The sequence below is a fragment of the Staphylococcus sp. HMSC069E10 genome (genome assembly GCF_001809205.1).
In the GTDB taxonomy this organism is placed as follows: domain Bacteria; phylum Bacillota; class Bacilli; order Staphylococcales; family Staphylococcaceae; genus Staphylococcus; species Staphylococcus hominis.
The window spans coordinates 125243-176153 of sequence record NZ_KV796489.1; the positions used below are offsets into that span (position 1 = coordinate 125243).

Below are 50911 nucleotides of genomic sequence, written 5' to 3' on the forward strand. Positions count from 1 at the left end.
CATCAAATTTGATGTTGCGTCTTTTTATTATTGAAAAGTATACTATAAGTTTTCATTTGGAAAATGGAGATTAAATTTACGATTTTCATTTGGTCGTTGTCTAGGTGTGTCTAATCGACTTTTACAGTCACTACACATGAATGTTTTAATTGGATTATTACGTAGACGTTTAGCTTCAACTGTACGTTCATCAATTAAGACCTTAGTATCACAAATAATACATTGTACTTCTCGCAACTTAAATCACCTCAATACGAGTTACATATTTAAAGTGATATGAATAGGCGTTCTCCTCGGGATTATAAACAAAGCTATCTACTGAATTATCATCGTACAATCGCTTACCATCTTTAGCAAATTGGAAAAATAGATAAGGTAATAATTCTAATGGAATTTCAATTGAAGATGTATCATTTGAAAGTTTAATTGTAGTTGCACTTTCTAAAGGCTCTGCATTTTTAAAAAATGGTGTCATATTTATTGCAAATGAATCTTCTAATACAGCACGTTTACGATACTTAATTTCAGAGTTTAATGTAGGAGGATTGGTTTGTCCTTCTAAAATAGCCCTATTCCATTCGCGGTTATCTTCAAATTTAATAGGTTTAGTTCCTTCAAAAATACCGTTTTCAATATCTTCTATTTTTACTTTTCTATCATCAAAAATCCATGTTGTACTATCTAAAGTAATAGGAAATTTGACGTCTCCTTTAATTTGAATCATCTTGCCCACTCCCTAGTTTCAATCTAACCATTATTTTATCATATTTAAAATGAAGGGTTTATTGAATAAACTTGCTTTTTAAAAGGTAGTAGGATAAACTTCTGATATGAAGATATTTAATGATAGGGGGAGAATGTGATGCCGAAGCAAATGAACATAAATAGTGCAGCTTATGAGCAATTAAATCAAGATGCTGACCGAATCTTGCATTTAATTAAGGTTCAAATGGATAATTTAACTATGCCATCTTGCCCACTATATGAAGAGGTTCTCGACACACAAATGTTTGGTTTACAAAAAGAAGTAGACTTTGCTGTGAAACTTGGTTTAGTTGATAAAGAAGACGGTAAAAATTTAATGCTTCGTTTAGAAAAAGAATTATCTAAATTGCATGAAGCATTCACAAACGTATAACTCTAAGTCTAATGCTTTGAATATGAAAGTGTTATAATGAGCAAGAATTAATAGATGTAATAATTTATGATAGTGACTGAAATGTTATGTAAATAATATTTTCAGTCCTTTTATTTTATTTTTTACGTTTATGTTTGTTAATTAATAATTACAAAGTATATAATAGTTTAGACAGAATTTAATTTGATAAATCGTTTTAATGAGCATATATAGTTTAAATTTTTAGAATTGGATGATCTTTTTTATGAATAATTTAAAAAATATATTTCGATACATAGGTAGAACCTCTAAGTTTATCGATTATCCATTATTAATTTCATATGTTATTTTGTGTTTTATAGGTTTAGTGATGGTTTATAGTGCCAGTATGGTGGCAGCTACTAAAGGAACGTTAACAGGTGGCGTTGAGGTTTCAGGTACATATTTTTATAACAGACAATTAATTTATGTTATCATGAGTTTCATTATTGTTTTTTTTATTTCATTTATGATGAATATAAAAGTCTTTAAACAATCAAAAGTTCAACAGTGGATTATGATTATCATCTTTGTCCTTTTATTTTTAACATTATTGGTAGGTAAAAATATTAATGGTTCAAAAAGTTGGCTTGACTTAGGATTTATGAATTTACAAGCTTCAGAGTTGCTAAAAATTGCTTTAATTCTTTATATTTCTTATGTATTAAGTAAAAAATTACCGCAGTTAAGAGGTAATTTAAGAATTATCAAAGGGCCAATTATTTTAATTATCCTTTGTTTAGGTTTAGTACTTTTACAAGGAGATATTGGACAAACATTATTAACATTAATTATTATATTAGCAATGTTTTTATTCGTAGGTATAGGTGCTAAGAAAATAGTAAAAGGACCTATTTTATATATTATTCTTGGATTTATTCTTATTGCTGGGTTCTTTATTTTCACTGGAATGATGCCAGAATATTTAAAGGCACGTTTTAGTACAATTTACGATCCTTTTAGTTCTTCTTCTGGAACTGGGTATCATTTATCCAATTCATTAATGGCAATCGGAAATGGAGGATTATTTGGTCGAGGATTAGGTAATGGAATCATGAAACTTGGCTATCTTCCAGAAGCGCATACAGATTTTATTTTCGCAGTAATTTGTGAAGAATTAGGACTGATTGGTGCCTTATTAGTAATAGGATTATTATTTTTTATTGTATTCCGTGCATTTATATTAGCCACTAAAACATCTTCATATTTTTATAAATTAATATGTGTTGGTGTAGCGAGTTATATTGGTAGTCAAACGTTCGTAAATTTAGGAGGTATATCAGCTACGATTCCTCTTACAGGGGTTCCTCTTCCATTTATAAGTTTTGGTGGTTCATCAATGATCAGCTTAAGTATTGCTATGGGATTATTATTGTTAGTAGCAAGACAAATTAAAGTTGAAGAAAAAAGAGCAATAAAAAATAAAAAAACAAAAGTGGATATTCCTAGACAATATTAAAATCATTTAATGATAGATGTAAATATGTAACTAACATTATTAAGAGTGGAAGCAAGAATTAAAAAATTTGCTTCCACTCTTTTTACATTTATGTGACAAGTTAAAGGATTACTAGTCTACAGTAGCGTCTTCAAACTATAAATGATAATATAAAGTTATTAAGTATAATAATTATTAATGATTACATTTTAAAATAGTGATTAAGCTAACCTAGTTACTATATTTTCATTTTATAAATTGTATGTAAAAAAGTATTAGCTTTCTCATGTATTTTAAGATAAAATTTTATTATCTAATTAGTTAGAATATTCAAAATATAAAGGGGTGTTTCTTGTTTGAATCATATAAAAAAATTATTAGTAGCCAATCGTGGTGAAATTGCAATTAGAATTTTTAGAGCAGCAACGGAATTAAATATTCAAACAGTAGCAATTTATTCAAACGAAGACAAAAATTCATTACATAGATATAAAGCCGATGAATCATATTTAGTGGGAAAAGATTTAGGACCAGCCGAAAGTTATTTAAATATTGAACGTATTATTGAAGTAGCAAAACGTGCGAATGTAGATGCAATACATCCTGGTTATGGCTTTTTAAGTGAAAATGAAGAATTTGCAAGACGTTGTAATGAAGAGGGCATAACATTTATTGGTCCTCACCTAGACCATTTAGATATGTTTGGTGATAAAGTAAAAGCAAGAACAACTGCAATTAAAGCAAATTTACCAGTTATACCAGGAACAGATGGACCAATTGAAAATTTTGATGCAGCAAAGGCATTTGCTAAAGAAGCAGGATTCCCACTGATGATTAAAGCCACAAGTGGTGGTGGTGGAAAAGGTATGCGTATTGTTCGCGAAGAAAGTGAATTAGAAGATGCGTTTCATCGTGCGAAATCTGAAGCACAAAAATCATTTGGTAATAGTGAAGTATATATCGAAAGATACATCGATAATCCCAAACATATTGAAGTTCAAGTTATTGGCGATGAATATGGTAATATTGTTCATCTATATGAGCGTGATTGTTCTGTACAACGTCGTCATCAAAAGGTAGTTGAGGTAGCACCATCTGTAGGCTTACCTGATGAATTAAGAGAACGTATTTGTCAGTCTGCATTACAATTAATGAAAAATATCAAATATGTTAACGCTGGAACAGTGGAATTTTTAGTATCTGGCGATGAATTCTTTTTCATTGAAGTCAATCCACGTGTTCAGGTAGAGCATACGATTACAGAAATGATTACAGGAATTGATATCGTTAAAACTCAAATTTTAGTAGCAGATGGAGCAAGTCTATTTGACAAACGTATCGCTTTACCTCCTCAAGAAGAAATCCAAACACTTGGTTATGCTATTCAATGTCGTATTACTACCGAAGATCCTACAAATGATTTTATGCCAGATTCTGGTACGATTATTGCTTATCGTTCAAGTGGTGGTTTTGGTGTACGTTTAGATGCAGGAGATGGTTTCCAAGGCGCTGAAATTTCGCCTTACTATGACTCACTATTAGTGAAATTATCTACTCATGCCATTACTTTTAAACAAGCTGAAGAAAAAATGGAACGCTCTTTACGAGAAATGCGTATTCGTGGTGTAAAAACAAATATTCCGTTTTTAGTTAACGTTATGCGTAATGAAAAATTCCGAAGTGGAGATTATACAACAAAATTTATTGAAGAAACACCGGAATTATTCGATATTGCACCTACATTAGACCGTGGTACTAAAACATTAGAATACATTGGGAATGTAACCATTAATGGTTTTCCGAATGTCGAAAAACGTACGAAGCCAGACTATGAGTCAACTTCGATTCCGCAAGTTTCAAAAAAGAAAATTCAACATCTATATGGTACAAAACAATTACTAGATGAAAAAGGCCCTAGTGGAGTTGCAGATTGGGTTAAAGCACAAGATGATGTTTTAATTACTGATACGACATTCCGTGATGCGCATCAATCTTTACTTGCTACGCGTGTACGTACAAAAGATATGTTAAATATAGCTTCTAAAACTGCTGAAGTATTTAAAGATAGTTTTTCTTTAGAAATGTGGGGAGGCGCTACTTTTGATGTGGCATACAACTTCTTAAAAGAAAATCCTTGGGAGCGTTTAGAAAAACTTAGAAAAGCGATTCCAAATGTATTATTCCAAATGTTATTAAGAGCTTCAAATGCTGTGGGTTATAAGAATTATCCTGATAATGTAATTCAAAAATTTGTAGATGAAAGTGCTAAAGCAGGTGTAGATGTTTTCCGTATTTTCGACTCATTAAACTGGGTAGATCAAATGAAAGTGGCAAATGAAGCGGTACAAAAAGCAGGTAAAATTTCAGAGGGTACTATTTGTTACACAGGGGATATTTTAAACTCAGAACGTTCAAATGTGTTCACTTTAGATTACTATGTTAAATTAGCTAAGGAATTAGAACGTGAAGGTTTCCATATTTTAGCAATTAAAGATATGGCTGGCTTATTAAAACCTAGAGCAGCATATGAACTGGTTGGAGAATTAAAAGCTGCAGTTAATTTACCAATACATTTACATACACATGATACAAGTGGAAATGGTTTATTAACCTACAAACAAGCCATCGATGCTGGTGTAGATATTATCGATACAGCTATTGCATCGATGAGTGGCTTAACAAGTCAACCAAGTGTGAACTCCTTATATTATGCATTAGATGGGTTTAAACGAAATATGCGTACAGATATTCAAGGTTTAGAAGAATTAAGTCACTATTGGAGTACTGTTCGCCCATACTACGTTGACTTTGAAAGTGATATTAAGTCACCTAATACAGAAATTTATCAACATGAAATGCCAGGTGGTCAATACTCTAATTTAAGTCAACAAGCTAAAAGTTTAGGTCTTGGTGAACGTTTTAATGAAGTCAAAGATATGTATCGTCGTGTTAATTTCTTGTTTGGAGATATTGTTAAAGTGACACCATCTTCAAAAGTGGTAGGAGATATGGCGTTATATATGGTACAAAATGATTTAGATGAACAATCTATTATTGAACAAGGTTATAAATTAGATTTTCCTGAATCAGTAGTGTCATACTTTAAAGGTGAGATTGGTCAACCAGTAAATGGCTTTAATAAACAATTGCAGGATATTATTTTAAAAGGTCAACAACCGCTAACTGAACGTCCAGGAGAATATTTAAAACCAGTAGATTTTGATGAAATACGAGAACAATTACAAGATAAAAATTATGGTGAAGTGACTGAGCAAGATATTATAAGTTATGTACTTTATCCAAAAGTATTTGATCAATTTATTCAAACTAGACAACAATATGGTAACTTATCATTACTTGATACACCGACATTCTTCTTTGGTATGCGTAACGGTGAGACTGTAGAAATTGAAATTGAAAACGGAAAACGTTTAATTATTAAACTTGAAACAATTAGTGAAGCAGATGAAAAGGGTAATCGAACAATTTATTACGTGATGAATGGTCAAGCTCGTCGTATTACGATTAAAGATGAAAACATAAAAACAAATGCGAATGTAAAACCTAAAGCAGATAAAACAAATCCAAATCATATAGGAGCTCAAATGCCAGGAAGTGTGACTGAAGTTAAAGTTTCAGTAGGTGATGAGGTTAAAGTAAATCAACCACTATTAATCACTGAAGCCATGAAAATGGAAACAACAATTCAAGCTCCATTTAATGGAGTGATTAAAAAAGTTACTGTTGGAAATGGTGATGCTATTGCAACGGGAGATTTATTAATCGAAATTGAAAAATCTGAGTAGGTATTAAAAAGTTTAAAAGCATAAGATAGAAAGTTAAATGACATTCTATCTTATGCTTTTTTGCATAAAAAACACGTTAGAGATTCCATGTTTTACAATAACTCTAACATGTCTTTTAAAACTTTATTTGATTTTTGATTTTTCACTTCTAATTGAACGAAGCATGAGTAAAATAAAGTAAGCGATTAAGCCAAAAAGTATAGTAATACAAAGTGCGTGTAGCAATGCAATAATTAAATTAACATGTGTGATTACAGACAATGCACCCGTAATCACTTGTAAAATAATTAAAATAAATGCAGCAGTATAGCCATATCTAATTGTACGGTTTTCAGAATAATTTTTGATGGCATGAATAAATGTAATCATAATCCAACAAAAAGTGATAAATGCCATACCGCGATGTGCAAATTGTACCCAATCTTGCTCAGTATGGGGTACTAAATTATTAAACGGCAATGGCCAGCTTCCATATGCTAAACTTGCTTTAGCGTGGCGAACCAAAGCACCAGTGTAAATAGTGACATAAACAACGCCCGTCATAATCCAAGTAAGATTGCGCAATGGTTTTTTTATAAATAATTCATCAGCCTCATATTTTTTATCCACTTCAAAAATAATAAGCATTAATACGAACACAGAAGAAAAACTAATTAATGAAATTCCAAAATGTAAGGCTAAAACGTAAGAATTTTGTTGCCAAATAACAGCTGCTGCGCCAATTAAGGCTTGAATTAATAGGAAAGCGACACTAATAATTGCTAAAGGTTTAACCTCTTTTATGTATCCTATATTTTTCCAAGCTGTGATGGCCAACCATAACACAACAATTAATGATAAACCTGATACAGCTCGGTGACTCAATTCAATGATTGTAGCAATTGGCAAATTCTGAGGTAATAAAGCGCCGTGACATAAAGGCCATGAAGCACCACAGCCATCTTCAGAGCCCGTCTTAGTTACTAAGGCGCCCCCAAGTTGTACCAATGCCATAATAATTGTTGCTACGATTGATAACCATTTAAGGTTTCGTTTGTTAAACAAGTTTAAACACCCCATCATTAATTTAAAATATTTTGTAATATGATATCCATTTATGCTCTGATTTTAATATAAAAGATATAATTATAAATATTACAACTATTATACTACAATAATTAAAGACAAAAAATTAGTGAGACAGGAAGTCGTTAAAGTGTCACAATTTAAATAGATATAACCTAGCCTTTTATAAGTAATTATTATATCATAGTACTATATGAAAATTTTAAGGAGGGGAACCATGAGTAAAGAACACACTTTATCACAGCCGTCAAGTAGAGTGTCTTTTAAAGAACTACAACAAATTATTAAAATGGGCTTGGTACAGGGTAACCTAATTCCTGCTTTTGCAGGCGCTTGGTTAGCTATTGTAATGACAAATCATTCCTTCCTATCGTCAATACTTCAAATCCTATTAATGTTGATAGGTTCGACATTAATTATGGGTGGTGCTTGTGCATTAAATAATTATTATGATCAAGATATCGATAAAATTATGCCAAGTAAACAAAGTAGACCAACAGTAAACGATAGAATTTCAGATAAACATTTATTAATGTTAAGTTTTGGTATGATGTTAGTAGGAGAAGCATGTTTATTCTTATTAAATGTGCCATCAGGTGTTTTAGGACTTTTTGGTATAGTAGGATATGTATCATATTATTCAATCTGGTCTAAAAGACATACGACTTGGAACACAGTAGTAGGAAGTTTTCCAGGTGCTGTGCCACCTTTAATTGGATGGACAGCTATTGATGGACAAATAAGTCTTGTAGCTTTTGCTTTATTTTTAGTTGTCTTTTGTTGGCAGCCTATTCATTTCTATGCTTTAGCTATTAAACGTAGTGATGAATATTCATTAGCAAATATTCCTATGTTACCTTCAGTAAAAGGCTTTAAACGTACAAGAGTAAGTATGTTTATTTGGTTAGTATTTTTATTACCATTACCGTTCTTATTATCTAGTTTAGGCACTACGTTTGTTGTATTAGCAACTTTATTAAATCTTGGATGGATTTTTATAGGTTTAACAACATTTAAGAAAAATACTGATCAAACTAAGTGGGCAACAAAAATGTTTATCTATTCACTAAATTATTTAGTAGTATTCTTTGCATTAGTTGTTGTCATCTCTTTAATAAAAATGATTTAAAATATCTAAGTTAAATAAGGATGGAACATATGAGTTTACCAATTCTACCAACTATTAGTACAAGCTGTATCGTAATTAGTGCTATTTTAGTAGCAATAGGATGGTGGCAAATTGCTCATCGTCATGTTAATACTCACAAAAAAGTTATGTTATGGGCAGCATTTTTCGCATTAACGTTTTTTATAATTTACGCAACTCGAACGATATTTATAGGTAATACAGATTTTGGTGGTCCAGATTCTGTTAGAACATATTATAAGATATTCTTAATCTTCCACATTAATCTTGCTACGATTGGTGGCGTATTAGGATTAGTTCAAATTATTACTGCATTTAAAGATAAATTTAAATGGCATAGAAGAATCGGACCTGTCGCTTCAATTATATGGTTCTTTACTGGTATTACAGGTGTGGCAGTATACTTATTACTATATGTAATTTATCCAGGTGGAGAAACTACATCGGTGATTAAAGCCACACTAGGTTTATAACAATATTGAATATTTTAAAGAATAGCCTGGGACATAATGAGTGTCTCAGGTATTTTTAATATTTTGGCAGTCGATGATCAAATTGTTTAGTATAAATTATGTTTTAATATTAATTGTTTATTTTATTTGTAAATAGGTATAATGTAGTTTAATTAATAAATTTGGAGTTTAGAAAAAAAGAATGGCTTGATTGTTAAAATAGTTATTTTGTACAATATATATAATTCTAAAGAGGTGGGGGAGCAATGACTAAGTTAGTAATCAAAGTTTTAGGAGTCGTATTTTTAATTACATTTTTAATTTATTTATTTTACTCACCAAGATTAAAATTTGATGTTCTTGAAAATCCTAATAACAACAATAAAATAAGTCATTCAAATCAAGTATCACATTCCGTGAAAAAACAGACTGAAAATCCTGCTCCCAAAAATGGGATAGGTACTTGGATAGGTAAAGATATTAATTATCTTACAAATAAATATGGACAAGCAAATCGTACATATCCTGTTAAAGGCGGATATACTGATTATATAGTTAAGAGAAAACAACAATATTATATTGTTACTACAAAACATGATGAAATTAAATCTGTTTATGCTACTGGAGAAAAAGCTCAAACCGGATCATTAAAAATCAATGAAAATGCTTCACATATATTTGAAAAAACTAGTATTAATCCTGACCCCTCTTTTAAAGTGAATGGAAAACAATATAATTTTGAGTTATCAGATGAAGATATTAAAACTCAAACTCTAATTAAATATGGTAATATTTATGCTCAAGTTTATGTGGATCAACAATCAAATCGAATTATGGGTATTCGATATCTAGATAAAGAACTATTAGCATTTATAAAACCTTATCAATTAACAGATGAAGAAGATATTTCAGATGATAAATTTAATAATGACAGAAATAATAAAGATTCATTACCATATGAACAAAGCCCAAATCAATTGATAACCCTCTATGAAATTACTAATCAAATGAGAGATTTAAAACATATTCCACCATTGAAAGTAAATTCAGACATTTCACATATTGCTTCAGCAAATTTATATGAAGCAACTGGTACAGAAGATGTTGAATTTACAGAAGAAGCCCTTAAGAGCCAACTTGGTAACGAAAACATTGACTTTATAGCTACAAGTCAAAATGTGGGCTATGATTTTGATGACGTGCCTACATTAATTCATAGTTGGATGAATTCGGATATACACCGTTCAAGAATGTTAAATAAAAAGTATAATGAAATGGGTGGAGAAGTAATGAGAAATTATTATTCACTTATTTTTGTACAAAAATAGGTTGTGAGGTGACCGATAATGTATACAGAGGAAACATTATCAATTTTAGATGAAATTGAAGATTTATCAGACATGATTGTACAATCAAAAGTGTATTTTAATTATAGAGAAGCTCAAAAAACACTTAAACAAGATGATGAAGCACATTTACTGTATCAAGCTTTTTTAAAATCAAAAGAACGTTATGATGAAGTGATGCGCTTTGGTAGATATCACCCAGATTATCAAAATGTAATGTTAGATACACGTCGACGTAAGCGAGCTTATGAAATGTTGCCTAATGTAATGGATTACAAATCTAAGGAAGTACAATTACAAAATTTAATAGATGAAGTGTTGACTAAAATCGCATTATCTGTGTCAGAAAATGTAAAGATTGAAGTGGGTAATCCATTTTTTAAAACGGATTCTAAAGGCTGCGCCTCAGGAGGTACATGTAATTGTCGTTTATAATTAAAAATAAAATCTAGTAAATCAGAGGTTGAGTTGCAAAATGAGATGTCAGCATATTTTTACTTTAATTATTGAAGATTAATATATTAAAAGAATCTGAGACAACTATGATGTATGTCCCAGATTCTTTTATGTATATATTTTAATTTTATATAGAATGAGTGTATTTAATTTGAGGTATGTTGTTTTAGTTGTGATTTAAATTGTTTACCTAAATCAGGACGGTCAGTAACAATGGTGTGGACACCTTTTTGATACAAATCATACATTAAGTCAACACTATTGATGCCATAATAACCTGGCACAATATTTAATAAGTTAAGCCATTGAATAAAATGAGTTGATGATAATGGGATACCTTTGAATTTTATAGGCATTTGAAATGTGTCAGCTTGAGGATGATAATGATAACCTAGTCCTAAAATAAACTTAATCACACCTTCAGTCACTTCATGTTGACTTGCACCAGTAGCTATTTCTCCATTGCTTATTGCTCTAAAACGTTCATTTTGTTTTTTATGGAAACTTGTTACAAGTACACGTTTCTCAGCATGATGATGCTTTATAATATCATACATTTTTTTAGGCGCAATAGCTCCTTCATAACTACTTGGAGTATCTTTTAAATCTACATTGATATATTTGCTAGGATACATTTCTAAAAGTTCATCGAAAGTTAAAATTTTAGCTTGTTGATGACCTCTATAAATATGGCGACCATTGATATCAGTAAAATGAAATCCTGCATCTAATTTTTTTAATTCTTTTAATGTGTAATCACATACTTTTCCTGAACCATTAGTAGTACGGTCGACTGTAGCATCGTGAAAAACAATCAATTCTTCATCTTTAGTTAGTCTCACATCTGTTTCAAAGCCATCTAAACCATAATCAACAGCATTATCGAAAGCTAATTGTGTTTGTTCTGGTCGAACTGACATTCCACCTCTATGTGCAAAAATATAAGGTGCTGGTCCATTAAAAAAGTAAGGTATGTCTTTAAGCATTTTAGGCTTTTGATTTCTTTTTAAAAGTAATAAACTGCTTAGTATACCCATACTAGTGATACCCAAATTAAAAAAATTCTTCTTAATGTGTTTCAAGGTATAACCTCCTAAAGTTCATTTAAAATTAATAATTAAAGAAATATTTTTCGAAAGTTAAGTGTTGAGATATTGAATGTATTTTATAAAATTATTAGTCATGGTATAGTAATTATGCATAATAAATGGAGTGAGTGAAATAATATGGAATTGATTCCAAGAGTTAGCTTAATTATTTACTTAAAGCATATTAAACATGAAAGACAGATACGTAAATATGGACATATCGTTTATACTAATAAACCTCGAAAGTATGTAGTAATGTATGTTAATGAACATGAAGTAGACGATATTCTCCAGAAATTAATGAAATTAAAATATGTTTTACATATTGATGGATCCCCTTATAAAAACTTGAAAAAAACATATGATAAAGAAAAGCATGAAAAGCTTTAAGATGTATTTAAACATTGTTATTGCATCGGTGGGATCCAATTTTGTAAACGAAGTACGCTAATTAAATATTTAAAATATAAATCATTCGTATGAAATGCATTTGGCGGTTGAACATCAATGCCGACAATAGGAATATCATACGATTGAGCTTGTTCATTAATCATCTCAAATTTTTTATTACTATTTGGGTAAGGATATTTTAAAGCGTTTAACATCATATATATGGCTTGAAATTGTTTACCGGTCGTAGGATTCATAATAATTGCGACTGATGATAATTGTTTGTCTGACTGTGGTGTATGGAAATAGACAACCTTGTCTATTCTTGCATGATTATATTCAATAAGAGTAAGAAATTCGAATAAATCTGTAAGTCCTTCTCCTAAAATAATAAATGATTGTTTCATAAATATTTAATTCTCCTTTTTCAAAATAAATTATAGTAAATAAATGAATGAAATGGAAGTGTAAGTCAAAATGAGAGTCATTGCTGGAAAACATAAAAGTAAACCACTAGAGAGTTTAGAAGGACGTAATACACGTCCAACAATGGATAAAGTTAAAGAAGGTATTTTTAACAGTTTACATGAAGTATACGGCTTAGGTTTAGACTTATTTGCTGGTAGTGGTGCTTTAGGAATTGAAGCACTTTCTAGAGGTATGGATAAAGTTATATTTGTAGACCAAAACTTTAAAGCAGTTAAAGTGATCCAAGCTAACTTGAAACAATTAAATTTAGAGGAACAATCTGAAGTATATAAAAATAATGCAGATAGAGCGTTAAAGGCTATCAATAAAAGAGACATTCAATTTGATTTCATTTTTTTAGACCCTCCTTATAATAAAGGGCTAATAGATAAGGCTCTAGATCAAATTTCTAAGTTTAATTTATTAAAAGAACATGGTATTATCATTTGTGAGTTTAGTAATCAAGAAAAAATCAATACATATGATTTTGAAGTAATTAAGCAATATCATTACGGTTTAACAGATACTTTGTTATTAAAAAAAGGAGAACACAATGACTAAGACAAAAGCAGTCATTCCAGGTAGTTTTGACCCTATTACTTATGGGCATTTAGATATTATAGAAAGAAGTTCTGATCGATTTGATGAACTTCATGTATGTATATTAAAAAATAGTAGTAAAGCAGGTACATTTTCTATTGAAGAACGTATGGAATTAATACGTGAATCTGTAAAACATTTGCCAAATGTGAAAGTACATAATTTTAATGGATTACTTGTTGATTTTTGTGATAAAATAGGCGCTAAAACAATTATTCGTGGCTTAAGAGCAGTGAGTGATTTTGAATATGAATTACGTTTAACTTCAATGAATAAAAAATTAAATAGTAATGTAGAAACAATGTATATGATGACAAGTACAAACTATTCATTTATCAGTTCAAGTGTTGTGAAAGAAGTGGCTCAATATAAGGCAGATATTTCAGATTTCGTACCTAGGCATGTTGAAAGGGCATTAAAAGAAAAATTTGAAGATTAAAAAATTAGCGTATAGAACAGAAATGAAATGTTCCATACGCTTTAATTCAATTATTTAATCTAATTACAGGGGTATTAAAATCATTTTTCTGTTGACCTGATAATAAGTTATAAATATCGGTAGATTTAATTTCATTTTTAAAAAAATGAGCAGATGTTTTATTAATATTAGTGATGAATTGACGCTCTGGAAATTTGGTTTTTAATTGTTTGAGATAACTTTGTCCGCGACAATTCATTCCTAAAATTCTTACAGCTGAAATGGATTGAATAGAATCTTCTTTTTTTACATTTAAAAGAATTTGCATAAGTATGCGTTGTAAATGAGTATAGGTAAAGCGTTTTGTCTTCAGTAAAGACATAAAGGATTCAAAAGAAGTGGCTTGATTGATATATTTTTTTAATCGATGTTCTAGTCCTTCAGATATAGTGTATATATGAGCCATTTCATGAATTGAATGACTTAAGATATGATATTTAATCAAGCTAAATGTATCCTCTTTAGTTAAATGAGGTGTTGTATACAGTGATTGAATTGAAGAGGGAACAACTGTAGTCCACTGAGTTTCTTGAGTGATTAACGACTGCCTAATTGCAGAACCACTTGCAAAGGATGATGTTTCAATTGTCGCATCATGATGATGAGCATGCACACGTTGGATAGCAAGTCCTTTCATGTGAGGTGCAAATTGTTGTATAGCTTTTAAGTAAGTGATTGCTAAAATATTATTAGGCATTTTCAGCAAAGTATTATCGCTAATTAAATCATTTATAATTTTTGCATAATTACTACCTTCTTTTACTTTTTGATTAAAAGTTGAACTATGTTCTAAATTGATTATTTCATTTGCAACGTTTTTAAGGCGAGTTATATCAGGTGTTTCACTTCCAAAAGCAATAGTATTAACATCTAGATAACGAGCAACTTGAACAGCTATTTGTGCAAAATAATCACTTGAAGAAAGACTAGCGATAAGGGGTAACTCAACAACTAAATCGACATTGGAAAGTGCCATTTGTGTACGTAGGAATTTGTTATAAATAGCAGGTTCACCTCTCATAACGAAATTACCACTCATGATTGCAATAGAGATCTCTGCATCGGACTGTACTTTAGCTTGTTGCGCATGATAAGCATGACCGTTATGAAATGGATTATACTCTGTAATCAATCCAACACTTTTCATTTGCAATTCGTCCTTTCAGTATTCATTATTAGTATTGTAACAGATAATAAGATGTTAAGAAAAAATCTTGACAACTTATAATAGTAAAGTTAAAATAAATTTTGTGTTTGTTAGAGGTGAAGCCATATGAAATGGTCAATAACGCAATTGAGAAAATATCAAGGTAAACCTTTTGAATTCAATGAAAAGGCGAACTTTGACGATTTAATAGAACCTTTAGGTCTGATTGATTTATCAGAGATGAATATCGAAGGTGAATTAACCATAAAATCAAATGAAGTGATAGCAGATATGCATGTTACTGGTACGTATACTATGCCTTGTGCTCGTACATTAGTGCCTGTAGATGTGCCACTTGATGTCAGAACTTCCGAAATATTTGATTTAGAAGGTTATAATAGTTATACCGATGAAGAAGTAGATGAAGATGAACATTATCATCTTGCTACAGATGGTATGATTAATATCCGAGATATTGCTAAAGAATTGGTTATTATTGAGAAGCCAATGCGTGCATTTTCTGAGAATAGTGATCAAATGCTTACAGAAGGTAACGGTTGGGAAGTTATTGATGAAGAACAAGCGCTTGAGCTTGAGCACTCTAAAGATAACGACGATTCCCAAACACGCCAAGTTGATCCTAGGCTTCAAAAATTACAACAGTTATATGATAAAGAGTAATAGCAGGTTAATTTAATTTATAGTATAATAATTAAATGACCGAATACTTGAGATTATGTGTTTTAATATTAAGGAGGATATATCATGGCAGTACCAAAAAGAAGAACGTCTAAAACTAGAAAAAATAAACGTCGTACTCATTTCAAAATTTCAGTACCTGGTATGACTGAATGCCCAAACTGTGGCGAGTACAAATTATCTCACCGCGTATGTAAAAACTGTGGTTCTTACAATGGTGAAGAAGTCGTTTCTAAATAATTTATATCTATTTAAAAAAGGTGGAATACGAATTCATTATGAATTCTATCCCACTCTTTTTTTATATTATCTCAATTTATACCATTGCTATCAAAAATAATTTGGAGAGACTATTATGGAACAAATTACTTCAACACAAAATAATAAAATTAAATTAGCAAATAAACTTAAAAAGAAAAAAGAACGCGATAAAACAGGATTAGCTCTCATCGAAGGCATACATTTAATTGATGAAGCATTTAAAAGTAATATGATGATTAAACAATTATTTGTAATTGAGCCAGAAAGAACAGATTCTAGACTTTTAGAGTATGCAAAAGAAGCTTACGAAATTAATATGAAAGTGGCTGAATCATTATCAGGGACTATTACACCACAAGGTTTTTTTGCAGTCATTGAAAAACCTAAACATGATATCTCAAAAGCGAAACAAGTGTTATTACTTGATCGTATACAAGATCCTGGTAACTTAGGCACGTTAATTCGTACAGCAGATGCTGCGGGTATAGATATGATTGTAATGGAAAAAGGTACAGCAGACGCATACCAAGATAAAGTAATGAGAGCCAGTCAAGGAAGTGTATTTCATATTCCTATTGTCACGACAGAATTAAATAAATTTATTGAACAATTTGATGGCCCAGTATATGGTACAGCCTTAGAAAATGCTGTGTCCTATAAAAACATCGAATCGCAAGACACATTTGCCTTATTACTTGGTAATGAAGGAGAAGGTGTTAATAAAGAATTATTAGCACATACCTCGCAGAATCTTATTATACCTATATACGGCAAAGCGGAAAGTTTAAACGTGGCGATTGCTGGAAGTATTTTGCTTTATCATTTGAAAGGTTGACCTTTTGATTTAAAATCGACTATACTTAATTGTATACAAAATTAAAATAATATGTTTATTAAAGATAAATATAAACCGATAAAAAGACGTAAACTAAATGATTAATTGCACAGGGAAAGTAAGCGTGACTGAAACTTACTTCAATTTACATTAGTTTTTTTCACCTTTTTGGTTACTTAAAGAAATTTAAGTCGGAGTGCATCTTCGTTAACAATGCTAACAAGTGTATGCTTAGGCATAAATTTGGGTGGTACCACGGAAGGCTTTCGTCCCAGTTATTTAGGGATGAAAGTCTTTTTTTAATTTAATAAAGTAAATTTTATGATAAATAGAAAGTATGAGGTGTAAGTCATGACTCAAAATGATTCAATGACAGAATTAAGACAACAAGCTTTAGTAGACATTAACGAAGCGCAAGATGAACGTGCTTTACAAGATGTCAAAGTAAAGTATCTAGGAAAAAAAGGCTCTGTAAGTGGTTTAATGAAAAATATGAAAGATTTACCAAATGAAGAAAAGCCAGCTTATGGACAAAAAGTAAATGAGTTAAGACAAGCAATTCAAAATGAACTTGAAGAAAAACAAGAATTATTAAAAAATGAAAAGTTAAACCAACAACTTGCTGAGGAAACAATTGATGTTACATTACCTAGTCGCCAAATTAATATTGGCTCAAAACATCCATTAACTAGAACGGTTGAAGAAATTGAAGATTTATTCCTAGGATTAGGATATGAAATTGTTGATGGATACGAAGTAGAACAAGATTATTATAATTTTGAAGCTTTAAACCTTCCTAAATCACATCCAGCCCGAGATATGCAAGATAGTTTTTATATTACAGATGAGATTTTAATGCGTACGCACACGTCTCCAGTGCAAGCACGTACAATGGAAAAACGTCACGGTCAAGGACCAGTAAAAATTATTTGTCCTGGGAAAGTGTATCGACGAGATTCAGATGATGCTACACATAGTCATCAATTTACACAAATTGAAGGTTTAGTAGTAGATAAACATATCAAAATGAGTGATTTGAAAGGAACGTTAGAGTTAGTAGCTAAAAAATTATTTGGTGCTGATCGTGAAATTCGATTACGACCAAGTTATTTCCCATTCACAGAGCCATCAGTGGAAGTAGACGTCTCTTGTTTCAAATGTAAAGGTAAAGGATGTAATGTATGTAAACATACTGGATGGATTGAAATCTTAGGTGCAGGTATGGTACATCCTAATGTTCTAGAAATGGCCGGTTTTGATTCAAATGAATATTCTGGCTTTGCATTCGGTATGGGGCCAGATCGTATAGCAATGTTAAAATACGGAATCGAAGACATTCGTCATTTCTATACAAATGATGTGAGATTCCTTAATCAATTTAAAGCTGTAGAAGATAGAGGTGAAGCATAATGTTGATTTCAAATGAATGGTTAAAAGATTACGTAGATGCTGGTGTACCTGCTAAAGACTTAGCTGAGCGTATTACACGTACGGGTATTGAAGTAGCAGATATTATAGATTACTCAAAAGATATTAAAAATGTAGTAGTAGGATATGTAACATCTAAAGAAAAACATCCAGATGCAGATAAATTGAATATCTGTCAAGTTGATATAGGTGAAGAAGAACTTGTTCAAATTGTTTGTGGGGCACCTAATGTTGATGAAAATCAATATGTGATTGTGGCTAAAGTAGGTGGACGTTTACCTGGAGGTATTAAAATAAAACGTGCCAAATTACGCGGAGAACGTTCGGAAGGTATGATTTGTTCCTTACAAGAAATTGGTGTCTCAAGTAATGTTGTACCAAAAGACTATGAAAATGGAATTTTCGTATTTCCTAGTGAAGTGACACCGGGAACTGATGCATTAGACGCATTATATCTTAATGATCAAATTATGGAATTTGATTTAACACCTAACCGTGCAGACGCTTTAAGTATGGTGGGAACTGCATATGAAGTTGCAGCATTATATCAAACTGAAATGACTAAACCAAACACAACGCTTAACGAAACTGAAACTTCAGCAACAGATGAGTTATCAGTGACAGTTGATAATCCTGAAAAAGTTCCTTATTACAGTGCAAGAGTTGTTAAAAATGTGAGAATTGCACCATCACCTATCTGGATGCAAGCACGTTTAATTAAAGCTGGTATCCGTCCAATTAATAATGTAGTTGATATTTCTAACTATGTATTACTTGAATATGGTCAACCACTTCATATGTTTGATCAAGACCATATGGGTTCTAAAGATATCGTTGTACGTCAAGCGAATGAAAATGAAACAATGACAACATTAGACGATACTGAAAGAACGCTTATTGATACAGATATCGTTATCACAAATGGTAAAGAACCTATTGCATTAGCTGGTGTTATGGGTGGAGATTTTTCAGAAGTGACTGATCAAACAATGAATGTCGTAGTAGAAGGTGCGATTTTTGACCCTGTATCTATCCGTCACACATCACGTCGTTTGAATTTACGTAGTGAGTCTTCAAGTCGTTTTGAAAAAGGTATTGCAACAGAATTTGTTAATGAAGCAGTCGATAGAGCTTGTTATTTACTTGAACATTATGCTTCTGGTGAAGTATTAAAAGATAGAGTGGCACAAGGGGATTTAGGTTCACTTGTTACGCCAATTGATATTACTGCGGAAAAAGTAAATCAAACAATTGGTTTTAATTTATCAAATGATGAGATTAAAGCTATTTTCGAACAATTAGGATTTAAAACGATTCAAAATGCCGATACTTTAACAGTATATGTACCTTCACGTCGTAAAGATATTTCAATTAAGGAAGATTTAATTGAAGAAATAGCAAGAATATACGGTTATGATAATATTCCTTCAACTTTACCAGTGTTTGATGATGTAACTAGTGGAAAATTGACAGATCGTCAATATAAAACGCGTACGGTAAAAGAAACACTCGAAGGTGCAGGATTAAATCAAGCCATCACATATTCACTTGTGTCTAAAGACCATGCCAAAGATTTTGCATTACAAGAACGTCCTACAATTAGTCTACTTATGCCAATGAGTGAAGCGCATTCTACATTACGTCAAAGCTTATTACCACATTTAATCGAAGCAACAACTTATAACGTAGCACGTAAAAATAAAAATGTAAGATTATATGAAATTGGACGTGTGTTCTTTGGTAACGGCAAAGATGAATTACCGGATGAAATCGAATATTTAAGTGGTATTCTAACTGGAGAATATGTAGTTAATACTTGGCAAGGTAAAAAAGAAGAGATTGATTTCTTTATTGCTAAAGGTGTAGTCGATCGAATTGCTGAAAAATTAAATTTAGGTTTCACTTATAAAGCTGGCGAAATAAAAGGCCTTCATCCAGGTAGAACTGCGATTGTTTCATTAGAAGGTAAAGAGATAGGATTTGTAGGAGAATTACATCCTCAATTAGCAGCTGAAAATGATCTTAAACGCACATATGTATTTGAATTAGACTATGATGCAATGATGCAAGTAGCTGTAGGTTACATTAATTATGAACCAATTCCAAAATTCCCTGGTGTGTCAAGAGATATCGCTATGGAAGTAAAACGTGACATGCCTTCATCAGAATTATTAGACATTATTCATGAGAATGGTGAAGACATTCTAAAAAATACACTTGTATTTGATGTGTATGAAGGTGAACACTTGGAAGAAGGTAAAAAATCAGTAGCCATTCGTTTAAATTATTTAGATACTGAAAATACACTTACAGATGAACGTGTTTCTAAAGTGCATGATAAAATTTTAGAAGCATTAAAAGCTAAAGGCGCTACAATTCGATAATAAATTAAAGAAGAGATTGGGATATACATCCTAAAAAAATAGCCAGTAAATGAGTTTATTATAAAGTCATTTACTGGTTTCATTATTTACAATACTTTGTATAGTTGGTTCGCTTTATTAGGGAATAAATTTAGTCTGTAGTCTTTAGCGTATCCTATTTTATCAAGAGTCGCGCTAAAATGCTTTTTTTATGTAATTTTACATTGAAATACTTTTAAAAAATAAGGTCCTTTCGTATAATTTAATAAACTTCATTAAATTAACGAGGTACCTTATGTATAAAGATTCTAACATGACTCAACTTACTTGACCGATAGAAACTTCAGCACTTGTTCCCGCAAACGATGTGTCACGATATGTAAATAAAAGTGTTGAAACAATTCTCGATACTGAATTTGATGAATTTAGACATCATCGTATAGCATTCTAAAATGTTCTTTATTGATACTTTTTATTAACCAACGTCCATGCTTTATCACGATTTTTAAAATGTTTTTTTGAAATAGAATCTAACTTACTAATATTATATTTTTCAATAATTTGAGCAGCGATTAAATCTACTTTATGACTCGCGCCTTTTGGAATATCAAAATGCATCATTTTTGATATTGAATCCATGTGCTTAATAAAAGCATAGCGAGAAATGATACTTGCTGCTGCAATAGCAAGGGATTTAGATTCTCCCTTTGTTTCAAATTTTGTTTGATTTGGAAAAGGTAAGTCGCTTAGAGCATAACGCTTGTAGACGTTACGTTCTGCAAATTGGTCAATGACAATGTAGTCTAATGCTTTAGTATCTATCTTGTTAGTTACATTTTTTATCGCTTCATTATGAAGGACTGCTTTCATTTTTACTTGAGACCAACCTAGTGCTTGTCTTTCATTATATTTAGTATTGTTTAATGTAAGTAATGAATGAGGAATAAAGGTAATCAGTTGTTCTGCAAGTTCTATAATTTTAGTGTCTGTTAATTTTTTCGAATCATCTACGCCTAGCGTTCTTAAAATATCTATATGCTCTTTAGATACAAAAGCAGCACAAACCGTTAATGGACCAAAATAATCGCCACTTCCCGCTTCATCACTACCAATACAGTTATAATCATTATATGTTATATTATGTAAATCATCTGCCTTTGAAGATTTTGAATTAGTTACAGAATCAGTAGTACAAAATTGACGCGCTATATGTTCAGCATGTTTTCCTTGAAACATAACTTTACCAGAATTGTAAATACTAATGACAGTGTCATGATATTTGGTTCTTGCTTTCATTCCATTAGGTAAATTGGATGTACTAAAGTTAATTTGGTTCAAAAGTTGCTCAATATCTTGATTAGTTAATTTATGTACTACATTTCCCATAAAATGTTTAAACCTCTCTTTTAAAATTCTAATAGATATACTTTAACATAATGAAGATAAAAACGTAGGTTTAGTGGTATAAATAAATAGTATTTTAAATCTATAATTACAAATAAGAGACGCTCATGTATAATAATAATAATCTACTTATTCACTCAACAAAACATTAGTCAAAGAAATTTAAAATATTATCAAAAGTCAGGAGTTAATACAATGGGAGAATTTAAAAATCGTATTAATGTATCGATCAATGATCAAAATTTTACGATTATCGGTGACGATGATCCTGAACACATACGTTATGTAGCACATTTAGTAGATGAACAGCTAAGATTATTAGGACGTAAATCAGCAGGATTAGATACAACAAGAAAAGCAATTTTAACTGCAGTGAATATCATGGACGAAAAAGTGAAATTGGAAGAAGAAAACGAAATATTAAAACAAATGATTTATGAATTAAAACAACAGGATAGCTAAATGACTATAGATTTAGTAATGATACTTATTATTTTGATGTATATGATAATTGGTTTTAGAAGAGGCCTTTGGCTGAATAGTCTTCATTTGTCGTCTACGCTTGTCTCACTATTCATTGCGCATCGTTTTTACCAATATATATCAAAACAAATGATTGTTTTTGTTCCATTTCCTAAAACAGTTGCTTTTGATACGCACTTCGCATTTCAATATCATGATGTACAACAACGTTTTGATACTATTGTGGCATTTTTATGTATTGCTTTTATAAGTAAGTTGCTTTTATATCTTATTATTGTAACTTTTGATAATATAGTGTCATATCATAATATTCATGTTACAAGTCGAATATTGGGAAGCTTATTAGGTAGTATTGCCAGTGTGATTGTACTGCAACTTGTTTTATATTTAGTATCTTTATATCCTAATGAATGGATTCAAGAAAGTTTAAAACACGGTTATTTAAGCCATATTATTCTATTTAAGATGCCGTTTTTATCATCTTATATACTAAATTTATAAATAAAAAAAGATAAAAGGTCAGGACTAGGTGATGGATATAAACCTCCTGGTCTCTTTTTATGGAGTGAATGTAATGACAAAGAAAGATGTAATTCAACTACTAGAAAAAATTGCTATATATATGGAATTGAATGGAGAAAATACGTTTAAAGTATCTGCTTATCGTAAAGCAGCACAAAGTCTTGAAATAGATGAACGTTCTTTAGATGAAATAAAAGATGTTACTGAATTAAAAGGAATTGGAAAAGGGGTAGGAGAGGTCATTAGCGAATATCGAGAAACAGGTACCTCATCAACTTTAAAAGAATTGCAACGTTTAGTTCCTGAAGGATTAATTCCTTTAATGAAAATTCAAGGTTTAGGTAGTAAAAAAATTGCAAAGTTGTATAAAGAGTTAAATATTACAGATAAAGAACATCTTCAAGAAGCTTGTGAAGCGGGAAAAGTTAGTGAACTAAGTGGATTTGCTAAAAAAACGGAACAAAACATACTTGAAGCAGTAAAAGCACTAGGAGCTAAAAAAGATCATTATCCTATTGATTTGATGCGACATTTAAATAAAGATATTATGACTTATCTAGAACAATTAGAAGAAGTTGAGCATTATTCTGAAGCAGGTAGTTTCCGTCGTTATAAAGAAGTAAGTAAAGATTTAGACTATATTATTAGTACACGACACCTTCTTCATGTACAACAACACCTTTTAAATATTCCAAATAAAGTGAAAGAAGTCGCAGTTGGAGAAACGAAAGTGTCACTTGAATTGGAATATGATGATGAAACGATTGGTGTAGATTTTAGACTTGTTGAACCAGAAGCCTTTTATCATACCTTACAGCACTTTACAGGTTCCAAAGATCATAACATTCGCATTAGACAACTTGCTAAAGCACAAAATGAAAAAGTGAGTGAGTATGGTATCGAACAACAAGATGGAACGTTACTCCAATTCCAAAGTGAAGATGAAATTTACCAACACTTCGGTAGACATTGGATTGCTCCAGCAATGCGTGAAGATGGCAGTGAGTTTGATCGTGATTTAAATTCAATCATTACATTAGATGATATTAAAGGTGATCTTCATATGCATACAACGTATAGTGACGGCGCTTTTTCTATACGAGAGATGATTGAAGCAAACATTAAAAAAGGCTATGAATACATGGTCATTACGGATCATTCAAAGAGTTTAAAAGTTGCGCATGGATTACAAGTTGAACGATTATTACGTCAAAATGAAGAAATAAAAAATTTGAATGAAGAATACACAGAAATAGATATTTACTCAGGTACAGAGATGGATATTTTACCTGATGGATCATTAGATTATGAGGATGATATACTATCGCAACTTGACTATGTTATTGCAACTATTCATCAAAGTTTCAATCAATCTGAAGAAGAGATTATGCAACGCCTAGAACATGCATGTCGTAATCCTTATGTTAGACATATTGCACATCCAACTGGTCGTATTATTGAGCGACGTGAAGGGTATCAACCTAATATAGAACAGTTGATGCAACTTGCAGAAGAAACACAAACGGTAATGGAAATTAATGCTAATCCAAAACGATTAGATTTAAATGCTGCCACTGTAAAAAAATATCCAAATATTAAATTAACAATTAATACAGATGCTCATCATGTGGATCATCTTGATTTTATGAAATATGGCGTAGCTACTGCGCAAAAAGGATTTGTAAATAAAGATAGAGTGATTAATACAATGACGCGTGACGCTTTTAAAAACTTTATTAATAATAATATTAAATTACAGAAATAGAGGGATTGTATGAGACAAAAAACATTAGACGTCTTAGAGTTTGATAAAATCAAATCATTTGTAGCTTCTGAAACGATAAGTGATTTAGGACGTGAAAAAGTGTCTAAAATGTCTCCAGCAACTGATTTTGAAACTGTAGAATTTCAAATGAATGAGACAGATGAAATATCACAAATTTATAATAAACATCGTTTACCTAGTTTAAGTGGTTTATCAAAAGTATCACCATTAATTCACCGTGCTAAAATTGGTGGAGTGCTTAATGTTACCGAATTAAATGTAATTAAGCGGTTGATACAAGTACAAAATCAATTTAAAACATTTTATAATCAACTGCTTGAAGAAGATGAAGGCGTCGTAAAGTATCCAATTTTAAATGAAAGAATGAATCAACTACCTGTACTTACTGATTTATATCAAGAAATAAATGAAAAATGTGATGCTTACGATTTATATGATAATGCAAGTTATGAATTGCAAGGTATTCGAAGCAAAATATCAAGTACGACTCAACGCATTAGACAAAATTTAGATCGTATTGTTAAAAGTCAAGCTAATCAAAAGAAACTTTCAGATGCCATTATTACAGTGCGAAATGATCGCAATGTGATACCGGTAAAAGCAGAATATCGACAAGATTTTAAAGGGATTGTGCATGATCAATCAGCTTCTGGACAAACCCTTTATATTGAACCATCTTCTATTGTTGAAATGAATAATCAAATTAGTCGATTAAGAAATGATGAAGCAGTAGAACGTGAACGTATATTAACAGAATTAACAGGTTTCGTAGCTGCTGATGATGATAATTGTTTAGTGGCAGAGTCGGTTATGGGTCAAATTGATTTCTTAACGGCTAAAGCGCGCTATGCACGATCAATTAAAGGGACAAAACCTACTTTTTATAAGGAAAGAACGGTTTATTTACCTAATGCTTATCATCCTTTATTGAATAAAGATACAGTCGTAGCAAATACAATTGAATTTATTGATGATATTGAAACGGTTATTATTACGGGACCTAACACAGGTGGTAAAACTGTCACTTTAAAAACGTTAGGACTTATCATTGTGATGGCTCAATCCGGGTTACTCATTCCTACATTAGATGGTAGTCAATTGAGTGTATTTGAAAACGTATATTGTGATATAGGTGATGAACAATCGATTGAACAATCGCTATCTACGTTTTCATCACATATGAAAAATATTGTAGAAATTTTGAAAGAAACGGATAAAAATAGTCTTGTTTTATTTGATGAATTAGGTGCTGGAACCGATCCGAGTGAAGGTGCAGCTTTAGCTATGAGTATTCTCGATCATGTGAGGGAGATTGGTTCACTAGTTATGGCAACGACACATTATCCAGAGCTTAAAGCTTATAGTTATAATCGTGAAGGCGTTATGAATGCAAGTGTTGAGTTTGATGTGAATACATTAAGTCCGACTTACAAATTATTAATGGGTGTTCCTGGACGTTCCAATGCCTTTGATATTTCTAAAAAATTAGGTTTAGGATTAAACATCATTAATAAGGCTAAAACAATGATTGGTACAGACGAACAAGAAATTAATTCAATGATAGAATCATTAGAGAAAAACTCTAAACGTGTGGATGAACAACGTATTGAGCTTGAAAAATTATTGAGAGAAGCACGAACGACGCATGATGATTTGGAACGTCAGTATCAACAATATAAAAATTATGAACAAAAATTAATGGATGAAGCTAAAGATAAAGCAAATCAGCGCATTAAATCAGCTACAAAAAAAGCAGATGACATTCTAAAAGATTTAAGAGAAATGCGAGATAAAAAAGGGGCCGACGTTAAAGAACATGAATTAATAGATAAGAAAAAACATTTAGAAGATCAATATGAAGCTAAATCCTTAAAACAAAATGTAAAAAAACAAAAATGGGATGATATTCATGCTGGCGATGAAGTTAAAGTATTATCTTATGGCCAAAAAGGCGAAGTATTAGAATTAAGCGGAGAAAATGAAGCTGTAGTTCAAATGGGTATTATCAAAATGAAGTTACCTATTGAAGATTTAGAAAAAACGAAAAAGAAAAAAGAAAAACCAACGAAAATGGTGACACGCCAAAATCGTCAAACTATTAAAACAGAATTAGACTTAAGAGGCTATCGTTATGAAGAAGCGGTTGGAGCTTTAGATCAATATATTGACCAAGCTGTATTAAGTAACTATGAACAGGTTTATATTATTCATGGTAAAGGTACAGGTGCACTTCAAAAAGCAGTTCAAAATCATTTAAAAAAACATAAAAGTGTTCAATCTTTTCGTGGTGGACTGCCAAGTGAAGGCGGATTTGGTGTTACAGTAGCAGAACTTAAATAATATAAAACTAGAATGTTGATTTTTTTAAAATTTGACGTACAATAAAGCAAGCGTTTAATCTTAACACAAGTTTATGACAAGATTAATAAATAGTGATAAAGATGAGCAAGAGCAATGCAGATATATGGAAAGTCTGTTATAATTTGCTCATCATTTAATATTTAAGGAGGATTGGCAATTATGGCAATCGTAAAAGTTACAGATTCAAATTTTGATGAAAACATTCAATCAGGTGTTAAATTAGTAGATTTTTGGGCAACTTGGTGTGGACCTTGTAAAATGATCGCCCCTGTGTTAGAAGAATTAGCTGGAGACTATGATGGTAAAGCAGACATCTTAAAATTAGATGTAGATGAAAATCCATCTACTGCTGCTAAATATGAAGTAATGAGCATCCCAACTTTAATCGTATTTAAAGATGGAGAAGCAGTAGATAAAGTAGTAGGTTTCCAACCTAAAGAAAACTTAGCAGAAGTTTTAGATAAACATCTATAATATTTAGTACAATTATAAAAGAATGGGGCATTACATGTTATGTAATCGCTCCGTCTTTTTTATGTGAACGTCAAGTTAATAGAAAGGAGGAGACGGATGACCGACTACGAAGAAAAAATTAGAGATAAATTAAGTGTCGTCCCATTTGAACCAGGCTGTTATTTAATGAAAGATCGAAATGACCAAATTATTTATGTAGGTAAAGCAAAACGATTACGAAATCGACTACGTTCTTATTTTACTGGTGCACATGATGCAAAAACTACACGTCTTGTTAGTGAAATTCGTAACTTCGAATTTATTGTAACTTCAAGTGAGACAGAATCATTATTACTTGAGTTGAATTTGATCAAACAATATCAACCTCGCTACAATATTTTATTAAAAGATGATAAAAGTTATCCTTTTATAAAGATTACTAAAGAAAAACATCCTCGTTTACTTGTGACACGTACAGTAAAAAAAGGTACAGGAAAATATTTTGGACCTTATCCTAATGCATATTCAGCACAGGAAACTAAAAAATTATTAGATCGTATTTATCCTTTTAGAAAATGTGATAAAATGCCTGATAAATTGTGTCTATATTATCATATCGGTCAGTGCATGGGACCATGTGTGTATGATGTAGATCAACAAAAATATGCACAAATGACACGTGAAATTACTGACTTTTTAAATGGAGAAGATAAAACAATTCTTCATAATCTTGAAACACGCATGCTAGATGCTAGTGAGAAGTTAGATTTTGAACGTGCTAAAGAATATAGAGATTTAATTCAACATATTCATAATTTAACTAAAAAACAAAAAATTATGTCTTCAGATAATACAATTAGAGATGTTTTTGGATATAGTGTTTCTAAAGGTTGGATGTGTATTCAAGTATTCTTTATTAGACAAGGAAATATGATTCAACGTGATGCAACAATGATTCCTCTACAACAAACAGAAGAAGAAGAATTTTATACATTCATTGGACAATTCTACAGCTTAAATCAACATATTTTACCTAAAGAAGTACATGTACCGAAAAATTTAGATAAAGATATCATTCACTCTGTGGTTGATACAAAAATTGTTCTACCTGCGCGTGGAACAAAGAAAGAAATGGTTGATTTAGCTAATCATAATGCTGAAGTTGCACTAGAAAATAAATTTCAATTAATCGCTAAAGACGAATCTAGAACGATAAAAGCTATCGAAGAACTTGGTGAAAGAATGGGCATTCAAACACCGATAAGAATTGAAGCATTTGATAACTCAAATATCCAAGGTGTTGATCCTGTTTCGGCAATGGTAACATTTGTGGATGGTAAACCGGATAAAAAAGGATATCGTAAATACAAAATTAAGACTGTGAAAGGTCCTGATGATTATAAGTCGATGAGAGAAGTTGTACGTCGTCGTTATACGCGTGTACTTAATGAAGGTCTTCCATTACCAGATCTTATTATCGTTGATGGTGGTAAAGGACATATGTCTGGCGTCATAGATGTACTAGAAAATGAACTGGGTTTAGATATTCCTGTTGCTGGATTAAGAAAAAATGATAAACACCAAACATCTGAATTATTATACGGTACAAATGCTGAGGTTGTACCTCTAAAGAAAAATAGTCAAGCCTTTTATTTGCTTCATAGAATCCAAGATGAAGTACATCGTTTTGCGATAACATTCCATCGTCAAACTAGACAAAAAACTGGATTACAATCTGTTCTTGATACAGTAGAGGGTATAGGAAGTAAACGAAAAACAAAATTATTAAGAACATTTGGTTCTATTAAAAAAATGAAAGAAGCTAGTATAGAAGATTTAAAAGCTGCAGGATTACCTAAAAAGGTAGCTGAAAATCTACAATATGCTTTAAAAGAAGATTAATTTCAAAAAAAGGGGTATGACTTTGAATTTCATACCCCATACATTTAGAAAGAATGTTACAATATAGTTAACAAAAGGCTTATTTTTTTAAGAAAGTATGGAAGCGTTTTCTAAATAAGAAATATTATCATTTTATAGTAGTTACACAATTATCATGTAATACTTGTATATCTCATTTATTCGTCTTGTTTTTAATTATATTTACTTTTTTAAGACATACTTGTAGTTATGAAAAATAATAATACTCAAACTAATAAAAAGTAGATGTTTGATTTGTTTAATTTTCAGAAAATTTACAATCATTATAACTATTATATTTTTATGCATACGAGTACTAAATAAAATAGTAAATGCGTTTATAGTACTATCTTAAAAAGAAGCTATTTAAATTTATTATGTTTTATAACAGGGGGGACTCCTTTTGGCTAAGTCTAAAAATGAATTTTATCTTAGACGTCTTCATTCACTACTAGGGATTATTCCGATTGGTGCGTTTTTAATTGTTCATTTAATGATTAACCACCAAGCGACTCAAGGAGCTGAGGCTTTTAATAAGGCTGCAGGCTTTATGGAATCTTTACCATTTTTATTAGTAACTGAACTTATTTTGATTTACATTCCAATTTTATATCATGGACTATATGGTATTCATATTGCTTTTACTGCTAAAGAAAATATCGGCCATTATTCATTATTTAGAAACTGGATGTTTGCGCTACAAAGGTTAACAGGGATTATTGCTTTCGTATTCATCTTTGTACACCTATGGCAAACACGTTTACAAAAACTTTTCTTTGGTAAAGAAATCAGTTATGACATGATGCATCAAACGTTACAAAATCCAATTTGGGTTATCGTATACATTATTTGTGTTATTGCTGTCATTTTCCATTTTTCTAATGGTATTTGGTCATTCTTAGTGACTTGGGGATTTTTACAATCTAAAAAATCACAACGTATTTTCACATGGGTTTCATTAATTATTTTCTTAATTCTGTCATACATAGGTGTGACTGCAATTTTAGCTTTTGCATAAAAAATGAAAGTAAAAAAAGCATAGTTATAAAAGGAATCAATAGGTTAGTTTCAGATATATTTTAGGGGAGTGACAATTCTATGGCAGAGAAAAAAATTATTGTTGTCGGAGGTGGCCTTGCGGGGCTGATGTCAACAATTAAAGCTGCAGAACAAGGTGCACATGTGGACTTATTCTCAATTGTACCTGTTAAACGTTCGCACTCTGTATGTGCCCAAGGTGGTATTAATGGTGCGGTAAATACTAAAGGTGAAGGAGATTCACCATGGATTCATTTTGACGATACAGTATACGGTGGAGATTTTTTAGCGAACCAACCACCAGTCAAAGCAATGACTGAAGCTGCACCAAAAATTATCCATTTATTAGATCGTATGGGCGTTATGTTTAATAGAACAAATGAAGGATTGTTAGACTTTAGACGTTTCGGAGGTACACTTCATCATAGAACAGCATATGCTGGTGCAACTACAGGACAACAATTACTTTACGCTTTAGATGAACAAGTTCGTTCTTTTGAAGTTGATGGTTTAGTTACTAAGTATGAAGGATGGGAATTTTTAGGATTAGTTAAAGATGATGAAAATGCAGCAAGGGGTATTGTTGCTCAAAATTTAACTACTTCTGAAATTAAATCTTTCGGTTCTGATGCTGTTATTATGGCTTCAGGTGGTCCGGGTATTATTTTTGGTAAAACAACGAATTCAATGATTAATACTGGATCAGCTGCATCTATCGTATACCAACAAGGCGCTAAATATGCAAATGGAGAATTTATTCAAATACATCCTACGGCAATTCCAGGTGATGATAAATTACGTTTAATGAGTGAATCAGCACGTGGTGAAGGTGGTCGAATTTGGACTTATAAAGATGGAAAACCATGGTACTTCTTAGAAGAAAAGTATCCTGATTATGGTAACTTAGTACCACGTGATATTGCAACACGTGAAATCTTTGATGTATGTATCAATCAAAAATTAGGTATTAATGGTGAAAATATGGTGTATCTTGATTTATCTCATAAAGATCCACATGAATTAGATGTTAAATTAGGTGGTATTATTGAGATTTATGAAAAATTCACTGGTGATGATCCACGTAAAGTACCTATGAAAATATTCCCAGCAGTACATTATTCAATGGGTGGATTATATGTAGATTATGATCAAATGACAACTATTAAAGGGTTATTTGCTGCAGGAGAATGTGATTTCTCTCAACATGGCGGTAACCGTTTAGGTGCTAACTCGTTATTATCAGCGATTTACGGCGGTACAGTAGCAGGTCCAAATGCAATTAAATACGTTGAAAATATCGAAACATCATATACTGAGTTAGATGACAGTATTTATCAAAAACGTGTAGATGAAGAACAAAAACGTTTCGACGAATTACTTAATATGCGTGGTACTGAAAATGCTTATAAACTTCACCGTGAATTAGGCGAAATTATGACAGCGAACGTTACAGTAGTACGTGAAAATGACAAATTATTAGAAACGGATAAAAAAATTGTTGAGTTAATGGAACGTTATCAAAATATTGATATGGAAGATACACAAACTTGGAGTAACCAAGCTGTATTCTTTACACGTCAATTATGGAACATGTTGCAACTAGCACGTGTCATAACAATTGGTGCGTATAACCGTAATGAATCTCGTGGCGCACATTATAAACCAGAATTCCCAGATCGTAATGACGATGAATGGTTAAAAACAACTTTAGCTGAATATCAAGGTGAATATGAAGCACCTAAATTCACATATGAACCTGTCGATATCAGTTTAATTCCACCACGTAAACGTGACTATACAAGTAAATCTAAAGGAGGTAAAAAATGATGGCTAACAATCAATCAGTAAAAGAAACTCCAGAAGAATTACGTCATACAGATGAACAACATAATCAAGAAACAACACATAAAGAAGAAAAACACACGCAAAAAACAGTTAAATTAATTGTTAAACGTCAAGATAACCAAGAAGCAAAATCGTATGAAGAAACATTTGAAATTCCTTATAAAGAGCATTTAAACGTGATTGCTTGTTTAATGGAAATAAGACGCAACCCTGTGAATAGTAAAGGAGAAAAAACAACGCCAGTAGTATGGGATATGAACTGCTTAGAAGAAGTATGTGGTGCTTGTTCAATGGTTATTAATGGTCGTGCACGTCAAGCCTGTTCAGCAATTGTTGACCAATTAGAACAGCCGATTCGTTTGGAACCTATGAGTACATTCCCAGTCATTCGTGATTTACAAGTCGATCGTACAAGAATGTTTGATAACTTAAAACGTATGAAGGCTTGGATTCCAATTGATGGTACGTATGATTTAGGACCAGGTCCACGTATTCCAGAAAAGAAACGTCAAACAGCATATGAATTATCAAAATGTATGACGTGCGGTGTATGTTTAGAAGTGTGTCCTAATGTAACACGTAATAATAAATTTATTGGTGCACAAGCTATTTCACAAGTACGTTTATTTGATCTACATCCAACTGGTTCAATGACTAAAGATGAACGGCTGAATGCTTTAATGGGTGAAGGTGGTTTACAAGAATGTGGTAATTCTCAAAACTGTGTTAATGCATGTCCAAAAGGTATTCCGTTAACAACGTCAATTGCAGCAATGAACCGTGAAACATCATTCCATATGTTTAAATCATTCTTTGGTTCTGATCATCAAGTAAATTAAATATGACATATTTGCCAGCAAAGTAAAAACTTTGCTGGTTTTTATTAATGGGGAATTCAATACGGATATAAATGTTTATTGAGTAAAATAAAAATGAGCAAAAATATCAATTAATGAATGATTAGGTTTGTCTATGGTAAAATAAACGTATTATGTATTATAAGGATGAATGTAAATGAATAAACCCATTGGTGTCATAGACTCTGGAGTTGGAGGACTAACTGTAGCTAAAGAAATTATGCGACAACTTCCTAATGAGACAATATATTATTTAGGCGATATCGCAAGGTGTCCATACGGTCCAAGACCTGGAGAAGAAGTAAAAACTTTTACGACGCAACTTGCTAATAAACTGATGGAATTTGATATAAAAATGTTAGTCATTGCTTGTAATACTGCAACTGCAGTGGCGTTAGAACATTTACAGCAGTTATTACCAATTCCAGTTATTGGAGTCATTGAACCTGGTGCTAGAACCGCTATTATGACTACAAAAAATCAAAAAGTTTTAATTTTAGGTACTGAGGGCACGATTAAATCAGAAGCTTACCGCCATCATATTAAAAGAATAAACCCAAATGTCGAAGTATATGGGGTAGCATGTCCAGGTTTCGTACCACTCGTTGAACAAATGCGTTATGATGACCCTACAATAACTAGTATTGTAATACATCAGACTTTAAAACATTGGCGTAACACAGATGCCGATACTGTTATTTTAGGCTGTACGCACTATCCATTATTATATAAACCTATTAATGATTATTTTGGTGGAAATAAAAAAGTTATTTCTTCTGGGCTTGAAACTGCACGTGAAGTAAGTGCATTACTTACGTTTAGTAATGAACATGCAAGCTATACGCAACATCCAAAACATCGATTTTTTGCAACAGGTGATACGGTTCATATTAAACATATCATTTCTCAATGGCTGAAATTAGATGTAGAAGTTGAACGTATAAAAGTAGATTAAATTTAAAACAGAAGTGAAAGGAAGATTTAAGTGGCAGACATTGTTATAGCTTCTAACAACAAAGGTAAAATAAATGATTTTAAAGCTATTTTTCCAAATGATAATGTTATTGGCATTTCAGAAATTATAAAGGACTTTGATGTTGAAGAAACAGGCACTACCTTTGAAGAAAATGCACGATTAAAATCTGAAGCGGCAGCTAAAGCACTCAATAAAAGAGTGATTGCCGATGATAGTGGTCTAGAAGTATATGCTCTAAATGGTGAGCCTGGTGTATATTCTGCACGTTATGCTGGTCTTGAGAAAAATGATGAGTCAAATATTGATAAAGTACTTAAAAAGTTAGAAGGTGAGACAAATAGAAAGGCACAATTTGTATGTGTCATTAGCATGAGTACGCCAAATGAACCAACACATATGTTCAAAGGAACTGTATCAGGAGAAATTACAACAGAACGTAAAGGTGATCATGGATTCGGATATGATCCTATTTTTTATCTTCCAGAGAAGAACAAAACAATGGCTGAATTAACTACAGAAGAAAAAAGCGATGTGAGTCATCGTGGAAATGCAATTAAAGCTTTAAATGAATTTTTGGAGCGTGAAAAATAATGTCTAAATGGTTAATTGTAAGTGATAATCACACTGAATCTGGAATTCTGTATCAATTATACGACTATCATAAAGACGCAGATATATGCTTACATTTAGGAGATTCTGAATTTAAATATAATGATACTGAATTAAGCTTGTATCAACGTGTAAAAGGTAATTGTGACTTTTATCCTGAATTTCCAAATGAAGACATCATTGAAAAGAACAGTGTTAAAGCATTATACACCCACGGTCATCTTTATGGTGTAAATCAAACACGTATGCGTTTGGCTGAAAAAGCACAATCTCTTGGTTGTCAATTTGCGTTTTATGGGCATACACATATAGCTAAATATGAAAAATTAGGCGACGTCCATATTATAAATCCTGGTAGTATTTCACAGTCGCGTAGTAATATAGAAGAAACATACGCAGAACTACTTATAGAGGATGAAAGTAAAAAAGCTACGCTGAATTTTAGAAATAGAGATCATCAAGTCATACAATCAATAGAATTTGAAATTAATTAACTATTAAAAGGGCTAGGACTACAATGCAAGATAGTCTAGTCCTAGCTAATTTCAAATTTGATACCAAACATTTAGCTATTTAGTTTAACTAAATAGCAACGAAGAAAGTATGTGATTAGTTGCAATTATACGTAATTAGTGGAAAATATAAACTTTTTTTATATTAAAGCTATTGCTAAATAAGATTTCTTTAGATATAATAATACTTGTGTTAAAAAATAATGTCCTGGTAGCTCAGCTGGATAGAGCAATGGCCTTCTAAGCCATCGGTCGGGGGTTCGAATCCCTCCCAGGACGCTAATAAACCCCGTTAACCATTGTGGTTACGGGGTTTTTGCTATGTTTGGGGAAAATTTGGTGAAAACAATTTAAAGTTTATTCAAAAACTCAATCATATTTTTATCTTCACGTTCATAAGTTTCTTCTAATAAGTGTAGGTAAACAGATTGTGTAACCAAAGTAGAAGCATGACCTAATCTTTTTGATATATAATGTAAACTATAACCATTATGAATTAACACAGACGCATGTGTATGCCTTAAGGCGTTTATCGTAATAGATTTAATACCTAAGTGTACACATGCTTTTTTTAATACCTTATTTACAGCAGTATTTGATATAACGTGACCATTTACTGTAAATACATAACCATTAATATTAGCTGGTTTCTTCTCAATAAATTTTTTCACTTTATTTAGTGTATTTGTATCAATAGAAATAATACGATCTGATGTTTCTGTTTTTGTACCAGGCAAATGTATTTTGTTGTCACCTAAATAAAAATCATCACGCTGCATGTTTGCTATTTCAGAAAAGCGTCCTCCAGTCACTAATGCCATTAACAATACTAATGATGATGTAGTATCTTTTTGTTCTAAATAATGCTTGAGTTTCACATATTCAGTATGGCTAATAAACTTCAAATCTTCACTTTTGCTAGGATTAGCACCTGTGACAGTTGCTTTATATGTAGGATTACGCATAATTAAGCCTTCATGTATTGCTTGGTCACATACATTTCTTACATAACTATTTAATTTTCTTGCGGTTTCTCTATTGTGATTTTTACCATATTCATTTAAAAATTTTTGATAGTCACTTTGTTTTATATCCTTAATGCGTCTATTACCAAAATAATTTTTTAAATGAGCATGTGCAGATTCATATCTATTTAATGTGGACTTTGAAACATGAGGCTTTTTATTGATCTCATACCATTGCTTAAAATAATCTACAAATACTACATCATTTGAAATATCATAACCACGCTTAAGGTTATACTCTAATTCATTCGCATGTGTTTGTGCTTCCTTTTTAGTCTTAAATCCATCTTTAGTTAGACGTTTATATTTTCCCTGCTCATCTTTATATGAAATGACATAACGCCAGGATTTACCTCTTTTTTCAAAACTTGCCATTTAATCACCTTTACTAATATTCTGTAAAAATATCACTCTCAAGATAGCAATTTAAATTCTCTAATTCCTTATGTAAAGAAATTTCAGAATCACCATTAACTAAAGTTACGTTATCAATATCATCAAGTTGGATTTTCAAATGTTTAATAACATAAGTTGTTATTTGCTTTTGTATTTTTTTGAATAAAACATTTTTTAGACCTGGGGAAAGTGTATCAATAGAAGTTTTTAAAATTTTATTTTCTTCACTATTTTCGTTAATTACTTTGAATACTAAATCGTACTTGCCTTTGTTATTTTTTTGAAATCTATCATAAGTAATTTCTAAATCATGATCAATTTTATTATGTGACTCATCGTAAATATCAATGAGAATATCAAACTTAAATTTATTTATTTTGATACCATCTTTTAAATTTAAATACAATTCAAATAAAATCTCTTTTACATCAATTTCAGGATCTTCGTCTAGCGTAAAGTTAAAAGTTAATGGTGAGTAATCAAAAAATTGATGAGGCGTAATATTTAGATAGTTACAAAGTTTATCAATTGCATCATATCTTATCATTTCAGAGTCATTTTGAATCATTGAAGTAAGGGAACTTCTAGCGATTCCTACCTCTAAAGCTACTCTTGAAGTCTTTAATCCTCTTTCTGATAGTAATTCAGATAATCTATTTCTAATCATTTTTTTCCTCCTATTCAATTGTATATATTACCACCAAAGTAATTTAAATGATACAAAAATTCTAAAAATGATGTAAAAAATTGTTAAATGTATGACAAGTCAAACAAAATAGTATTGCATTATTTTTATATATGTGTATAATAAAGTTATAAATTGATTGAGAAGTCAGTCAAAAAAGGAAGGAGATGTGTTTAATGACGGTTTTTATAAAACATATTACATTTAAGCAAGCCATGTTTTTAAAAGGGTACAATTTGTCTGATTTATCAAAAGAGTTAGGCATAGGCATTTCTTACTTAAGTGCCATTGTTAATGGTAAAAAAACACCTAGTCCAAAACTAGCAAAAAATATTGCTAACGCTTTAGATGTTGAAATTAAAGATTTGTTTTACTTTGAAGAACAGGAGGCTTAACCAATGGAACAAATAAAAGAAAAAACATTTGAAGATACGCTGCTTGAACATCGCACAATATGGACACGTGAAATGTTCTTACAACATATAGGCGTTTCATGGAATACTGCAACTAAAATATTGCTTTATAATCCTAGATTTCAAGATGATTTAAAAGCATTTGTTCATTATCCTGATGAACACAATAATAAGTGGTTATTCTGTGCTGAGCCAATGCGTGAGTATTTAAAAACTAATTTTTATGAAATATTCAATAAACATTACGAGTATTAGGAGGTACAAAATGTATAAATTTTTATTTTACTTACTTTTAACTTTGGTTATTAGTTGTTTAGCAGCGTACCATATATCATTTCACTTAGTTTTATCACTTTTATTATTTGGTGTAACTATTTCATTACTAATTTCAGATACGGAGGAAACTTATAATGAGTAAAGATCAATTAGAAGTAATCGAAGAAATTTATAATACCTTACAAGCAACAGTAGAAGATAAATCAACTGAGTATAAACACAAAATAAAAGAAGGCAACAATGAATGGACTGAAACAGTTAATCGTGAAAAGAATTTAGAGGCATTTATTGAATGGACATTGCAGCAAATAGAAAACAATTTTGAATGGGAGGACTAATAAATGAATTTTGAATTAAACAATGCATTATGTGATTTAGAAGTTTTAAAAGAAAGAATAGATGACGTAGTAACATCTTTTGTATGGTTTAATGATGATTATTTCACTCATGAGCCTAACCACGTATTAAATAAAGAGGATATTTTAAATCATGGATATAGATACCATGAACATAGAATTAAAAATGCACAAACGATAGATTTAATGATGATGTATCAAAAAGAATTTAGTGAACTCATTGAAAGATTTAAAGAGATAGAAAAAACGTTACCTGATAACAATAGTTTGGCGACTAAATCAGATAACGCATAGATAACAAGTATTTAATTAAATACCCACTAAAATATTAACACATATGAAAGGTTGATAACATGGACGAAGTGAGTTTATATAAAAAGCATTTTGAATTTCATTCAAATTTAGAATATATCAACACAGTAAATTTATCAAGAATTAAGGAGATAAGTAAGCGGATTAATTTCGCTTCTATCTCTACTGATAAACAAGTGTTTGACAATAAAGGTAACGTATATCACCGTAAAAAAGATGATTTTGCAGGTGATTACATTAATAATCTTACCTTAAATTATACCATAAAACCTAAAGAAATTGGACTTGTATATGGAACTATTTTTGTTAAAACCAACGATCAAGATGAAAAAGAAGCACATTTTAAATCAGATACTTTTAATAATTATGCTCGTTTTATTGCAGATTTAGTTTCTGATAAGGTCATCTATTCAAAACAATTGGATAATTTTCTTATCGTAAAAAATAATCAGTATGAAGTGATTGACGATACTAATTTTAAATTGAGTTATCCCGTTGAACCTAAAAACCAAATAGATGACTTTTTAGATATTATGCTTGAGTTATATCGTGAACATCTAAATTTAGATCATAATTACAAAATTTATCCGTATAGTGTTGCTGGTAATGATTTTATATATAACTGTAAGACATTGAAACTTATACAAGAAAAACCACGAAGCAATGAATTATATGCGATTAAGTATGATGTGAATTATAAAGATTTAGATTTTGAAACACCTAATAATTTTTATGATTTAGTAACTGACAACGATAAGAGCAAACATAATTTAAAACTGGTACATGCTTATACAATGTATCGAAAAATGAAACTTATTCAAGCTGAAAAGTGGTTTCTATTTAAAGATTTTGGGCGTTCAGGTAAAGGCTTGTTTATAACTACATTTAATAAATTGTTAAGTGTAAATAAAGTTAACTTTGATAGTTTAGTTTCAGGTGGATTTGAAGCGTCTAATGAATGGATGAATTTTTATGGTGCAGATATTGCACATGCTAATGAAACAGGCGAAATTACTAAACCTATGATGAGAATACTAAGAAAAATAGCAACAGGTGAAACAATTTCAGGTCGTGGTATTGGTCGAAACGCATTCACATTTAAAAATAAATCCGTTTTGATACTCGATACAAACGAAAGTGTTGATACTGGTGAAATTACAGCTAATACAACTAGAACAATAAAAATAGCTTTCAAAGATAGACCACATGGAGAAACCGACGATGAAAGATACGAGATTTTTGAGCCATATTGGAATTTTGTACAACCAAATGGAGTTGATTCAGAAATAGCAGCAGTTTCATTTTTAATCGTAAGTTTAGAATATCTTAAAGAAACTGGTAGAGAATTTAGATTTAAAGATGTGACATTAAAAAATTATTTTAGCGAAGAAGAATTAACTGAAACACAGATTGTTTTATTGAAAGTATTATCTAAACAAGATTTTGTCTTATCAGGTGATGAAACATTGCAAAGATTGATAGAAGAAGATTATAAAAATATGAAATATAAAAAAGCACAACAAGATATGAAAAAAATAGGTGTAGCAACAAGACAAGATGTAAAAATTGAAGGTAAAACATACAAAGCATTTAAAATTGGAAATCAAGAATTATTTGATATGGCACATGTGTTGGTTGAATAAAGGTGACCGTCACCATTAAGACACCAACATAGACACCATTAAAACAGTTGATATATAAGCAAGTCACCATTATCACCATCATTTTAGCTAACGAATAAATATTTAAATTTAAAAACGTTCTAATAGATAAAAAAACGGTGATGATGGTGACCGATTTTATAAAGGAGTGATGTTCAATGACAGGTTATCATGTAGCAAAACAATTATTAAAGAAGAATATTGAAGTGATACCACTTAATAAATATAAAACGCCAACAGTATCATTTGCAGATAAAGATGTAACCGATGAATTTATTGAATATCATTCTTACAAATATCATCAAACTAACGTGTTAGGCGTTCTTACTCGTAATGTATGGTGTATCGATATAGATATAGATCATACAGACGGAGAAAATGGTTTTAAAAGTATCAAAGACATACCTTACTATGATGAAATTGTATCTAATGCACAGAATACATTAGTGCAAACCACAGCAAGTGGTGGAAAGCATATCATTTTTTATAAACGTAATAGTATTAATTATGGTCAGAAAATCGGATATTTACCTGGCATAGATATTAAAGCACATAATAATAGTTACTTTGTACTTGCAGGTAGTCGAACGGATAAAGGAAAGTACAAACATAATGGCATTAAACCAAAGATGTATCAAGGAGAATTTGAAAATAGAATTTTTTCCAAACAAGGTAATTATATGCAGCAAACGTTAGAGCCATATTCAATTAAAAACATATTACCTAATCAGAGTTTTGCTCATGTTAGAGGTGGCAAAGGTGGAGAAGGTAAACGTGCATACCAACGTATTATAGACGGTCAAAGTGAATATAGAAATGACGATTTATATAAAGCAGTAAGTTACGCAAGACAATGTAACGTGGATATTGAGCCATTACGCATATTAATTGGCGATAATAAAAATGGTGATGTAATAACTGAAAGACAGTGGGAGGCGACAGTTAGAAGTGCAAGCCATTAAAGAAGAATATAATTTAGATGAACAGGCTAAAAGAATCGGATTAATTGTAGGCATATCAAACGAAATTTATTTTCTTTCAATAAGCCATGTATCTGATGTTTATGTTGAATTTATTAAAGGTCAGTGGGTAGCATGGCGTGAGAGTTTTATCCCTAATACAAATCATAGAACTAGCTATAAATTAATTGCTCAAGGTAGTTTTGAGTTGGTAATTGCAAGAACTAAGAATTACTTAAATTTTATAAAGAAAAACTAAAAGGAGTAATCAAAAATGAAAACAATACAGCGACCAACATTTAATAAAGCACATACATTTGAAAGAAAAGCAGCATTGGAAAAATGGAATAAATTTGTAGAACTATTAGAATCATCAACATTAGTAACTAAAAACAAAGGTGAATCAGGTAAAGAGATATTCATTGTTATTGAGGGGGAAGATAAAGCAGATATTGAGTTGTATTTTAATCCTAGTATCAATGGTGATTTTGCTCATGTAGAACTGTGGTATTACCAATTTAAATTAATTTCAATGAATAATAAGCATAATAAAGAAACTCATAATTTTAAAAGTATTCATCAAGCATTTAGATATATTAATGAATTACTTGAAGATATAAAATGGGATAGAAAACTTTTACCAAATGCCTAAACACCTACCACAATTGGCTTTATAGAGCCTTTTGTGGTATAATTTAGATAAATAATTAGTACCAGGTATTAAAAAAGAACGTGAACAATATATTAAAAGTAAGAGGTGACAATGTGCCGAAGTTAATTGATAAATTATTGGGACTAGACAAGATACGAGAAGGACAACGGAAAAACTATGAAATGCTCAATACTGGATTTAGTGGCTTCTCACAATTTACAGGTGACGCTTATCAAAGTGATGTATATAGATCAGCAGTAGATTCTATTGCTCGGCATATCGCTAAGCTATCAGGCAAGCATGTAGTCGATAATCAAAATGAATCAAACCGATATTCTAAACTTAATCGGATATTGCAAGACAGACCAAACCAATATATGAGTAGCTTTGACTTTCTGTATAAAGTCGCAACGCAATATTTTCTATTTAACAATGCGTTCATACTTGTGCAAAAGGATAGTAGGGGCAACTTAACAGGCTTATATCCTTTGACACCTGCAAGCGTTGAATATGTGGTAGATACTACTGATGAGATGTACATTAAATTCTTATTCAAAGACGGAAAAATGGTGTATTTCCATATAAGCGAAGTAGCTATATTAAGACGACACTTCAATAGTAATGAATTATTAGGAGATAACAATGACGCTATTATGTCATCTATTGAGTTGGCACATACTCAAAACATTGCTATGAGTGAAGCTATTAAGAACTCGGCACAAATTAGAGGAATCATAAAATACAATCAAGCCTTATCAGATTCCAAATTAAAAGAGTATAAAGAAAACTTCATGAGTAACTACTTATCAATAAGTAATACTGGCGGTGTGATTCCGTTGGATAGCATGCTTGACTACACACCATTAAAGCCTAATGATGTTCAAATAGATACGCCTCAAATGGAAGTCGTGAAGAAAAAGATATACGACTATCTAGGAATCAATGAATCAATCGTAAATGGCTCATATGATGAGAATGGTTGGCAAGCATTTTTTGAATCAATTATAGAGCCATTCGCTATACAAATATCATCAGAACTTACTGAAAAGATATTTACTGAACGTGAAAAAGCATTTGCCAATCGGATTATATTTGAGGCTTCTAAATTGCAATATGCTAACACTCAATCAAAAACGAACGTGATTAAAGAGTTATTACCACTAGGCGTGCTAAGTATCAATCAAGCCTTGGACTTACTCAATTTACCACGTGTAGAAAATGGTGATGATCAACGGATTCAATCACTTAACTATATAGATAAGAAAATCGCCAATGCGTATCAAATGCAGGATAAGGAGGGACAAGCGAATGAAGGAAATTAGAAGTGCAGAAATACAAGCAGAAACAAGAGATGATGAAATGGTGCTAGAAGGTACTGCAATTGTATTTGATAAACCTGCTTTAATTAATACACCTAATGGCTCATATACCGAAGTCATTAAGCGTAATGCGCTGGACGGAGTGAATTTTAATGATACAAGACTTTTAGTGTCACACGATCAAAACCGTTTACCATTAGCAAAATCACCTAAAACAATGGACGTATGGAAAGATAGTGCAGGCATGCATTTTAGGGCTAGGTTGGCAAACACTAGCGAAGCACGTTCAGTATATGAATCTATCAAACGTGGTGATATGTCGGGAGTTAGTTTTGGATTCACTGTGTCAGACGGTAGTCGATACGATGTAGAAACTAGAACTCGTACTATAACAAAAATAGATAAGGTATTAGAGTTTTCAGTCGTGAACTTCCCTGCTTATGCTGAAACGTCAGTAGAGGCTAGAAGTGAAATGCAAGAAGCAGAAATACGACAACAACAAATCAATCAAGCAAAAATCAATTTAAATAAACTATTCATTAAGGAGATTAGATAATTATGTTTAATACAGTACAAGAAGCATTTAACCATTATAGAAATGCGTCATTAGAAGAAATTGAAACAAGAGCAAGAGAAATTAAAGGTCAAATTGATACAGATCCAAATACGAATGTAACTAAGTTAAATGTAGAAATAGAAGGCTTAAATCAAGCTAAACAAAATATTCAAGATAAATCACAATCAAGCAATGAAGGAACTGAGCAACGTTCATTTAATCCAATTACTAATATGAACTTCACACGACAAAATGAAGTACCTAAAGAAAATATCTTTGGCTCAAATGAATATCGTTCGGCGTTCTTCAAAACAATGTTAGGTCAAAAACTTTCAGATGTAGAACAACGTACATTTAATAGAGCAATGGAACAACAAGACATCGAACATCGTGCAGACGAATTTACATCTTCATCTAATGCTAGCGCCGTAATTCCCGAACAAACATTGAATGAAGTAATCAGACGAGCTAGAACACAGGGTGGTTTGCTTGCTAATGTACGCTCGTTTAATATGCCTACTAAAATTCGTATTCCAATCTCTACTCCACAAGAGCGCGCAGAATGGCATGCTGAAGGAGAATATGTTGAAGCAGACAAAGCAGTTACAACAGCAGTGTCATTTGAAGGGAATGAGATTATTAAAATCTTTAGTATCTCAGTTAAAGCTAAAACAATGTCAATTTCGGCTTTTGAATCATATCTTGTTGAAGAACTTACAAACTGTGTTGTTGAAGCCATTGAATACGCACTTATCAATGGTACAGGTGTGAATCAAGGTGAAGGAATCTTAACAGGTATCACATGGAATGCTGCAAATAGCGTAGATGTAACAGGTAAATATACAGACTTTACAAAAGCTTTAGGAATGTTGTCACGTGGTTATGCACAAAATGCGAAGTTCGCTATGAGTAATGCAACGCTATATAACCAAGTATATGGAGTAATGGATAACAATCAACGTCCTATCTTTATTCAAGACGCACAAAATGAAACGGTTGGTAGAGTTTTTGGAAAACCAGTTATCATTGATGACAATATCGAAGATGGCACTATTATCTTAGGCGACTTCAACTACATTGGTTATAATTTGCCACAGGGTATTATGTTGGAATCATCACGTGAATCTTCATTCCGTTCAGGGTTGATAGATTATAGAGCCATGGCTATTGCAGATACACGTGTGTTAGTTGATGACGCATTTGTTAAGTTATCTACTACATCAGCTGAAGCATAAGAGATATAAACAAGTGAGGACATCAGTAAGTAGCTGGTGTCCTTTTATTAAATATAAGGAAGTGAGTATATGAACAAAACAATTATTAGTTTAGAAGAAGGTCGTGAAGCATTACGAGTTGACGGTGATTTTAACGATGACATTATCGAGCCACTCATTGAAGCCATACCAAACTATTTATATATTACAACTGGTCGGACATGGCTTGATGATAATGTACCATTGGCACAAACAACAGCTAAATTCATCTTACAACTGTGGTTTGATCCACAAACTCAAGATTCTGAACGTTTAAAACGCACAATTGACGGATTATTGATGTCACTCAAAGCATTAGGGCTGAATTACAATGACTAGAAGTATTTCACGTTCATTTTATAGGTCGAACAGGTGGAAGAAGTGCAGAAACGCTTATATGCAATCACAAAACTATATATGTGAACGTTGTGGCAACTTAGCAGACATTTGTCACCATAAAATATGGCTCAATGAATCAAATGTAGATGATCCAATGATGACGTATAACTGGGATAACTTAGAAGCGTTATGCATAGATTGTCATAATAAGGAACACTTTGGGAGTAAGTCAATTGACGATGAATTGATGTTTGATGATAACGGAAATATTATAAAAAAATAATAGAATAATTAATAAATTTAATATCCCCCACATGAAACGGAGTGATAGGCTTTCGGCGATACCGGTGCTGGACTTAACTTTTCCTCCAAACGTTTTTTTATAAATTTAGGGGTAGAATAAGACGATTAAGAAGGTGAATGTATGAAAAATAATAGTATCTCAATCAATTTAGAACAACTTAAAAAAGAGATTGATAAAGAAGAAATGAAAAATAAATCAGTGGCTTATGACCTGCTGGAAGAACTAGCATTTATGAAAGAAACAATGAACGAACTCAAGAAAACAGTAAGACAAGAAGGTGCTACTTATATATTTACTCAAGGTGAGCAATCATATCTAAAAGAAAATCCTGCCATGAAGTCATACAATACAACAGTTACAAAATACAATGCGACACTCAAGCAACTTTTATCTCTCATTCCTGAACAAGTCGAAGAATCAGACGCATTTATGGACTTTGTGAAAAATGCCTAATTACATCTTAGAATACTGGCAAGAGATGAAAGAGGGGCATGTGACTGTATCAAAGCGTATCTATAAGCAGTATGAGAAACTCATTGAAGATATGAACTACCACCCTAAATATGTATATGATGAAGCAAAAGCACAGCGACCAATTCAATTTATAGAATCATTTTGCAGACATTCCAAAGGTGAACTAGCTGGCAAGCCATTAAAACTAGCACTATTTCAAAAGGCTTATATATCGGCTCTATTTGGCTTTGTAGATAAAGAAACAGGTCACAGACGCTATACTGAATCATTTTTCTTTGTAGGGCGTAAGAATGGTAAGACGACTATGTTATCAGCAATCGCTTTATATATGATGATTGCAGACGGTGAAAGTGGGGCAGAAGTTTATTCTGTGGCTAGTAAAAAAGATCAAGCTAATATTTTATTCGACCAATCACATGAGATGATTTTGCAAAGTCCTGATTTAAATAGAAATATTCGTAAGCGTAAAGCTGATTTATATTTCCCTCATAACTTTAGCAAAATGCAATCATTAGGCAAGAACTCCAATTCATTAGACGGTTTAAATGCTCATTTAGTCGTGATTGATGAACTACACTCCATTCAAGATAGAAACCTTTACGAAGTAATGAAACAATCACAGTCAGCACGTACACAACCATTACTCATTATGATTACAACAGCTGGAACACATAGGGGAACTATCTTTGATGATTTATATGAGTATGCGTGCAATGTGGTAGATGGTAATTTTCAAGATGATAACTTTTTACCAATCATGTATGAGTTAGACGCTAAAGAAGAATATAAAAATCCTAAGTGTTGGCAAAAAGCTAATCCTTCACTTCATATTTCTAAGAAGGTTGAGGACTTAGAACGTAAAGTATCACGTGCTAAAAATAATCCTAATGACCTTACAGGCATACTTACAAAAGATTTCAACATACGTGAAACGACTAATAAAGCATGGCTCACATTTGATGATATTAATAATGAAGATACATTTGATTTATCACAATTTAAAGGCACATATGCAATAGGTGGGGCAGATTTAAGTATTACAACTGACCTAAGTTGTGCCACATTGTTATTCTTAGATCCACAAACTGAGCAACGATATATTCATCAAATGTACTGGCTACCTGAGGACAATTTGCGTAAGCGTGTAGAAGAGGACAAAATACCTTATGACAAATGGCACGAACAGGGATTATTACGCTTATGTAGTGGCAATACGATTGATTATAGCGACATTACAGAATGGTTTAAAGAAATGGTGAATGAATATGATATAACGCCACTATGGATATATTATGATAACTATTCAGCGAGATACTGGGTAGATGAAATGGAAGCACATGGATTTAAAATGATTAGAACACCACAGGGGGCTAAGACGCTTAGCTTACCAATGCAGAATATGGGGGCAGACTTACAAAAGAAAAAGATTAATTATAATAACCACCCTATATTGAAATGGTGCTTAACGAATACAGGCATTGAAACAGATAGAAACGGTAATATTGTGCCTGTTAAGAATCAGTCACCTAAAAGACGTATTGACGGTACAGCGTCAATGTTAGATGCATATGTAGGTTTATTTGATAACTACGAAAGTTTCCTAAGAGCAATGTGAGGAGGATAAGCAATGGCATATCATTATAGAAACAAAATAGAAATTTTAGAAGAACAGGAAAATGATGGTCCTGAGGCGTTCGGCTCAACTAAAGTTGTAATTGCTACACCTTGGGTAGATGTTAAAACAATGAAAGGGAATGAATTTCAACAATGGAGGCTTACAGCAAATAAAGAAAATGTCCGTTTTATTATTCGATATAGAAAAGGAATTAATCCACGCCAATATGTTAGATATAATGGAAAAGATTATAATATAGTATCAGTTACTAATGATAATGGAATGAATCAAACATTAACGATCTTTGCAGAAGTTAGTGATTAAAGCCTTATTATATAAAATAGGGCTTTTTTTGACGCTGAGAGAAGCTCTGTGTTGCAGTGAGAAATTATTTTATGTATAAGTATATTAAAAAACGCCACAAATAAATGTGACGTTTCAGACATTCCGATTGTAAGATTTCAAGAACAACCTAAATTTCAAGATTTGCATTAATGACAATAAAGTCAATTAAGGAATTAAAGAAAACTACCAAGATAAAAACATTTGGAGTATTCAACTGAAAGCAGGCGAATACAACTGATGTATCAATTTAATAGATTTTTGATACACCTATATTATAACATAAAGTTATAGATAATAGTATAAGTGATAACTTTTATTTATAGTTTTAACAGTGTATAATTACATATGTATATAAGGAGGTTTTATGATGAATTGTTTTATTCGATTAAAAAATAATGATTATGTAGAAATCAAAGAGTTAAAGGAAATTAAATCTTCATATCCACATTCTCAAAGAGTAACTAACATTAAAGTAGATAACATTCAAGATTTGAAAATTTCTTATGAAGCAAACTATGTATTCATTGGTAAATCAACTGTGGTAATTAAAGGTGATGAAATTCAGTATGTACAACTTTTTGAATCGTAATGTAAATATGTAATCTCATTTGGGGAAAATTTGGGGAAAATAATTTGAAATTGTATTAAAAGCTATGAAAAGGAATTAGATAAAAATACTGATATTATAGGCTTTTGAAAGATTATAAAATGTTATAAAAGGTTGATAAATCCCTCCCAGGACGCTAATAAACCCCGTTAACCATTGTGGTTACGGGGTTTTTGCTTATCTATTTTAAACTCACTATGATGACTTGCTTCAAGAATTTAATTATTATATTTATCCCATTTTCCAGCTGCTATGTCAGCTTCTTGTTCTTTAATGTTTTGATAGACTTCTTCAGCGTCATCACCTTCGTAGTAACCTTGCTCAATTGCATGTTTTGTTTGAAGTTCTCCAGATGAAAGACCGCCATTATATTTTTTTCTGAGTGCATCATAATACTCATCTTCAGTTTCTGCTGCATTGATTTCAGCATTAGGATCCGGAGTTGCATTTTCATCATCTACTGAAACATCTGACTCATTTGGTCGGTCATAAATTGATTTTTCTTGACCATTTTCAACTCTAAGTGAACTTTGATACGCTACACTAGCAGGACCTTCCATTACATTTCCTTGTGGAATAATTCCATTTGCAACTGCACTATTGTAAGCTTGTATCTTTTGTTCTTCACTATAATTTCCATAAATAATTGATTCTAATGTACTTCTATCTTTAATATTAGAGAAATCAATTTGATTATTATTTTGAGATGAAACATCTTCTATGGTATCTTTTGAATCTCTTTCTTCGTTTGACTTCTGTTCATTACTTGTATTTTCAGTATTTTGATTTTGGATAGTTTTGTCATTATGTTCTATAGAATTCTTATCTGATTTTGAAATATGCTTATCTTCTTTCTCTTTTTTATTGTTGGTATCATTCTGTTCTTTTTTATTATCACCAGTTAAAGAAAAATCATTATCACATGCACTTAATATTAAAAAACTACTAAATAATAAAATGAAATATTTTTTCATATGTATTCTCCGTTCGTTCACTCAATTAGTAATTATTAATAACACAGTCCTTTTATTCACATTTTACGTAGGAATTACTTTTAATATCACCACCTTATAACCATTTAATTAAATTTACTAGAATAAATATAATGAAAATATACACTTTTGGATTATATCATATAATTATGTATTAAATATTTTTAATTATTTTATTTTTATAATCTAAAAAACTTTGACGAGATAGACATATTTGAATTCCTAACTGTAAATATAAATTTTTAAATTGCACAGTTTTGATGATTTAAGTATAAGTTACGGAAAATGACACAACTATCTAAATAAACCCTTTATAGTAAAGATAACAAAACGATAGTTAAACAAAACAAAGCAAGCAATACAGTAACCTATCGTTTTAGAATTTTACCAATTAATTTCTAAGGAGTGTATGAAATGGAAGGTTTATTTAACGCAATTAAAGATACAGTAACTGCAGGTATTAATGGTGATTGGACAAAATTAGGTACAAGTATTGTTGGTATCGTAGAAAACGGTGTAGGTTTAGTTAGTAAATATTTAGGTTTCTAATTTAAAGATAATTATAAATAGTACAAAGGAGATAACAAACATGGAAAAATTATTCGACGCAATCAAAAATACAGTAGACGCAGGAATTAACCAAGACTGGACAAAATTAGGTACAAGCATTGTTGATATCGTATCAAATGGTGTAAGCATTCTAGGTAAATACTTAGGATTCTAACGTAATAATATTTAAAAATAAAAAAAGAATGGAGAAATTCAAATGACTAAATTAGTAGAAGCAATTAAAAATACAGTAGACGCAGCACAAAGCCAAGATTGGACAAAATTAGGTACAAGTATTGTTGACATCGTATCAAGTGGTGTAGGTATCTTAAGTAAAGTATTCGGATTTTAATTAATTATTAATTACGTATAAAGGGGTTATTAACATGGAAAAATTATTCGATGCAATCAAAAATACAGTAGACGCAGGAATT

General features: G+C 31.3%; 57 protein-coding genes and 1 tRNA gene. 48 read left to right on the top strand and 10 right to left on the bottom strand.

The window, feature by feature from the left end:
• Positions 1-42 precede the first annotated feature (42 nt).
• Both HMPREF2561_RS07630 and HMPREF2561_RS07635 read right to left on the bottom strand, forming a co-directional pair.
• Positions 43-237 carry a DUF2197 domain-containing protein gene (locus tag HMPREF2561_RS07630; RefSeq protein WP_002449988.1) on the bottom strand — a complete coding sequence of 65 codons (195 nt, stop codon included), beginning with the start codon at positions 235-237 and terminating at the stop codon, positions 43-45.
• Between the two features lies 1 nt (position 238).
• On the bottom strand, positions 239-724 hold the full coding sequence (locus HMPREF2561_RS07635) for a hypothetical protein (protein WP_017175738.1): 486 nt from the start codon (positions 722-724) through the stop codon (positions 239-241).
• A gap of 138 nt (positions 725-862) precedes the next feature.
• On the opposite strand from HMPREF2561_RS07635, the gene HMPREF2561_RS07640 reads away from it, so the two are divergent.
• The 3 genes from HMPREF2561_RS07640 to HMPREF2561_RS07650 all read left to right on the top strand — a co-directional run bounded on the left by HMPREF2561_RS07640 (position 863) and on the right by HMPREF2561_RS07650 (position 6400).
• Positions 863-1138, top strand: a complete 276-nt coding sequence (locus HMPREF2561_RS07640; RefSeq protein ID WP_017175737.1) for an Fpa/YlaN family protein — start codon at positions 863-865, stop codon at positions 1136-1138.
• A 244-nt stretch (positions 1139-1382) separates the two neighbouring features.
• Positions 1383-2615 carry a cell division peptidoglycan polymerase FtsW gene (gene ftsW / locus HMPREF2561_RS07645; protein ID WP_017175736.1) on the top strand — a complete coding sequence of 411 codons (1233 nt, stop codon included), beginning with the start codon at positions 1383-1385 and terminating at the stop codon, positions 2613-2615.
• Between the two features lie 335 nt (positions 2616-2950).
• Positions 2951-6400, top strand: a complete 3450-nt coding sequence (locus tag HMPREF2561_RS07650) for a pyruvate carboxylase (protein ID WP_017175735.1) — start codon at positions 2951-2953, stop codon at positions 6398-6400.
• Positions 6401-6523: 123 nt separating this feature from the next.
• Here HMPREF2561_RS07650 and HMPREF2561_RS07655 read toward each other — a convergent pair whose 3' ends face one another.
• Positions 6524-7444 (bottom strand): COX15/CtaA family protein, encoded by a 921-nt coding sequence (locus HMPREF2561_RS07655; RefSeq protein WP_017175734.1) that lies wholly within the window; start codon positions 7442-7444, stop codon positions 6524-6526.
• 238 nt (positions 7445-7682) lie between these two features.
• Between HMPREF2561_RS07655 and cyoE the strand changes: the two genes are divergently transcribed.
• From cyoE to HMPREF2561_RS07675, 4 genes are all read left to right on the top strand, one after another.
• Positions 7683-8594: a heme o synthase gene (gene cyoE / locus HMPREF2561_RS07660; RefSeq protein ID WP_049420041.1), complete on the top strand. Its 912-nt coding sequence runs from the start codon at positions 7683-7685 to the stop codon at positions 8592-8594.
• A gap of 29 nt (positions 8595-8623) precedes the next feature.
• Positions 8624-9085 carry a DUF420 domain-containing protein gene (locus HMPREF2561_RS07665; protein ID WP_017175732.1) on the top strand — a complete coding sequence of 154 codons (462 nt, stop codon included), beginning with the start codon at positions 8624-8626 and terminating at the stop codon, positions 9083-9085.
• Between the two features lie 245 nt (positions 9086-9330).
• Positions 9331-10392, top strand: a complete 1062-nt coding sequence (locus HMPREF2561_RS07670) for a CAP-associated domain-containing protein (protein ID WP_017175731.1) — start codon at positions 9331-9333, stop codon at positions 10390-10392.
• Positions 10393-10410: 18 nt separating this feature from the next.
• Positions 10411-10845, top strand: coding sequence for a YlbF/YmcA family competence regulator (locus tag HMPREF2561_RS07675; protein ID WP_017175730.1), 435 nt, complete (start codon positions 10411-10413; stop codon positions 10843-10845).
• 167 nt (positions 10846-11012) lie between these two features.
• Here HMPREF2561_RS07675 and HMPREF2561_RS07680 read toward each other — a convergent pair whose 3' ends face one another.
• Entirely contained in the window at positions 11013-11948 is a 936-nt protein-coding gene (locus HMPREF2561_RS07680) for a glycerophosphodiester phosphodiesterase family protein (RefSeq protein WP_048681226.1), read from the bottom strand.
• Between the two features lie 144 nt (positions 11949-12092).
• Here HMPREF2561_RS07680 and HMPREF2561_RS07685 point away from each other — a divergent pair, with 144 nt between their 5' ends.
• The gene (locus tag HMPREF2561_RS07685; RefSeq protein WP_017175728.1) at positions 12093-12344 is read left to right on the top strand and encodes a DUF2129 domain-containing protein; all 252 of its coding nucleotides are present in this window, start codon (positions 12093-12095) and stop codon (positions 12342-12344) included.
• 17 nt (positions 12345-12361) lie between these two features.
• On the opposite strand, the gene HMPREF2561_RS07690 is transcribed toward HMPREF2561_RS07685, so the two are convergent.
• The gene (locus HMPREF2561_RS07690; protein WP_019835748.1) at positions 12362-12751 is read right to left on the bottom strand and encodes a DUF7147 family protein; all 390 of its coding nucleotides are present in this window, start codon (positions 12749-12751) and stop codon (positions 12362-12364) included.
• 70 nt (positions 12752-12821) lie between these two features.
• Between HMPREF2561_RS07690 and rsmD the strand changes: the two genes are divergently transcribed.
• Together rsmD and coaD are read left to right on the top strand one after the other, a co-directional pair.
• Positions 12822-13373: a 16S rRNA (guanine(966)-N(2))-methyltransferase RsmD gene (rsmD, locus tag HMPREF2561_RS07695; RefSeq protein WP_002450015.1), complete on the top strand. Its 552-nt coding sequence runs from the start codon at positions 12822-12824 to the stop codon at positions 13371-13373.
• Entirely contained in the window at positions 13366-13851 is a 486-nt protein-coding gene (coaD, locus tag HMPREF2561_RS07700; RefSeq protein ID WP_017175726.1) for a pantetheine-phosphate adenylyltransferase, read from the top strand. Before rsmD ends, coaD begins: the two co-directional genes overlap by 8 nt.
• A gap of 46 nt (positions 13852-13897) precedes the next feature.
• Here the strand turns inward: coaD and HMPREF2561_RS07705 are convergent, their stop codons facing one another.
• Positions 13898-15037 (bottom strand): nucleotidyltransferase, encoded by a 1140-nt coding sequence (locus HMPREF2561_RS07705; protein WP_017175725.1) that lies wholly within the window; start codon positions 15035-15037, stop codon positions 13898-13900.
• Positions 15038-15163: 126 nt separating this feature from the next.
• Between HMPREF2561_RS07705 and HMPREF2561_RS07710 the strand changes: the two genes are divergently transcribed.
• The 5 genes from HMPREF2561_RS07710 (at position 15164) to pheT (ending at position 20644) form a co-directional block, all read left to right on the top strand.
• A complete protein-coding gene (locus tag HMPREF2561_RS07710; protein WP_017175724.1) occupies positions 15164-15718 on the top strand; it encodes a YceD family protein in 555 nt (184 codons plus the stop codon).
• Positions 15719-15802: 84 nt separating this feature from the next.
• Positions 15803-15976 carry a 50S ribosomal protein L32 gene (gene rpmF / locus HMPREF2561_RS07715; protein ID WP_001830121.1) on the top strand — a complete coding sequence of 58 codons (174 nt, stop codon included), beginning with the start codon at positions 15803-15805 and terminating at the stop codon, positions 15974-15976.
• A 115-nt stretch (positions 15977-16091) separates the two neighbouring features.
• Complete coding sequence (locus HMPREF2561_RS07720) at positions 16092-16832, top strand: TrmH family RNA methyltransferase (protein WP_017175723.1); 741 nt, start codon at positions 16092-16094, stop codon at positions 16830-16832.
• A 351-nt stretch (positions 16833-17183) separates the two neighbouring features.
• On the top strand, positions 17184-18242 hold the full coding sequence (gene pheS / locus HMPREF2561_RS07725; protein ID WP_017175722.1) for a phenylalanine--tRNA ligase subunit alpha: 1059 nt from the start codon (positions 17184-17186) through the stop codon (positions 18240-18242).
• Positions 18242-20644, top strand: a complete 2403-nt coding sequence (gene pheT, locus HMPREF2561_RS07730; RefSeq protein WP_049416184.1) for a phenylalanine--tRNA ligase subunit beta — start codon at positions 18242-18244, stop codon at positions 20642-20644. Before pheS ends, pheT begins: the two co-directional genes overlap by 1 nt.
• 438 nt (positions 20645-21082) lie before the next feature.
• On the opposite strand, the gene rnhC is transcribed toward pheT, so the two are convergent.
• Positions 21083-22009, bottom strand: a complete 927-nt coding sequence (gene rnhC, locus HMPREF2561_RS07735; protein ID WP_017175720.1) for a ribonuclease HIII — start codon at positions 22007-22009, stop codon at positions 21083-21085.
• 213 nt (positions 22010-22222) lie between these two features.
• Between rnhC and zapA the strand changes: the two genes are divergently transcribed.
• From zapA to HMPREF2561_RS07800, 13 genes are all read left to right on the top strand, one after another.
• Positions 22223-22489 carry a cell division protein ZapA gene (gene zapA / locus HMPREF2561_RS07740; RefSeq protein WP_017175719.1) on the top strand — a complete coding sequence of 89 codons (267 nt, stop codon included), beginning with the start codon at positions 22223-22225 and terminating at the stop codon, positions 22487-22489.
• Entirely contained in the window at positions 22490-23011 is a 522-nt protein-coding gene (locus HMPREF2561_RS07745) for a CvpA family protein (protein WP_017175718.1), read from the top strand.
• Positions 23012-23084: 73 nt separating this feature from the next.
• Positions 23085-24797, top strand: a complete 1713-nt coding sequence (gene polX, locus HMPREF2561_RS07750; protein ID WP_049416187.1) for a DNA polymerase/3'-5' exonuclease PolX — start codon at positions 23085-23087, stop codon at positions 24795-24797.
• 9 nt (positions 24798-24806) lie between these two features.
• Complete coding sequence (locus HMPREF2561_RS07755; protein WP_049382515.1) at positions 24807-27158, top strand: endonuclease MutS2; 2352 nt, start codon at positions 24807-24809, stop codon at positions 27156-27158.
• A gap of 180 nt (positions 27159-27338) precedes the next feature.
• Entirely contained in the window at positions 27339-27653 is a 315-nt protein-coding gene (trxA, locus tag HMPREF2561_RS07760) for a thioredoxin (RefSeq protein ID WP_002449989.1), read from the top strand.
• A gap of 96 nt (positions 27654-27749) precedes the next feature.
• Positions 27750-29534, top strand: coding sequence for an excinuclease ABC subunit UvrC (gene uvrC, locus HMPREF2561_RS07765; protein WP_049382514.1), 1785 nt, complete (start codon positions 27750-27752; stop codon positions 29532-29534).
• A gap of 421 nt (positions 29535-29955) precedes the next feature.
• Complete coding sequence (locus HMPREF2561_RS07770; RefSeq protein WP_017175714.1) at positions 29956-30570, top strand: succinate dehydrogenase cytochrome b558 subunit; 615 nt, start codon at positions 29956-29958, stop codon at positions 30568-30570.
• Positions 30571-30650: 80 nt separating this feature from the next.
• Complete coding sequence (gene sdhA / locus HMPREF2561_RS07775; protein ID WP_049416189.1) at positions 30651-32417, top strand: succinate dehydrogenase flavoprotein subunit; 1767 nt, start codon at positions 30651-30653, stop codon at positions 32415-32417.
• The gene (gene sdhB, locus HMPREF2561_RS07780; RefSeq protein WP_049420069.1) at positions 32417-33274 is read left to right on the top strand and encodes a succinate dehydrogenase iron-sulfur subunit; all 858 of its coding nucleotides are present in this window, start codon (positions 32417-32419) and stop codon (positions 33272-33274) included. Before sdhA ends, sdhB begins: the two co-directional genes overlap by 1 nt.
• 175 nt (positions 33275-33449) lie before the next feature.
• On the top strand, positions 33450-34247 hold the full coding sequence (racE, locus tag HMPREF2561_RS07785) for a glutamate racemase (protein WP_002450014.1): 798 nt from the start codon (positions 33450-33452) through the stop codon (positions 34245-34247).
• A gap of 30 nt (positions 34248-34277) precedes the next feature.
• The gene (locus HMPREF2561_RS07790; RefSeq protein WP_017175711.1) at positions 34278-34859 is read left to right on the top strand and encodes an XTP/dITP diphosphatase; all 582 of its coding nucleotides are present in this window, start codon (positions 34278-34280) and stop codon (positions 34857-34859) included.
• Entirely contained in the window at positions 34859-35371 is a 513-nt protein-coding gene (locus HMPREF2561_RS07795) for a YfcE family phosphodiesterase (RefSeq protein WP_017175710.1), read from the top strand. Before HMPREF2561_RS07790 ends, HMPREF2561_RS07795 begins: the two co-directional genes overlap by 1 nt.
• A gap of 223 nt (positions 35372-35594) precedes the next feature.
• Positions 35595-35668 (top strand) — tRNA-Arg (locus tag HMPREF2561_RS07800).
• A gap of 71 nt (positions 35669-35739) precedes the next feature.
• Here the strand turns inward: HMPREF2561_RS07800 and HMPREF2561_RS07805 are convergent.
• Together HMPREF2561_RS07805 and HMPREF2561_RS07810 are read right to left on the bottom strand one after the other, a co-directional pair.
• On the bottom strand, positions 35740-36789 hold the full coding sequence (locus tag HMPREF2561_RS07805; protein ID WP_049420043.1) for a site-specific integrase: 1050 nt from the start codon (positions 36787-36789) through the stop codon (positions 35740-35742).
• Between the two features lie 13 nt (positions 36790-36802).
• The gene (locus HMPREF2561_RS07810) at positions 36803-37477 is read right to left on the bottom strand and encodes a helix-turn-helix domain-containing protein (protein ID WP_070468626.1); all 675 of its coding nucleotides are present in this window, start codon (positions 37475-37477) and stop codon (positions 36803-36805) included.
• Between the two features lie 194 nt (positions 37478-37671).
• Here HMPREF2561_RS07810 and HMPREF2561_RS07815 point away from each other — a divergent pair, with 194 nt between their 5' ends.
• From HMPREF2561_RS07815 to HMPREF2561_RS07895, 17 genes are all read left to right on the top strand, one after another.
• Positions 37672-37890, top strand: a complete 219-nt coding sequence (locus tag HMPREF2561_RS07815) for a helix-turn-helix domain-containing protein (protein ID WP_070468628.1) — start codon at positions 37672-37674, stop codon at positions 37888-37890.
• Between the two features lie 3 nt (positions 37891-37893).
• Complete coding sequence (locus HMPREF2561_RS07820) at positions 37894-38163, top strand: DUF771 domain-containing protein (RefSeq protein WP_070468630.1); 270 nt, start codon at positions 37894-37896, stop codon at positions 38161-38163.
• Positions 38164-38318: 155 nt separating this feature from the next.
• Entirely contained in the window at positions 38319-38522 is a 204-nt protein-coding gene (gene tscA / locus HMPREF2561_RS07825; protein ID WP_070468632.1) for a type II toxin-antitoxin system antitoxin TscA, read from the top strand.
• Positions 38523-38525: 3 nt separating this feature from the next.
• Positions 38526-38834 carry a type II toxin-antitoxin system toxin TscT gene (tscT, locus tag HMPREF2561_RS07830; RefSeq protein ID WP_070468634.1) on the top strand — a complete coding sequence of 103 codons (309 nt, stop codon included), beginning with the start codon at positions 38526-38528 and terminating at the stop codon, positions 38832-38834.
• A 59-nt stretch (positions 38835-38893) separates the two neighbouring features.
• The gene (locus HMPREF2561_RS07835) at positions 38894-40495 is read left to right on the top strand and encodes a phage resistance protein (RefSeq protein WP_070468636.1); all 1602 of its coding nucleotides are present in this window, start codon (positions 38894-38896) and stop codon (positions 40493-40495) included.
• A 176-nt stretch (positions 40496-40671) separates the two neighbouring features.
• Positions 40672-41475 carry a bifunctional DNA primase/polymerase gene (locus HMPREF2561_RS07840; RefSeq protein ID WP_070468638.1) on the top strand — a complete coding sequence of 268 codons (804 nt, stop codon included), beginning with the start codon at positions 40672-40674 and terminating at the stop codon, positions 41473-41475.
• Entirely contained in the window at positions 41462-41731 is a 270-nt protein-coding gene (locus HMPREF2561_RS07845; protein ID WP_070468640.1) for a pathogenicity island protein, read from the top strand. Before HMPREF2561_RS07840 ends, HMPREF2561_RS07845 begins: the two co-directional genes overlap by 14 nt.
• A gap of 15 nt (positions 41732-41746) precedes the next feature.
• On the top strand, positions 41747-42124 hold the full coding sequence (locus HMPREF2561_RS07850) for a hypothetical protein (RefSeq protein WP_070468642.1): 378 nt from the start codon (positions 41747-41749) through the stop codon (positions 42122-42124).
• 113 nt (positions 42125-42237) lie between these two features.
• A complete protein-coding gene (locus HMPREF2561_RS07855; RefSeq protein WP_070468645.1) occupies positions 42238-43446 on the top strand; it encodes a phage portal protein in 1209 nt (402 codons plus the stop codon).
• Positions 43433-43999 (top strand): HK97 family phage prohead protease, encoded by a 567-nt coding sequence (locus tag HMPREF2561_RS07860; protein ID WP_069723717.1) that lies wholly within the window; start codon positions 43433-43435, stop codon positions 43997-43999. The genes HMPREF2561_RS07855 and HMPREF2561_RS07860 overlap by 14 nt, the downstream gene beginning before the upstream one ends.
• Positions 43999-45234 (top strand): phage major capsid protein, encoded by a 1236-nt coding sequence (locus HMPREF2561_RS07865; RefSeq protein ID WP_070468647.1) that lies wholly within the window; start codon positions 43999-44001, stop codon positions 45232-45234. Before HMPREF2561_RS07860 ends, HMPREF2561_RS07865 begins: the two co-directional genes overlap by 1 nt.
• Before the next feature lie 69 nt (positions 45235-45303).
• A complete protein-coding gene (locus HMPREF2561_RS07870; RefSeq protein ID WP_049420055.1) occupies positions 45304-45591 on the top strand; it encodes a head-tail connector protein in 288 nt (95 codons plus the stop codon).
• A 58-nt stretch (positions 45592-45649) separates the two neighbouring features.
• Positions 45650-45874, top strand: coding sequence for an HNH endonuclease (locus HMPREF2561_RS07875; RefSeq protein ID WP_239666081.1), 225 nt, complete (start codon positions 45650-45652; stop codon positions 45872-45874).
• Between the two features lie 141 nt (positions 45875-46015).
• A complete protein-coding gene (locus HMPREF2561_RS07880; RefSeq protein ID WP_070468649.1) occupies positions 46016-46348 on the top strand; it encodes a hypothetical protein in 333 nt (110 codons plus the stop codon).
• Positions 46341-47984 (top strand): terminase large subunit, encoded by a 1644-nt coding sequence (locus HMPREF2561_RS07885; protein WP_070468651.1) that lies wholly within the window; start codon positions 46341-46343, stop codon positions 47982-47984. The genes HMPREF2561_RS07880 and HMPREF2561_RS07885 overlap by 8 nt, the downstream gene beginning before the upstream one ends.
• 12 nt (positions 47985-47996) lie before the next feature.
• Entirely contained in the window at positions 47997-48308 is a 312-nt protein-coding gene (locus tag HMPREF2561_RS07890; RefSeq protein ID WP_070468653.1) for a phage head closure protein, read from the top strand.
• 388 nt (positions 48309-48696) lie between these two features.
• Positions 48697-48918 carry a hypothetical protein gene (locus HMPREF2561_RS07895; RefSeq protein WP_070468656.1) on the top strand — a complete coding sequence of 74 codons (222 nt, stop codon included), beginning with the start codon at positions 48697-48699 and terminating at the stop codon, positions 48916-48918.
• A gap of 236 nt (positions 48919-49154) precedes the next feature.
• On the opposite strand, the gene HMPREF2561_RS07900 is transcribed toward HMPREF2561_RS07895, so the two are convergent.
• The gene (locus tag HMPREF2561_RS07900; RefSeq protein ID WP_017174530.1) at positions 49155-49910 is read right to left on the bottom strand and encodes a hypothetical protein; all 756 of its coding nucleotides are present in this window, start codon (positions 49908-49910) and stop codon (positions 49155-49157) included.
• A 432-nt stretch (positions 49911-50342) separates the two neighbouring features.
• Between HMPREF2561_RS07900 and HMPREF2561_RS07905 the strand changes: the two genes are divergently transcribed.
• From HMPREF2561_RS07905 to HMPREF2561_RS07915, 3 genes are read left to right on the top strand one after another with little or no spacing between them, the layout of a single operon-like run.
• Positions 50343-50477 (top strand): beta-class phenol-soluble modulin, encoded by a 135-nt coding sequence (locus tag HMPREF2561_RS07905; RefSeq protein ID WP_017174531.1) that lies wholly within the window; start codon positions 50343-50345, stop codon positions 50475-50477.
• Positions 50478-50517: 40 nt separating this feature from the next.
• Positions 50518-50652 (top strand): beta-class phenol-soluble modulin, encoded by a 135-nt coding sequence (locus tag HMPREF2561_RS07910; RefSeq protein WP_017174534.1) that lies wholly within the window; start codon positions 50518-50520, stop codon positions 50650-50652.
• 42 nt (positions 50653-50694) lie between these two features.
• Positions 50695-50829 (top strand): beta-class phenol-soluble modulin, encoded by a 135-nt coding sequence (locus HMPREF2561_RS07915; RefSeq protein ID WP_017174533.1) that lies wholly within the window; start codon positions 50695-50697, stop codon positions 50827-50829.
• Positions 50830-50911 lie beyond the last annotated feature (82 nt).

Coding starts and splice junctions, on each gene's coding strand:
- HMPREF2561_RS07635 (WP_017175738.1), bottom strand. CDS start 724: ATGATTCAAATTAAAGGAGACGTCAAATTTCCTATTACTTTAGATAGT.
- HMPREF2561_RS07640 (WP_017175737.1), top strand. CDS start 863: ATGCCGAAGCAAATGAACATAAATAGTGCAGCTTATGAGCAATTAAAT.
- ftsW (WP_017175736.1), top strand. CDS start 1,383: ATGAATAATTTAAAAAATATATTTCGATACATAGGTAGAACCTCTAAG.
- cyoE (WP_049420041.1), top strand. CDS start 7,683: ATGAGTAAAGAACACACTTTATCACAGCCGTCAAGTAGAGTGTCTTTT.
- HMPREF2561_RS07665 (WP_017175732.1), top strand. CDS start 8,624: ATGAGTTTACCAATTCTACCAACTATTAGTACAAGCTGTATCGTAATT.
- HMPREF2561_RS07670 (WP_017175731.1), top strand. CDS start 9,331: ATGACTAAGTTAGTAATCAAAGTTTTAGGAGTCGTATTTTTAATTACA.
- HMPREF2561_RS07675 (WP_017175730.1), top strand. CDS start 10,411: ATGTATACAGAGGAAACATTATCAATTTTAGATGAAATTGAAGATTTA.
- HMPREF2561_RS07685 (WP_017175728.1), top strand. CDS start 12,093: ATGGAATTGATTCCAAGAGTTAGCTTAATTATTTACTTAAAGCATATT.
- HMPREF2561_RS07690 (WP_019835748.1), bottom strand. CDS start 12,751: ATGAAACAATCATTTATTATTTTAGGAGAAGGACTTACAGATTTATTC.
- rsmD (WP_002450015.1), top strand. CDS start 12,822: ATGAGAGTCATTGCTGGAAAACATAAAAGTAAACCACTAGAGAGTTTA.
- coaD (WP_017175726.1), top strand. CDS start 13,366: ATGACTAAGACAAAAGCAGTCATTCCAGGTAGTTTTGACCCTATTACT.
- HMPREF2561_RS07705 (WP_017175725.1), bottom strand. CDS start 15,037: ATGAAAAGTGTTGGATTGATTACAGAGTATAATCCATTTCATAACGGT.
- HMPREF2561_RS07710 (WP_017175724.1), top strand. CDS start 15,164: ATGAAATGGTCAATAACGCAATTGAGAAAATATCAAGGTAAACCTTTT.
- rpmF (WP_001830121.1), top strand. CDS start 15,803: ATGGCAGTACCAAAAAGAAGAACGTCTAAAACTAGAAAAAATAAACGT.
- HMPREF2561_RS07720 (WP_017175723.1), top strand. CDS start 16,092: ATGGAACAAATTACTTCAACACAAAATAATAAAATTAAATTAGCAAAT.
- pheS (WP_017175722.1), top strand. CDS start 17,184: ATGACTCAAAATGATTCAATGACAGAATTAAGACAACAAGCTTTAGTA.
- pheT (WP_049416184.1), top strand. CDS start 18,242: ATGTTGATTTCAAATGAATGGTTAAAAGATTACGTAGATGCTGGTGTA.
- rnhC (WP_017175720.1), bottom strand. CDS start 22,009: ATGGGAAATGTAGTACATAAATTAACTAATCAAGATATTGAGCAACTT.
- zapA (WP_017175719.1), top strand. CDS start 22,223: ATGGGAGAATTTAAAAATCGTATTAATGTATCGATCAATGATCAAAAT.
- HMPREF2561_RS07745 (WP_017175718.1), top strand. CDS start 22,490: ATGACTATAGATTTAGTAATGATACTTATTATTTTGATGTATATGATA.
- polX (WP_049416187.1), top strand. CDS start 23,085: ATGACAAAGAAAGATGTAATTCAACTACTAGAAAAAATTGCTATATAT.
- HMPREF2561_RS07755 (WP_049382515.1), top strand. CDS start 24,807: ATGAGACAAAAAACATTAGACGTCTTAGAGTTTGATAAAATCAAATCA.
- trxA (WP_002449989.1), top strand. CDS start 27,339: ATGGCAATCGTAAAAGTTACAGATTCAAATTTTGATGAAAACATTCAA.
- uvrC (WP_049382514.1), top strand. CDS start 27,750: ATGACCGACTACGAAGAAAAAATTAGAGATAAATTAAGTGTCGTCCCA.
- sdhA (WP_049416189.1), top strand. CDS start 30,651: ATGGCAGAGAAAAAAATTATTGTTGTCGGAGGTGGCCTTGCGGGGCTG.
- sdhB (WP_049420069.1), top strand. CDS start 32,417: ATGGCTAACAATCAATCAGTAAAAGAAACTCCAGAAGAATTACGTCAT.
- racE (WP_002450014.1), top strand. CDS start 33,450: ATGAATAAACCCATTGGTGTCATAGACTCTGGAGTTGGAGGACTAACT.
- HMPREF2561_RS07795 (WP_017175710.1), top strand. CDS start 34,859: ATGTCTAAATGGTTAATTGTAAGTGATAATCACACTGAATCTGGAATT.
- HMPREF2561_RS07805 (WP_049420043.1), bottom strand. CDS start 36,789: ATGGCAAGTTTTGAAAAAAGAGGTAAATCCTGGCGTTATGTCATTTCA.
- HMPREF2561_RS07810 (WP_070468626.1), bottom strand. CDS start 37,477: ATGATTAGAAATAGATTATCTGAATTACTATCAGAAAGAGGATTAAAG.
- HMPREF2561_RS07815 (WP_070468628.1), top strand. CDS start 37,672: ATGACGGTTTTTATAAAACATATTACATTTAAGCAAGCCATGTTTTTA.
- HMPREF2561_RS07820 (WP_070468630.1), top strand. CDS start 37,894: ATGGAACAAATAAAAGAAAAAACATTTGAAGATACGCTGCTTGAACAT.
- tscA (WP_070468632.1), top strand. CDS start 38,319: ATGAGTAAAGATCAATTAGAAGTAATCGAAGAAATTTATAATACCTTA.
- tscT (WP_070468634.1), top strand. CDS start 38,526: ATGAATTTTGAATTAAACAATGCATTATGTGATTTAGAAGTTTTAAAA.
- HMPREF2561_RS07835 (WP_070468636.1), top strand. CDS start 38,894: ATGGACGAAGTGAGTTTATATAAAAAGCATTTTGAATTTCATTCAAAT.
- HMPREF2561_RS07840 (WP_070468638.1), top strand. CDS start 40,672: ATGACAGGTTATCATGTAGCAAAACAATTATTAAAGAAGAATATTGAA.
- HMPREF2561_RS07850 (WP_070468642.1), top strand. CDS start 41,747: ATGAAAACAATACAGCGACCAACATTTAATAAAGCACATACATTTGAA.
- HMPREF2561_RS07860 (WP_069723717.1), top strand. CDS start 43,433: ATGAAGGAAATTAGAAGTGCAGAAATACAAGCAGAAACAAGAGATGAT.
- HMPREF2561_RS07870 (WP_049420055.1), top strand. CDS start 45,304: ATGAACAAAACAATTATTAGTTTAGAAGAAGGTCGTGAAGCATTACGA.
- HMPREF2561_RS07875 (WP_239666081.1), top strand. CDS start 45,650: ATGCAATCACAAAACTATATATGTGAACGTTGTGGCAACTTAGCAGAC.
- HMPREF2561_RS07880 (WP_070468649.1), top strand. CDS start 46,016: ATGAAAAATAATAGTATCTCAATCAATTTAGAACAACTTAAAAAAGAG.
- HMPREF2561_RS07885 (WP_070468651.1), top strand. CDS start 46,341: ATGCCTAATTACATCTTAGAATACTGGCAAGAGATGAAAGAGGGGCAT.
- HMPREF2561_RS07890 (WP_070468653.1), top strand. CDS start 47,997: ATGGCATATCATTATAGAAACAAAATAGAAATTTTAGAAGAACAGGAA.
- HMPREF2561_RS07895 (WP_070468656.1), top strand. CDS start 48,697: ATGAATTGTTTTATTCGATTAAAAAATAATGATTATGTAGAAATCAAA.
- HMPREF2561_RS07900 (WP_017174530.1), bottom strand. CDS start 49,910: ATGAAAAAATATTTCATTTTATTATTTAGTAGTTTTTTAATATTAAGT.
- HMPREF2561_RS07905 (WP_017174531.1), top strand. CDS start 50,343: ATGGAAGGTTTATTTAACGCAATTAAAGATACAGTAACTGCAGGTATT.
- HMPREF2561_RS07910 (WP_017174534.1), top strand. CDS start 50,518: ATGGAAAAATTATTCGACGCAATCAAAAATACAGTAGACGCAGGAATT.
- HMPREF2561_RS07915 (WP_017174533.1), top strand. CDS start 50,695: ATGACTAAATTAGTAGAAGCAATTAAAAATACAGTAGACGCAGCACAA.